Source organism: Shewanella sp. UCD-KL21 (genome assembly GCF_001957135.1).
Classification (GTDB): Bacteria; Pseudomonadota; Gammaproteobacteria; order Enterobacterales; family Shewanellaceae; genus Shewanella.
Window position 1 is genome coordinate 1 of the sequence record NZ_MPHK01000027.1, and the last position, 49,101, is coordinate 49,101.

The 49,101-nt window shown below is 42.3% G+C and carries 36 protein-coding genes and 2 pseudogenes; 20 read left to right on the top strand and 18 right to left on the bottom strand.

Features of this window, described 5'->3' with window-relative positions:
- The 10 genes and pseudogenes from BM739_RS17940 to glyA form a co-directional block, all read right to left on the bottom strand.
- Positions 1–230: pseudogene (locus BM739_RS17940) on the bottom strand (IS110 family transposase); the annotation flags it as partial.
- Positions 231–346: 116 nt separating this feature from the next.
- A complete protein-coding gene (locus BM739_RS17945; RefSeq protein WP_076543018.1) occupies positions 347–838 on the bottom strand; it encodes a phosphatidylglycerophosphatase A in 492 nt (163 codons plus the stop codon).
- Positions 838–1,794: a thiamine-phosphate kinase gene (gene thiL / locus BM739_RS17950; protein ID WP_076543019.1), complete on the bottom strand. Its 957-nt coding sequence runs from the start codon at positions 1,792–1,794 to the stop codon at positions 838–840. Before thiL ends, BM739_RS17945 begins: the two co-directional genes overlap by 1 nt.
- 93 nt (positions 1,795–1,887) lie before the next feature.
- The gene (gene nusB, locus BM739_RS17955; protein ID WP_076543020.1) at positions 1,888–2,292 is read right to left on the bottom strand and encodes a transcription antitermination factor NusB; all 405 of its coding nucleotides are present in this window, start codon (positions 2,290–2,292) and stop codon (positions 1,888–1,890) included.
- Between the two features lie 14 nt (positions 2,293–2,306).
- Positions 2,307–2,786: a 6,7-dimethyl-8-ribityllumazine synthase gene (gene ribE / locus BM739_RS17960; RefSeq protein ID WP_076543051.1), complete on the bottom strand. Its 480-nt coding sequence runs from the start codon at positions 2,784–2,786 to the stop codon at positions 2,307–2,309.
- Positions 2,787–2,907: 121 nt separating this feature from the next.
- Positions 2,908–4,011: a bifunctional 3,4-dihydroxy-2-butanone-4-phosphate synthase/GTP cyclohydrolase II gene (gene ribBA / locus BM739_RS17965; protein ID WP_076543021.1), complete on the bottom strand. Its 1,104-nt coding sequence runs from the start codon at positions 4,009–4,011 to the stop codon at positions 2,908–2,910.
- Between the two features lie 84 nt (positions 4,012–4,095).
- Positions 4,096–4,752, bottom strand: a complete 657-nt coding sequence (locus BM739_RS17970; protein ID WP_076543022.1) for a riboflavin synthase — start codon at positions 4,750–4,752, stop codon at positions 4,096–4,098.
- A 62-nt stretch (positions 4,753–4,814) separates the two neighbouring features.
- The gene (ribD, locus tag BM739_RS17975; protein WP_076543023.1) at positions 4,815–5,969 is read right to left on the bottom strand and encodes a bifunctional diaminohydroxyphosphoribosylaminopyrimidine deaminase/5-amino-6-(5-phosphoribosylamino)uracil reductase RibD; all 1,155 of its coding nucleotides are present in this window, start codon (positions 5,967–5,969) and stop codon (positions 4,815–4,817) included.
- Positions 5,970–6,121: 152 nt separating this feature from the next.
- The gene (gene nrdR, locus BM739_RS17980; RefSeq protein ID WP_076543024.1) at positions 6,122–6,571 is read right to left on the bottom strand and encodes a transcriptional regulator NrdR; all 450 of its coding nucleotides are present in this window, start codon (positions 6,569–6,571) and stop codon (positions 6,122–6,124) included.
- A 156-nt stretch (positions 6,572–6,727) separates the two neighbouring features.
- Positions 6,728–7,984 carry a serine hydroxymethyltransferase gene (gene glyA, locus BM739_RS17985; protein ID WP_076543025.1) on the bottom strand — a complete coding sequence of 419 codons (1,257 nt, stop codon included), beginning with the start codon at positions 7,982–7,984 and terminating at the stop codon, positions 6,728–6,730.
- 584 nt (positions 7,985–8,568) lie between these two features.
- Here glyA and ettA point away from each other — a divergent pair.
- The 7 genes from ettA to BM739_RS18020 all read left to right on the top strand — a co-directional run bounded on the left by ettA (position 8,569) and on the right by BM739_RS18020 (position 21,682).
- A complete protein-coding gene (gene ettA / locus BM739_RS17990) occupies positions 8,569–10,236 on the top strand; it encodes an energy-dependent translational throttle protein EttA (RefSeq protein ID WP_076543026.1) in 1,668 nt (555 codons plus the stop codon).
- Positions 10,237–10,842: 606 nt separating this feature from the next.
- A complete protein-coding gene (locus tag BM739_RS17995; RefSeq protein WP_076543027.1) occupies positions 10,843–11,997 on the top strand; it encodes a hypothetical protein in 1,155 nt (384 codons plus the stop codon).
- Between the two features lie 382 nt (positions 11,998–12,379).
- On the top strand, positions 12,380–13,504 hold the full coding sequence (locus tag BM739_RS18000) for an efflux RND transporter periplasmic adaptor subunit (RefSeq protein WP_076543028.1): 1,125 nt from the start codon (positions 12,380–12,382) through the stop codon (positions 13,502–13,504).
- Positions 13,504–16,605: a multidrug efflux RND transporter permease subunit gene (locus BM739_RS18005; RefSeq protein WP_076543029.1), complete on the top strand. Its 3,102-nt coding sequence runs from the start codon at positions 13,504–13,506 to the stop codon at positions 16,603–16,605. The genes BM739_RS18000 and BM739_RS18005 overlap by 1 nt, the downstream gene beginning before the upstream one ends.
- A 26-nt stretch (positions 16,606–16,631) precedes the next feature.
- Positions 16,632–17,105 (top strand): NYN domain-containing protein, encoded by a 474-nt coding sequence (locus tag BM739_RS18010; protein WP_076543030.1) that lies wholly within the window; start codon positions 16,632–16,634, stop codon positions 17,103–17,105.
- 180 nt (positions 17,106–17,285) lie between these two features.
- Positions 17,286–21,068 (top strand): EAL domain-containing protein, encoded by a 3,783-nt coding sequence (locus BM739_RS18015; protein ID WP_076543031.1) that lies wholly within the window; start codon positions 17,286–17,288, stop codon positions 21,066–21,068.
- A gap of 179 nt (positions 21,069–21,247) precedes the next feature.
- Entirely contained in the window at positions 21,248–21,682 is a 435-nt protein-coding gene (locus BM739_RS18020; protein ID WP_076543032.1) for a thioesterase family protein, read from the top strand.
- A gap of 15 nt (positions 21,683–21,697) precedes the next feature.
- Here BM739_RS18020 and BM739_RS18025 read toward each other — a convergent pair whose 3' ends face one another.
- Both BM739_RS18025 and BM739_RS18030 read right to left on the bottom strand, forming a co-directional pair.
- Positions 21,698–23,191 (bottom strand): bifunctional diguanylate cyclase/phosphodiesterase, encoded by a 1,494-nt coding sequence (locus tag BM739_RS18025; RefSeq protein WP_139326910.1) that lies wholly within the window; start codon positions 23,189–23,191, stop codon positions 21,698–21,700.
- Between the two features lie 82 nt (positions 23,192–23,273).
- Positions 23,274–24,116, bottom strand: coding sequence for an HDOD domain-containing protein (locus BM739_RS18030; protein WP_076543033.1), 843 nt, complete (start codon positions 24,114–24,116; stop codon positions 23,274–23,276).
- Positions 24,117–24,342: 226 nt separating this feature from the next.
- On the opposite strand from BM739_RS18030, the gene yegQ reads away from it, so the two are divergent.
- From yegQ to BM739_RS18050, 4 genes are all read left to right on the top strand, one after another.
- Positions 24,343–25,731, top strand: coding sequence for a tRNA 5-hydroxyuridine modification protein YegQ (yegQ, locus tag BM739_RS18035; RefSeq protein WP_076543034.1), 1,389 nt, complete (start codon positions 24,343–24,345; stop codon positions 25,729–25,731).
- 687 nt (positions 25,732–26,418) lie between these two features.
- Complete coding sequence (locus tag BM739_RS18040; protein ID WP_076543035.1) at positions 26,419–28,092, top strand: amidohydrolase family protein; 1,674 nt, start codon at positions 26,419–26,421, stop codon at positions 28,090–28,092.
- Positions 28,093–28,190: 98 nt separating this feature from the next.
- Positions 28,191–29,174 (top strand): GTP-binding protein, encoded by a 984-nt coding sequence (locus BM739_RS18045; RefSeq protein WP_076543036.1) that lies wholly within the window; start codon positions 28,191–28,193, stop codon positions 29,172–29,174.
- Positions 29,175–29,276: 102 nt separating this feature from the next.
- Positions 29,277–30,935, top strand: a complete 1,659-nt coding sequence (locus BM739_RS18050; protein ID WP_076543037.1) for an amidohydrolase family protein — start codon at positions 29,277–29,279, stop codon at positions 30,933–30,935.
- Between the two features lie 92 nt (positions 30,936–31,027).
- Here BM739_RS18050 and BM739_RS18055 read toward each other — a convergent pair whose 3' ends face one another.
- A complete protein-coding gene (locus BM739_RS18055; RefSeq protein WP_076543038.1) occupies positions 31,028–32,206 on the bottom strand; it encodes a threonine/serine exporter family protein in 1,179 nt (392 codons plus the stop codon).
- Positions 32,207–32,674: 468 nt separating this feature from the next.
- Between BM739_RS18055 and BM739_RS18060 the strand changes: the two genes are divergently transcribed.
- The gene (locus BM739_RS18060; protein ID WP_055023738.1) at positions 32,675–32,926 is read left to right on the top strand and encodes a YfhL family 4Fe-4S dicluster ferredoxin; all 252 of its coding nucleotides are present in this window, start codon (positions 32,675–32,677) and stop codon (positions 32,924–32,926) included.
- A 102-nt stretch (positions 32,927–33,028) separates the two neighbouring features.
- Here BM739_RS18060 and BM739_RS18065 read toward each other — a convergent pair whose 3' ends face one another.
- Positions 33,029–33,550 carry an SCP2 domain-containing protein gene (locus BM739_RS18065; protein ID WP_076543039.1) on the bottom strand — a complete coding sequence of 174 codons (522 nt, stop codon included), beginning with the start codon at positions 33,548–33,550 and terminating at the stop codon, positions 33,029–33,031.
- 136 nt (positions 33,551–33,686) lie between these two features.
- On the opposite strand from BM739_RS18065, the gene BM739_RS18070 reads away from it, so the two are divergent.
- Together BM739_RS18070 and BM739_RS18075 are read left to right on the top strand one after the other, a co-directional pair.
- Positions 33,687–34,688 (top strand): peptidase U32 family protein, encoded by a 1,002-nt coding sequence (locus tag BM739_RS18070; RefSeq protein WP_076543040.1) that lies wholly within the window; start codon positions 33,687–33,689, stop codon positions 34,686–34,688.
- Positions 34,689–34,696: 8 nt separating this feature from the next.
- A complete protein-coding gene (locus BM739_RS18075) occupies positions 34,697–35,593 on the top strand; it encodes a U32 family peptidase (RefSeq protein WP_076543053.1) in 897 nt (298 codons plus the stop codon).
- Between the two features lie 148 nt (positions 35,594–35,741).
- Here BM739_RS18075 and BM739_RS18080 read toward each other — a convergent pair whose 3' ends face one another.
- The gene (locus tag BM739_RS18080; RefSeq protein ID WP_076543041.1) at positions 35,742–36,461 is read right to left on the bottom strand and encodes a DUF998 domain-containing protein; all 720 of its coding nucleotides are present in this window, start codon (positions 36,459–36,461) and stop codon (positions 35,742–35,744) included.
- A gap of 502 nt (positions 36,462–36,963) precedes the next feature.
- Between BM739_RS18080 and BM739_RS18085 the strand changes: the two genes are divergently transcribed.
- Positions 36,964–38,241 carry a YjiH family protein gene (locus tag BM739_RS18085; RefSeq protein ID WP_083698215.1) on the top strand — a complete coding sequence of 426 codons (1,278 nt, stop codon included), beginning with the start codon at positions 36,964–36,966 and terminating at the stop codon, positions 38,239–38,241.
- 81 nt (positions 38,242–38,322) lie between these two features.
- On the opposite strand, the gene radA is transcribed toward BM739_RS18085, so the two are convergent.
- The gene (gene radA / locus BM739_RS18090; RefSeq protein ID WP_076543043.1) at positions 38,323–39,696 is read right to left on the bottom strand and encodes a DNA repair protein RadA; all 1,374 of its coding nucleotides are present in this window, start codon (positions 39,694–39,696) and stop codon (positions 38,323–38,325) included.
- A gap of 226 nt (positions 39,697–39,922) precedes the next feature.
- Here radA and BM739_RS18095 point away from each other — a divergent pair, with 226 nt between their 5' ends.
- The gene (locus BM739_RS18095; RefSeq protein ID WP_076543044.1) at positions 39,923–42,304 is read left to right on the top strand and encodes a PilZ domain-containing protein; all 2,382 of its coding nucleotides are present in this window, start codon (positions 39,923–39,925) and stop codon (positions 42,302–42,304) included.
- 167 nt (positions 42,305–42,471) lie between these two features.
- On the opposite strand, the gene BM739_RS18100 is transcribed toward BM739_RS18095, so the two are convergent.
- A complete protein-coding gene (locus tag BM739_RS18100; RefSeq protein ID WP_076543045.1) occupies positions 42,472–43,368 on the bottom strand; it encodes an alpha/beta fold hydrolase in 897 nt (298 codons plus the stop codon).
- Positions 43,369–43,746: 378 nt separating this feature from the next.
- Positions 43,747–44,733 (bottom strand): phosphoserine phosphatase SerB, encoded by a 987-nt coding sequence (serB, locus tag BM739_RS18105; protein WP_076543046.1) that lies wholly within the window; start codon positions 44,731–44,733, stop codon positions 43,747–43,749.
- Between the two features lie 87 nt (positions 44,734–44,820).
- Between serB and BM739_RS18110 the strand changes: the two genes are divergently transcribed.
- From BM739_RS18110 to BM739_RS18125, 4 genes and pseudogenes are all read left to right on the top strand, one after another.
- Complete coding sequence (locus tag BM739_RS18110) at positions 44,821–45,639, top strand: AhpA/YtjB family protein (RefSeq protein ID WP_076543047.1); 819 nt, start codon at positions 44,821–44,823, stop codon at positions 45,637–45,639.
- Positions 45,640–45,744: 105 nt separating this feature from the next.
- Positions 45,745–46,508, top strand: a pseudogene (locus BM739_RS20570) (IS3 family transposase); the annotation flags it as partial.
- Positions 46,509–47,172: 664 nt separating this feature from the next.
- Positions 47,173–48,696, top strand: a complete 1,524-nt coding sequence (ltrA, locus tag BM739_RS18120; RefSeq protein WP_076543049.1) for a group II intron reverse transcriptase/maturase — start codon at positions 47,173–47,175, stop codon at positions 48,694–48,696.
- 192 nt (positions 48,697–48,888) lie between these two features.
- On the top strand, positions 48,889–49,101 hold a 213-nt coding region (locus BM739_RS18125; protein ID WP_076543050.1), incomplete at its 3' end, for a peptidase.

A 49,101-nucleotide genomic window follows, 5' to 3' on the forward strand; every position in this document is an offset into this window, starting at 1 on the left:
GGGGGAATAAGTTTAACCTCATGACCGAGGGCTTGGCATTTTCTTGCCAACCAGTGGGAACCACCACATGATTCCATTGCTATCATCGTTTGAGGTGTTTGCGCTAAAAATTGAATAAGTTTTAAACGGCTTAAGTGTTGACGAAATTGTTCACGACCAGTGTGATCATGCCCAACAAGGTGAAAAGAAGATTTGCCTAAATCGATTCCAATGACTTTAATAGTAGACATGATGGTTCGCCTCTTTGATTGCCAAACTCTAAGTTTAGCTTAGGGGTGAGGCGGACCATCTAATTAAGCCCACTATGAAGTGGGCTTAACGTTTAAAGGGATTAAAGTATCATTGGTTAAATATAATAAGCCAACAACTGTAAACAAATTAACGAGAAAATCCCCGCTAATACATCATCAATCATAATCCCAAAACCGCCATGCACTTTAGCGTCGAGCCAACGAATTGGCCATGGTTTTAAAATATCGAAAAAACGAAATAATCCAAAACCAACCACTAACCAAATTACCCCAGCTGGGGCGGCAATCATGGTGATCATTAAGCCTGCGACTTCATCCCACACAATAGCGCCATGATCATGTACGCCCATATCTTTAGCCGCTTTATCACAAATATAAATACCGACAAGGCAGCTAATTAGCGTGATAAAAATAAAAGCCGGTAGGCTTAAAAAGCTCATCAAGTACACAATCGGCACTGCGGCAAGGGTACCAAAGGTGCCCGGGGCTTTGGCGGCTAAGCCACTCCCAAACCCTAATGCTAAAAAGTGTACAGGGTTTGTTAAGGTTAATTTCTTAACGGCTGGATCGGTTGAAATAAACTTCATTAGAAATGCTCAAAACTGTTTTTTTGTAGCTCAAAAGGTTTGCCATTAGACACTAAGCGTAACTTATCGCCGGCACAAATTTGACCTACTTTGACAAATTTAACCCCTGCGTGGATCAGTGCAATATCCAAAGCGCCACGTTGAGATTCGGGTACAGTAAACATTAACTCATAATCTTCGCCACCAGTTAACGCATAACTAATTGCTTCATCAGGGCTCAATGATGCTTGTAATGATCCCGATAGCGGTAATTCATTCACATCAATAATCGCACCAACATTGGATCCCTTTAGAACGTGCTGAATATCAGAAAATAAACCGTCAGATAAATCAATGGCACTGGTTGCTAAGGAGCGCAGCGCTTGACCCGCTAGTATTCTAGGCGTTGGATGATAGTGACGGTTAATTAAAAATTCTTTATCTTGCTGGCCGACTTCTTTTTTGCCCAACAGGATATCAAGCCCAAGGGCTGAGTCACCCAAAGTGCCGGTAACATACACCCAGTCACCAATATTCGCGCCACTACGGGTTAATGCTTTACCCGTTGGCACTTGACCATGAATAGTAATATTGATGCAGCGAGGCCCACGGGTGGTATCACCACCGATCAGGCTAACACTGTAATATTCAGCCGCTTCAAAAAGCCCCTGGCTAAATTGCGCTAACCAGTCATTATCAACATCTGGCAAAGTCAGTGCTAACGTCATCCACGCTGGATCTGCGCCCATGGCTGCAAGATCTGATAAATTAACCGCTACAGATTTATAGCCAAGCTCATAAGCTGGCATTGTCGGTAAAAAATGGACATTTTCGACTAAGGTGTCGCAAGATATGGCAATAGATGTGTTTTCCGCCGGTTGGACTAACGCACAGTCATCGCCAATGCCTAAATGCACATCTCGACGTTGCTGGCCTTTATCACGGAAAAATTGTTCAATAAGTTGGAATTCTTTCACGATATAATCTGGTGCGGATAACCGCCCACCTATTATGTTGTAGAAAAAAGCGTTACATACAAAAACGGTATCCGAAGATACCGTTTTCATTCATTACTTACGAGTAACAAGCTTATCTAGCATACCATTGACAAACTTATGACTATCGTCAGCACCAAACGCTTTCGCTAATTCGATACCTTCATTGATGGCCACTTTATATGGCACATCTTTACGATAAGTTAATTCATAAGCTGCTAAACGCACAATGGCTTTCTCAACGGGTGATACATCTTCAATATCACGATCTAAATGAGGCTTTAGCAGATCATCAAGTTGAGTTGCTTTCGTGGCTACACCTGATAGCAATTCACGAAAATAAGCTACATCAACACCGTTAATGTTTTGCTCAGTTAAAAATTCATGTTCAACATCAGCAACATTGTTCTTGCTTAACTGCCATGAATAAATAGCTTGAACAGCTAAACGGCGTGCCTTACGGCGCTCTGAAGGCTTCATTACTTTTCCTACTACTATACCAACTGTTGTTCTAATTCTTGCAGAACGTTAACCATTTCAAGCAAGCCAAGTGCAGCTTCAGTGCCCTTGTTACCTGCTTTAGTACCAGAGCGTTCAATTGCTTGCTCAATGGTATCTGTGGTTAACACGCCAAATGAAACAGGAATATCATACTCTAAAGCGACTTGAGCAAGACCCTTGTTACATTCACCTGCAACTAAATCAAAATGCGGAGTACCACCACGAATTACTGCACCTAGTGCAACAATACCGTCAAACTTTCCACTTGCAGCAATTCGACGTGCAGCCAGCGGTAATTCAACAGCGCCAGGAACACGAACAACAGTAATGTTGTCATCATTAACCTGACCTAAACGTTTTAGTGTGTCTATTGCGCCATCAAGCAGACTCTCAACAAGAAAACTGTTGAAACGCGATACTACGATCGCCACTTTGGCATTTTTTGCTTCGATATTACCTTCAACTACGATCATTATCTTACCTAAATTAGCTAAAGCACCCGGCTCTGGGCAAAAGTGGCGGTATAATACCACAGCCAAATGCCCTGAGTCCTGTGCAATTAATGATAAATGTTAACTTCACTAAATTAGTGAATTATTCTGCTATATAATCAGTTACTTCTAAACCGAATCCCGATAAAGAATGATAACGCTTGGGTGAACTTAATAAACGCATTTTGCTCACACCTAAATTTGAAAGAATTTGCGAGCCAACACCCACTTGGCGCGAGGTCCCTTGCCATTTGGCTGCTGTAGGTGCTTGACCGTTATCTTCCGCTTCAAAGGCTTTAACCTTGGCGAGCATGTCACTTGAATGCTCGTGATTCGCCAACAGTACTAATACACCACCATCTGATGCAATACGCTCCATGGCTTTTTCAAGTGGCCAGCTACGTTTTTGATCGCGCTCAGAATGAAATAAGTCATTAAAGGTGTTTTGTAAATGTACCCGCACTAGGCAGTTTTCTTCAACGTCACCTTTCAATAAAGCATAGTGTAGCTGATTATCAATGGTGTCTCTGAAAGTCACCATATTGAACTCACCAAAACGCGTTGGCAGTTTACATTCAGCTTCACGTACAACAGTGGTTTCTTTGGTGTTACGGTATTCAATTAAATCGGCAATTGTGCCCATTTTAATGCCGTGTTTTTCACTGAAGATTTCAAGATCTGGACAACGGGCCATGGTGCCGTCATCATTTAGAATTTCAACGATCACGCCAGATGGCTCACAGCCAGCAAGACGGGCTAAATCACAACCCGCTTCTGTGTGACCTGCGCGAATTAGCACCCCGCCGTCTTGTGCCATCAGTGGAAAAATATGGCCAGGCTGAACTAAATCTGATGCTTTAGCATCTTTAGCTACAGCCGCTTGAACGGTTACAGCGCGATCATGGGCTGAAATGCCGGTTGTGACACCCGTTGCCGCTTCAATGGAAACGGTAAAATTAGTTGAGAACTGAGCATTGTTGTTGGTAACCATTAATGGCAAGTTCAGTTGCTGACAACGCTCTTTAGTCATGGTTTGGCAAATCAGTCCACGGCCGAAGGTCGCCATAAAGTTAATGGCCTCTGGCGTCACCTTATCGGCCGCCATAATAAGATCACCTTCGTTCTCTCTATCTTCATCGTCCATCAAGATAACCATCTTACCTTGACGAATGTCTTCTATGATCTCTTCTATACTATGTAATGCCATTGCTAAGACCTTTATATTGTTATGTCTATATCAGCGATATAGAGTAAATATGCTCGGGTAATAATATTTACCAGTAATAATCAGTTATCGCATAAATCCAGCACTTGCCAACAATTCCATTGTCACACCACCTTCAGTGGCTGGCTTTTGTTCTACTTTCATTAAGCGTTCAAGATAACGTGCAATAAGGTCAACTTCGATGTTGACGCTATGACCCGCTTGTAAATCTAATAAGGTGGTTTCAGCTGCGGTGTGGGGCACTATGGTTAATCTGAATCTGTGCTGATCAACTTCGTTTACCGTTAAGCTAACGCCATCAATGGTTATCGAGCCTTTATGGGCAATATAACGAGCTAGCTCAGCGGGAGCTGCCAGCCAAAACTCAATGGCTTGGCCACGTACAAGGCGCTGCTCCACAGTGGCAATACCATCCACATGGCCGCTGACCATATGGCCGCCTAATCGGGTCGTTGGGGTCACCGCTTTTTCAAGGTTTACTTTTTGACCGACGTTATATTTAGCAAAACCAGTTAAAGCAACGGTTTCAGCAGAAATATCTGCAACATAACCATCTGCTAAACATTGCACTACGGTTAAACACACCCCATTAGTGGCAATACTGTCACCCAGTTTTACATCGCTTAAGTCGAGCTTGCCACTGGCTACTGTCAAACGAATGTCATCGCCCTTACGCTCAACTTTTCTTAATGTACCTAGTGCTTCAATAATCCCAGTAAACATATTTACTCACTTGTTATCTTTTGGGCCATGCTTAGCATCGACCGATAGCAGAATTGCGTTAGTTAATTCGCTGACGAATTAAGCTTTAAAATCAGTCGTTGGTCTGCACCAATTCTGCGACAATCCGTTAATTGTACATCAGGAATCTGATCCATAGTTTGATAGTCGTCTAATTGCATCAAATTGCGTCCATGACTACCTAATATTTTCATTGCTTGATACAAATAAAGTGTATCAGCTAATTTAGTTTGAATAACACTGCCAGCAACGCTCGCACCAGCCTCGACTAACACAGAGTTACAATGCTGGCCTAAGTGTGTAAATAAAGCATGTAAATCAACTCGTCCATCGCTATTAGCCGCTATTGTGATAAAGCTAACATGGGACTTAAAATCTTGTTTTACTTCTGCTGGATAGTCGACACAAGACACCAGCAAAATCGGCGTTTCAATAGTAAACATTTTATAGTCGGCAGTCAGCCTTGCTTTACTATCAAGCACCACCCTTAAAGGTTGTTGCAGCTCACCCTCTGTCAGGCTGTTTTGTACACTAGCCAGTTGCTCATAGCGCACATTCAAAGAGGGGTCGTCAGCTAACACAGTTTCAACCCCAGTCACGAGCGCGCAATGACGGGCGCGTAGCTTTTGTACGTCCGCTCTCGCTTCGGGGCCGGTTATCCACTTTGAGACCCCATTCGATAGCGCGGTTTTACCATCCAAACTGGCTGCCAGCTTAATGGTGATTTCAGGTAAACCCGTGGTCATGCGTTTCATAAAACCGATATTAAGCTGGCTTGCCGCAGCTGTTAGCAAGCCCACATCAACTTGAATACCGGCCTTTTCAAGCATACGCACGCCATTACCCGCCACTTGTGGATTCGCATCCATTTGCGCAATCACTACTCGCTTCACTTTGGCTGCAATTAATGCCTTAGCACATGGCGGGGTTCGGCCATAATGGCTGCAGGGTTCAAGGGTGACATAGGCTGTAGCTTGGGGGAGTTGCTGTTGTAATTGGCGGGCTTCGACATCTTTTAAGGCGTGAATTTCGGCGTGGGGGCCACCTGCTTTAATATGATAGCCTTGACCAATGATCTCACCATTGGCGACAATCACACAACCCACATTAGGATTTGGGCGCGTGGTATAACGGCCTTTTTCAGCTAATGAAATTGCAAGGCTCATCATTTCTATATCACATTTTGACCACTGAGACATATAGACCTTCTAGAAACTAAAAAGCAGTCATGAAGATTCAGAACTGCTAAATAAGGTACATCATTGGCAAGAATGCAAAGTGCCAATAAATGTAAGACAGCAATTAATTAAAGACAGTAATTAATTTAGCTCAGCAATAAAAGTAAGCTAGATTATTTTTGCAGCTTGGCGATCGCTTCACCGAATTGGGAAACATCTTCAAAGGCGCGATAAACTGAAGCAAAACGGATATAGGCAACTTTATCTAGGATCATCAATTGATCCATCATCAAATTACCAATCATCGCCGAATCAATTTCACGCTCACCTGTTGCTCTAAGCGTTGACTTAATCTTACTTAATGCTTGCTCAATTTGATCAATTGATACTGGGCGTTTTTCAACAGCCCGAAGCATGCCGCCACGCAGCTTATCTTCATCAAATGGTTGACGAGTGCCATCTTGCTTGATCACCCTTGGCATGACTAATTCAGCGCCTTCAAAAGTGGTGAAGCGTTCGTGACACTCAGTACATTCCCGGCGACGGCGCACTTGATGGCCTTCAGCCACGAGTCTTGAATCAATAACTTTCGTATCTGTCGCGCTACAAAATGGGCAATGCATATCCGCTCCTGAAATAAAAAACAAAATGGCCGTAAGCACTCAGTACTTACGACCATTGAAGTTTATCCTATTTACTTTACAAGGTTAACCTTATCGAAAAGATTATCCGCGTAAGTTAAATAGATAATTGTCTATGTTAATCAATCTCGGTTTACATTAACCGTAAACTGGGAACTTAGCGCACAATTCAAGCACTTGGTTTTTAACGCGCTCAATTGTCGCTTCGTTTGTGATGTCATCTAACACATCACACATCCAGTTAGTTAACTCTACCGACTCTGTTTCAGTGAAACCGCGGCGAGTAATCGCAGGAGAGCCAATACGTAAACCTGACGTCACAAATGGTGAACGTGGGTCATTTGGTACTGAGTTTTTGTTAACTGTGATATTTGCATGACCTAGCGCCGCATCAGCGTCTTTACCAGTAATATCCTTGTTGATTAAATCAAGTAAGAATAAGTGGTTATCAGTACCACCAGAAACAACATTGTAGCCACGCTCAATGAATGTTTTCGCCATCACTTTCGCATTAGCAACAACTTGCTCTTGATAAGTGGTAAATTCTGGGTCCAATGCTTCTTTAAATGCTACCGCTTTAGCAGCAATAACGTGCATTAATGGGCCACCTTGGCCACCTGGGAATACTGCTGAGTTTAGCTTTTTATAGATAGCTTCATCGTTAATGGCAGATAAAATCAAACCACCACGAGGGCCAGCTAGGGTTTTATGGGTCGTGGTTGTCACAACGTGTGCGTGTGGTAGCGGATTTGGATAGATACCCGCAGCCACAAGACCGGCAACGTGCGCCATATCGACAAATAAGTATGCACCCACTTTATCAGCGATTTCGCGGAATTTGCCCCAATCGATAATGCCAGAGTAAGCACTGAAACCGGCGATAATCATTTTTGGTTTATGCTCAACCGCTAAACGCTCAACTTCTGCATAGTCGATTTTTCCTGTTACTTCATCAATGCCGTACTGAACCGCATTGTATAACTTGCCAGAAAAGCTCACATGTGAACCATGGGTTAAATGGCCGCCATGAGCAAGGCTCATACCTAAAACAGTATCGCCGCCTTCTAAAAGTGCCATGAATACAGCTGAGTTTGCTTGAGAACCAGAGTGAGGCTGAACGTTAGCGTATGTCGCGCCAAATAGTTCTTTTGCACGAGAGATAGCTAATTCTTCAGCAATATCCACATGCTCACAACCACCGTAGTAACGCTTACCAGGGTAACCTTCAGCATACTTATTTGTTAGCTGTGAACCTTGCGCTTCAAGTACACGAGGGCTGGTATAGTTTTCAGAAGCGATGAGCTCGATGTGCTCTTCTTGACGACGGGTTTCATCTTCAATTGCTGCAAATAGTTGTGGATCATAATCCGCGATATTCATATCTTTTTTCAGCATTACTCACTCCAGCTGTTAATTCTTATAGTAGGGTTGCGCGGTATGATACAGCGCAATTGATCACAATCCCAGCATTTGAAACATGAAATTAGTTGCAATTCGCCATGAACTGCACTTGTGCTAGTGGTATTTTCTTGTGTGGAGCTGTTCGGCAATTGTATTTCATAGAAAAAACCAATTTAACGCTTAGTTTCATACCCTTGTGACGATTTTTAAGAAAACTCTTTTCTAAAAATGAATCAACAAAAATGCCAACGCGAACAGTGAAAACGGTCACCAGTATCAGTTTTTGAGCCGCGAAATGAAGATTTAATGAAATAAGGTTGAGTTAGCAACAGATTAATTACCCTATCACGGCTCAATAAGTACAGCGCTTTATATTGCAACAAGGCTCACTAAGCTCTCAAAAAATTCATCTTTATTAACTGACAAAACCCCAGCTTAGTGACCACTAAAGCTGCATAAGTTTCCTTCAACAAAACTGTAAACAGCTTACAGCAAAAAGATCGGTTTTAAGTTATTGCTCGATTCGAGTAGAATTAGTGCCATTCCTAGTTCGGTCCCCCAGTCAAAGAGATATAAAAATGGCTCAGTTTGTATACAGCATGCTTAGAGTGGGCAAAATTGTTCCACCTAAAAAACAAATTCTTAAAGATATTTCATTGAGTTTTTTCCCTGGCGCCAAAATTGGTGTACTTGGTTTAAACGGCTCAGGTAAATCAACGCTGCTGCGTATCATGGCCGGTTTAGATACCGAAATTGAAGGTGAAGCGCGTCCGATGCAAGATCTTAAAATCGGCTACCTTCCGCAAGAACCTAAACTTGATGAATCACAAACCGTACGTGAAGCAATCGAAGAAGCCGTCAGTGAAGCTAAAAATGCCTTAACTCGTCTTGACGAGGTGTATGCCCTTTATGCTGAACCTGATGCTGACTTTGATGAACTGGCAAAAGAGCAAGGTCAACTTGAAGCCATCATTCAATCTCAAGATGCCCATAACCTTGATATGGTATTAGAGCGCGCCGCCAATGCACTGCGCCTGCCGGATTGGGATGAAAAGATTGCAGTCCTTTCAGGTGGTGAGCGCCGCCGTGTGGCAATTTGTCGCCTTCTTTTAGAAAAGCCAGACATGTTGCTACTTGATGAACCTACCAACCACTTGGATGCAGAATCAGTAGCTTGGCTTGAACGCTTCTTACAAGATTATACTGGTACTGTTGTGGCGATTACCCATGATAGATATTTCTTGGATAATGCCGCAGGTTGGATTTTAGAGCTGGATCGCGGCGAAGGTATTCCATGGGAAGGTAACTACTCTTCATGGCTTGAGCAAAAAGATGCCCGTCTGCAACAAGAGTCTGCCACTGAAAGCGCTCGTCAAAAAACCATTCAAAAAGAATTAGAATGGGTACGTCAAGGCTCAAAAGGTCGTCAATCCAAAGGTAAAGCCCGTATGGCTCGCTTTGAAGAATTAAACACCAATGATTACCAAAAGCGTAATGAGACCAATGAGCTATTCATTCCACCAGGACCTCGTTTGGGTGACAAGGTAATCGAAGTCAACAACCTGACTAAATCCTATGGCGACCGCGTATTAATTGATGACCTCAGCTTTGCGGTCCCAAAAGGCGCGATTGTCGGTATTATTGGTGCTAACGGTGCGGGTAAATCGACCCTATTTAAGATGATATCTGGTGCAGAGCAGCCTGATAGCGGTAGCATTGAAGTGGGTGAGTCTGTTCAAATTGCTTCGGTTGAGCAGTTCCGCGACTCAATGAATGATAAGAACACTGTCTGGCAAGAAATTTCAGATGGTCAAGACATCATGCGAATTAACAACACTGAAATCCCAAGTCGCGCTTATGTTGGCCGCTTTAATTTCCGTGGTGGCGATCAGCAAAAAATCATTGGCACCCTTTCAGGTGGTGAGCGTAACCGGGTTCATTTAGCCAAACTGTTACAAGCTGGCGGCAACGTGTTATTACTCGATGAGCCAACCAATGACTTGGATGTTGAAACGCTGCGAGCACTAGAGGAAGCTTTATTAGAGTTCCCAGGTTGTGCCATGGTTATTTCCCATGACCGTTGGTTCCTAGACAGAATCGCTACCCATATTCTTGATTACCGTGATGAAGGCCAAGTGAACTTCTATGAAGGTAACTACAGTGAATATACCACTTGGCTAAAAGAAAACTTAGGTGCAGAAGCCATTGAGCCGCACCGTTTGAAATACAAACGTATTGCAAAATAAGCCTCGTTTCAGTTTAGGTTAGCTCTCTATGAGCTAACTTTCTGTGATTAAGTATTTCACTGACGATTGATTTATTGTCAGTGTCAAAGTCAGTGCCAATACAAACTCATAATGCTCCTGTTATGACGATTTACCCATTGTTAAGTAAATCGTCTAAAGGAGCATTTTTATATCCCATGACTTTAAAATTAACTAAACAGCTTAAAGCTGCAGTTTTGGTGATTAATGTCATAAAAATGACACCATTAATTCATTCCCAAAAACAATTCAAACATTAACAACTCGCCGAAGCATATTGCGCCAAAGCCGTTATTTCCATATTTATCCCCCCTTGTCAAACTCATCACCCATATGGGTTATTTGCACTAATTAACAATAGCTTAATAATTATTTGCAACTTGTCCCTTAGTGAATAAACATAACCTAGATACATTAATTTTCGTGAGCTGTGGCGATATTGTAAAAAATAGTCAAAAACAACAATCTATTTGTAAAGACATACCAACTTCAGTAATATAAAATTATTGATGGATTGTTTTACTGTTGACCATTTGTTATGGCGCAATTGCTATACACCAAAAAAATTAAGAAAAAACGGAGAAATCAGTGAGATATAGTCGAATAACATTTATGTTTTTATGCTTTTATGCAAGTAGCTCATTTGGTTTAGAAATTATTACCAGTAGTGAAACTAAAGCACTTGAAGAAATTGAGCAAAAATACAACATTGACAACTTACTTATTTCTGCCAATGACAAGTTATCGACTCATAAGAAAAAAGAATCTGACTATCATGCCCTCAGCGTTGAGATAAAAAGTAAGAAGACTGAGTATGATCACGTTATCTCAAAGCTACCGGCTAAAATCTTATCGCGCTCAAACATCAATGCTTATTATCAAGATATCGAAAAACTGGTACTTAAAATTGACCAGTTAGAAACCAAGTATGATATTGACGGCAAATCACTTCGTAGAGAATACAAGACCATCATGGCCGAGTACGATGCGATTAATACTAAACGTACCGATAAAGATGAGCAGTTAGCCGCCTTAAAAAGTGATATTACCAAACGTGTGATTGCTGACGTATCAAAACCGGATACGGTTCAATCCGTTGATTTAGATGGTTCAACTTTATGCTCTAAATTCCAGTCAATTAATGATTGTTTGAAAGACTCTGAAAATTACATTGTGACCAATACCATTAAAACTGACCCATTCTTAAATGATCGCAGCGTATTACTTTCATACGATGTTATTGATGCCAGTATGAACATGAGTGGTAATTTAAACTACAGAATTAAAATGGCCTTTAAGCCCTCTTATAACAGTAAAATTGATTCACTTATTAATGAAAAGCTCGGCTTAAAGTCCGCCATGATCACCTTAGTAAGTAATGTCGCTGCTGATTGGTTTATTGATGGGGTAAAAATTGGTACCGGCAAAGAGTTATTCCATGAAGTGCCATTAGGGCAACATGGCATTTTGGCATCTTACCAATCTCAAGATAAATCGAGTGTTGAGTTCATTCAAGGAAACGGGGTTTTTAACTATAACTTCAATAATGTGTCTCGACAAAATGACCTAGTCAGCTTGCCAAGCAAAGACAATAAAAAACAAGTTATCAAAATGAAGCCTAAGCAGGCTGATGCAACTAATCAGGTCAATAACACTCCCAAAAAACACTTAGCCGATAAAGGTTATGAATACTTTATGGGGATTGAGCCTGCTAATAGTGAACAAGAAAAAAACTTCGACTAAATAGCAGCGCTATAAGTCGAGATTAAAAAGCCATTTAGGTCGTACCTAAGTGGCTTTTTTATTTAAGTGCATTTAGCTTAATGAGCAACTTTAATGAAGACGAATAACTAAACCGCAGCTTGTTAATATCATTAGCTAGCAAATTGTCACAGTAACAATGTCGAACACCAAAAGTCACCAACAACATAAGCCAAGCTAATGCTATCTATTCGTTACGAAATGATCAGCTGACTGCCTATAGTTGCAACAAACTATTGACGAGCTTGTTATCGGAATGTTCAGTTACACTCTTATCTTCTTTGCTTTACATTCATTTACGCTTATATGGCTAATTATTTATTAATATAGACCGCAATTCAGCAACGAGTCGTCGAGTTCTATTATGAAAAAATTACTTCCCCTTATTGTCATTTGCAGCTTAGTCGCTGCCGCAGTCATCTATAGTGATTTTTCACAAGCCAATAAAGCTACGCCGTCTCAAAAAGGCCCTGCCAAAAAATCTATTCCGGTTGTGACAGGGCTTGTAGAGCAACATGAATTATCTCAATCACTGTCTTTGATTGGTAAGCTCGACGCCGAACAATCAGTGTATATCTCTTCTCAAGTGGCTGGGCAAATCAGTCAAATTAATATTCAGCCCAATCAAGATATTCAAGCTGGGCAAATCATTGTTCAATTAGACGATGCTAAAGCCAAAGCGGCAACAGCAGAAGCTGCAGCTTACCTTGCAGATGAAAAAAGAAAGCTCAAAGAATTCCAAAAATTAGTTAAAAGTAATGCCATTACGCAAACTGAAATCGATGCCCAGCAAGCCAGTGTTGATATGGCTCAAGCGCGTTTAGCCGCTGCCCAAGCAGAACTTGATTACCATTCATTAAATGCGCCTTTTTCTGGTACCGCTGGCTTAGTTGATTTCAGTGTCGGTAAAATGATTGCTGTCGGCACCGAGTTACTGGCATTTGACGACCTTTCTAGTATGAGACTCGACCTGCAAGTGCCTGAGCATTATTTGTCTATGTTATCCATTGGTATGCCTGTGGCGGCACAAAGTAAAGCCTGGCCCGAACAAGTATTTAGCGGCGAGATTACCGCCATTGATTCACGCATTAATCAAGACACCTTAAATTTACGAGTAAGAGTGCAGTTTGATAACCCCAATAGTCAACTCAAGCCGGGAATGATGATGGCGGCGACACTTAACTTTCCAGCGATTGCTGAGCCAGTCATTCCTGTACAGGCTATTGAATACTCAGGTACTAAACGTTTTGTCTATTTGATTGGAAAGGACAACATTGCTAAGCGCACTGAAGTCATTCTTGGTGCCCGTATTGATAATGAAGTGTTGATCTCAAATGGCCTTAACATTGGCGACAATGTGGTGGTTCAGGGACTTGTCAATATGCGTGATGGTGTCAGTGTTAATATTTTAGAAACTAACGCTACCACTGGGCAAATCGCTAAAGAAGATGACAGCGCAATGCTAACCACTGAATTGGAGCAAAGTTAATGTGGCTTTCTGACGTTTCGGTAAAACGCCCTGTTGTCGCCATCGTACTGAGTCTGCTTTTAGGAGTATTTGGACTGATATCACTGTCCAAGCTTTCAATCAGAGAAATGCCTGATGTAGAAAGCCCTGTGGTTACCGTAATGACCACCTATGATGGCGCCTCGGCAACCATTATGGAAAGCCAGATCACCACCACCATTGAAGATGAATTAACTGGGATCAGTGGTGTTGATGAAATTACCTCAGTAACCCGCAATGGCATGTCGCGCATTACTGTGACCTTTTTATTAGGCTGGAATTTAACCGAAGGCGTAAGTGATGTTCGTGATGCTGTCGCGCGCGCCCAAAGACGCTTACCTGATGAAGCTAACGATCCCGTGGTTTCTAAAGACAATGGCTCTGGCGAGCCGGCAGTCTATGTCAACTTAAGTTCATCGACGATGGACAGGACTCAGTTAACTGATTACTCCCAACGGGTGCTAGAGGACAGATTCAACTTAATTTCCGGTGTGAGTTCTATTTCAATCACCGGCGGATTATATAAAGTCATGTACGTTCAGTTAAAGCCTGAGCTTATGGCCGGGCGTAACGTGTCGGCCAATGATATCGTCTCTGCTTTAAATACTGAAAATGTTGAAACCCCAGGTGGTGAAGTCCGTAATGACACCACAGTGATGACAGTGCGAACGGCCAGACTTTACAATAATCCAGACGATTTTGATTATTTGGTGGTACGTACTGCAGAAGATGGCAGTCCAATTTATCTAAAAGACGTCGCTGATGTGTTTATTGGTGCAGAGAATGAAAACTCAACCTTTAAAAGTAATGGTGTTCCTAACCTTAGTTTAGGCATTATTGCCCAATCGGATGCTAACCCTTTAGATGTTGCTAAATTGGTTCATCAAGAGGTTGATAACATTCAGCAGTTTCTTCCTGATGGCACTGCCCTCGCGGTAGATTATGACTCTACCGTGTTTATATCTCGCTCTATTGATGAGGTGTATAACACCATTATTATCACTGCCATTTTAGTGATACTGGTGCTATACATTTTTATTGGTCAAGTGAGAGCCACATTAATCCCTGCGGTGACGGTTCCGGTATCATTAATTTCGGCTTTTATTGCGGCCAATAGCTTTGGCTTTTCAATCAACTTGTTAACCTTAATGGCACTGATCCTCGCCATTGGTTTAGTGGTCGATGATGCCATTGTCGTGGTAGAAAATATTTTCCATCACCTCGAAAAAGGTGAGCCACCGATCCTTGCTGCCTACAAAGGTGCTCGTGAGGTTGGCTTTGCTGTAATGGCCACCACAGCGGTACTGGTCATGGTCTTTTTACCTATCTCCTTTATGGAGGGTATGGTAGGACTACTGTTTACCGAATTCTCAGTCATGTTAGCTGTATCGGTACTGTTTTCATCACTCATAGCCTTAACCTTAACCCCAGTACTTGGCAGTAAATTGCTCAAAGCCAACGTCAAACCTAATCGATTTAATCTATGGGTTGATGGCCTTTTTGAGCGCCTAGAGCAGCTATACCGTAAGCTGGTTTCAAAAGCGGTGAAATATCGCTATATCGCGCCTATTGTCATTATTGTTTGTGTGTTCGGCAGTGGCTGGTTACTAAACCAAGTACCAGCACAGCTAGCACCACAAGAAGATCGCGGTGTCGTGTTTGCTTTTGTTAAAGGCGCAGAAGGCACCAGCTATAACCGCATGGCAGCCAACATGGATATTGTCGAGCAGCGACTACTGCCCATGTTAGGCGATGGCGTTATTAAGTCATTTAGTATTCAAGCGCCTGCTTTTGGTGGCCGCGCAGGCGACCAGACCGGCTTTGTGATTATCCAATTAGAAGAGTGGCAAGACCGTGATATTAATGCCCAGCAATCTTTAGGCATTATCGCTAAAGCACTTGATGGTATTGCTGACGTTATGGTTAGGCCAATGTTGCCTGGCTTTAGAGGCCAATCCAGTGAGCCGGTACAATTTGTGTTAGGTGGTTCTAATTATCAGGAGCTATTTAAGTGGGCACAGGCACTGCAACTTGAAGCGGATCATAGCCCGCTTCTAGAAGGCGCTGATCTTGATTATGCTGAAACCACCCCCGAGTTACTGGTAAGTGTTGATAGACAACGCGCTGCAGAGCTGGGCGTCAGTGTCTCAGAAGTTGCCGACACCTTAGAAATAATGCTCGGCGGCAAAAGTGAAACCACCTTCATCGAGCGCGGTGAAGAATACGATGTTTACTTACGCGGTGATGAAAATAGTTTTAATAGCGTGGCAGATTTAAGTCAGATATATATGCGAACCAAAACCGGTGAGCTCATCACTCTCGATACCATTACCAAGATTGAAGAAGTGGCTTCAGCGCAAAAACTAAGCCATTTAAATAAGCAAAAATCGATAACCTTAAAGGCGAATTTAGGCGCGGGTTATACACTCGGTGAAGCATTAGATTTTCTGGACCAAAAAGCCATTGAAATGTTACCAAGTGATATAAACGTTTCATATACCGGCGAGTCAAAAGATTTCAAAGAAAACCAGAGCAGCGTATTTATCGTATTTGGTTTAGCGCTATTGGTTGCCTATTTAGTTCTGGCGGCGCAGTTCGAGAGTTTCATTAACCCATTAGTGGTGATGTTTACCGTACCAATGGGGATTTTTGGTGGCTTCTTAGGGCTTTATTTAACCGGTCAGGGGTTAAATATTTATAGCCAGATAGGCATGATAATGCTCATTGGTATGGTGACTAAGAATGGTATTTTGATTGTTGAGTTTGCCAACCAGCTGCGAGATAAAGGCCTTGAAATAGAGCAAGCCATTATCGACGCCTCAGCTCGTCGATTAAGACCGATTTTAATGACTGCTTTTACCACTCTAATCGGCGCAATTCCACTCATTATGTCAACAGGTGCAGGCTCAGAAAGTCGAATAGCTGTGGGGACAGTAGTGTTCTTTGGGATGGCATTTGCTACTCTAGTGACCTTATTGGTTATTCCTGCCATGTATCGACTCATATCAGGGGCAACACACTCACCAGGATATGTTGAACAGCAACTCAATCAAGCGATTGAGGCGCAGAAAAAACAATCTTAAATTAATGATTTGGATGCAGGTGTAACATGGAAAAAGTCGCTATTTTTGTTGATGTACAAAACATTTATTACACCTGTAAACAAGCCTTTGGGCGCTCATTTAATTACCGCGCTTTATATAAATTACTGAGTCAGCAATATCACCTTGAACATGCTATTGCCTACGCTATTGCCCCTGCTGACGACGGTCAGAGAAAGTTTCAAGATGCATTGAAACACATAGGTTTTGAAGTCAAACTCAAACCTTATATTCAGCGCAGTGATGGCAGCGCCAAAGGCGACTGGGATGTAGGAATTACCATAGATATTCTTGATATTGCCGAGCAAGTCGATAAGGTAATTTTATTGTCTGGCGATGGTGACTTTGATTTATTGCTTGCCAAAGTGGCACAAAAATATGGCTGTAATACCCAAGTGATCAGCGTTGCGCCGTTAACAGCAAAGTCTCTGCTTGATGTCACTGGCAGTCACATTGCCATTAACCAAGATTTACTGCTTTAACCCAAGTAAATGCCAGTAAAAACCAATATAAGCGCAACATTCAAAGGGCACTAAGATAAATATTTGCCACCACAAATAAAACATCTTATCTTGTGTGACTTAACGGCATTACAAGCCTGATAAATTTATGTAAAATTACTATCGTGCTTTACTAATAAAAATAATAACAAAGGTTAGTCGATGTTTGGAGTGTTAAAGCAGCTTGTATTGTTAATCACTTGCGCCTGTGTCACTGTTTTTTTTACGCCTCAAAGCTATGGCGAACAATTTCAATTAGAAACCCTGACCATCAGTGACGGCTTGCCCTCGTCGAGTGTTACGACCCTTTATCAGCAACAAAATGGCTTTATCTGGTTTGGTACTGATGCTGGTGCCAGTCGCTATGATGGAGTTAACTTCACCAATTTCCAATTCTCTTTAAATGATAAGCACCATATATCAAACAATTTCATCACTCGCATCCATGAGGACAAAAATGGTGATATATGGATAGGAACCGAAGATGGTTTAAATCAGTTAACCACAGATAATCAAATTATTATTCATGATATGAAATCATCAAATAATGGCTTAGGTTCCAGTTGGATAATAGATATATTTGAAGATGATAATAACGACCTATGGTTTGGCACCGGCTCTGGTGTCAGTCACTATAATATAGACACTCAAACCTTTACCCCCTACTTCCTCTATGAAGTTGAAACGGATAAAGCATATGAGACTTCTATCGCAGGCTTTTTTTACGATAGTAACCATAACATTTGGGTGGCTTCAGACTTTGGCTTGGCCAAGGTAAATCAGCTTAAGCAGAAACTGGAATTAGTCAATTTTAACGCTAAGCGCACCCAAGAGATCTTTGATGGAAGCTTATCGACCGTGTTTCAGGCTGAAGATGGCCTTGTTTGGATTGGCACTTATCAAACAGGCTTAATCAAGTTTAATCCTGAAACCATGGAGACAGAGGTATTTCTGCATCAAGAGGATAATCCCTCCTCCCAGCAGCTCGCTTCAAATGAAATTTTTAATATTACCGCAGAAGATAACAATACCCTGTGGATTGCCCACGATCATGGTGCCAGCAGACTACAGCTCGACACCATGACATTTCGTCACCTTAAACATCAAGATTATAATGAGCATTCACTTGCTGATGATTACGTACAAGAAATTTTAATCGATACCTCCGGCGGTATTTGGTTCGGCACTGACAATGGTGCATCGCGCTACTCAAGCTTTAAACAAGGCATTCGATTATATCGCCCTCACCCTTTTAAACCCGAGTTATCAGGTAATTTGGTTTATTGGTTTGATACTGATAAGCAAAAAAATGTATGGATAGCCACTGATAAAGGTGTCGATAAGGTTAACACTGGCACAGAAGCAATGACCTTAGCACCAATAAAAAATGCGCTTATCAAAGAACCCTATAGCGCTATGATGGATGACCAAAACAAGTTATGGATTGCAGGCCCCAATGGCTTATCACTGTATGATAGTAATAATGACACCTTAAGGCATTTTAGTAATAGCCCGAATAACCCTTATGACTTCCCCTCTAGTGAGTTTTATCTCGCGGTACCTGACAATAAAGGCAATGTATGGATAAGCGGCTATTTAGACGTAGGTTTGATCTTATTCAACCCCGACAAAGGCATTTTAAAACGCTATTTCGAGCACTACGATAATGCATATCGCTCTGGAGGTAACTTTGCCTTCGACAAAAAAATCATTCATAACGGCGAATTATGGATGGCATCAACTAATGCGATTTATCGGATCAACCCTGAAACTGATGAAGTGAAACATTTGCCTTTAGGCAATGAGGTTGAAAATATTCGCACGGTCAAAATTTACCAAGACGAAGATAATATTATTTGGGTTGCCACTCAAGGTTTAGGCTTAGCAAGAATTGAGATTGGCGAGAAGTGGAGTGATGAACTAAACATCCAGTACTTCACCAAAGAGCATGGATTTACCAGCAATACCCTCAAGGGCGTGGTGGGTGATGGTAAAGGAAATTTATGGATCACCTCGCAAGCTAAATTTGCGCACATGGACACAAAAACCAATAAAATAACCCAATACCCCAGTGCCATCACCCAAAAAGACAGTTCATTTTCAGATGGTGCAATAGCAATTAGAAACAATGAGTTATTTCTTGGTACAAATCATGGAGCCTTTAAAATTGACACTGACAAGCTAACAAGAAATCAGTTTCAGCCTCAAGTGCATATTACTTCGGCACTTGTTGCCAACCAAGAATATATTGGCCCTAATAGTAATAATCAGCTCGCTAAGTTAAACCTAGATTATCAACGAAATATGGTCCAGTTTACCTTTGCCTCATTAGACTTCAGCGCTCCCACTAAAAACCAGTATCGCTATATGCTGCAAGGTTTTGATAAAGAGTGGACCTATGTCGGCAACACCAACACTGCCACATATACTAACCTCAATGCCGGTGAATATGACTTCATCGTACAAGGGAGTAATAGTGACGGCCTATGGAGCCCTCACCAAGCCACATTTACTTTTAAAATTAATCAAGCTTGGTGGCATTACGCCATTATTAGCCTGCTAATAATATGTGCCTTATTACTGTTTTTATACCTATTAACTCGCCATCAAAAAATTACTGAACTTAGAAAAAGAGCGAACTATGATGCGTTAACGGGGTTATCGAATCGCTTCCAATTTAATAGCAAACTTGAGGCGTCAATTAGCATCAAAAATACTCACGCTGCCATAGTATTTATCGATCTTGATTACTTTAAAGAAGTGAATGACACCATGGGCCATGACATTGGTGATGAGCTTATTATTCAGGTCAGTCAGCGTTTAAAAGCCAATATAAAAAGCGATGACTTATTAGCTCGCTTAGGTGGCGATGAATTTGCCATTATCATTCGAAATCCAGGTGAGTTGGCTCAGTTAGTGACTATTGTTGAACGGATAAGAGCAACCATTAATTGCGGTTACCAGGTACAACAGCATTGGATCAGTACTTCAGCGAGTATTGGGGTCGCCTGTTACCCTGAAGATGGCCAAGATGCTAAGACCTTGCTAAAGCACGCCGACACGGCAATGTATGCAGCCAAGCATGCAGGCCGTAATAGTGCATACTTTTTTAATGAGGCGCTCTCCACCGCCCTGCAAGAAAAAATCACTATCAAGCAGCAACTGCAACTGGCATTAGAGAATGATGAATTTGAGTTATTCTATCAACCTAAAGTGTCTCTAGTCAGTGGTGAGATCAGTTCCTTTGAAGCATTACTGCGTTGGTTTCACCCTAAAGAAGGCATGATCCCGCCTAATCGCTTTATTCCAGAAGCTGAAAGTAACGGTCAAATTATTGAGATCGGCTACTGGGTATTAAGACAGGCCTGCATAACCGGCAATCAATGGCATCAGCAAGGGCTATTAAGTGGCAATATTTCAGTCAATATTTCGCCGATACAACTGTCACAACCGGATATTTGCCAGCAAATTGAAGCGATTTTAGTTGAAACAGGCTTTCCTGCCGAGAAGTTAGAGCTGGAGATTACCGAATCATTATTAATTGAAAACGTGGAAGTCGCTGAAAAAGTACTAAATCAGCTGCATCAACTGCATATCAGGATCAGTTTAGATGACTTTGGCAAAGGCTATTCTTCATTGAATTACCTGACCCATTTCCCGCTAGATACCTTAAAAATTGATAAAGGTTTCATCGACAATTTCTTAGATAATAAAGCGGCTAGCAGTGTGCTTAAAAACATTATCAACCTAGGTAATGACCTAAATATGCAAATTGTTGCCGAAGGGATTGAAACCGAGCTGCAATTATTAAAGTTAATTCAGTATCAATGTCATGTCGGTCAAGGTTATATCTTCAGCCCTGCGGTCAACGCCGATAGCGCTTACCAAATGCTAACTGGTGAAACACAATTACTGCCACTGTCTATGCAGCAAAAGGTGAGCTAAAAATTAAGCATCGGTTCGGCTATGGTGCTTAAAACCATTCACAATGTAATATCATTGCAGGTCTGAGCAGTATGTAACTGAGGTATATCAACTGAAATAGTCTGTTTAAAATGGTTTAAATAGGTGACAATAACCATAGGTTTTACCTTAATACCCAAATTAGCCTAACTGAGTAGCGAATGAGCACAAAAACAATAGCATATAGCCCAAGGTTTCACTTTCCGGTGCAAATCTATTATGAAGACACCGACTTTTCAGGGGTTGTGTATCATCCTAACTTTTTAAAGTATTTCGAAAGAGCCAGAGAGCATGTGATTGGCGCCGATGTGCTAAATAGCTTATGGCAGCAACAACAATTGGGGTTTGCAGTGTATCGCACCGATATGCTCTGTCATGATGGGGTTGAATTTGCAGATATTATTGACGTTCGCACTCGATATTATTTTGAAAGTAAATATCGCACTGTGTGGCAACAGGAAATTTGGCGACCTAATGCTAACAAGCCAGCTGTGACAGCGACCATAGAAATGGTTTGCATGAATCAACAACGACAAATGGCGCCGATGCCAGTTGAGCTGATCGCACAGCTACAATCACAATTTGCTCAAGATTAGCTATTGAGCAAGAAGTTAACTCGCGCTAACCGGATAAGTTAACTGAGTTAAACATTGTTCTAACTCACTAGGCCGAAGGGGTTTACTAAAATAATCCCCTTGGATGGTGTTGGCGCCAAATCCAATCAAGGTATCAAATACCGCCTTGGTTTCTACGCCTTCAACCGTGACATTAAACCCTAAGCTACTGGCTAAATCGATGCTGGTTTTGACAATTTTGTTAGCCTGTAAATCACAATTAAAATCTTCCAAAAACGCTTTATCAATCTTTACCTCATCCACGGGAAGATGGCGCAAGTAAGCAAGAGAAGAGTGGCCAGTGCCAAAATCATCAATGGCGATGGAGACCCCGATGTCCCTAAGGGCATTTAGCGTTTCAATGGTGCTGTTCAAGTCAATCATCAAGGCGCTTTCAGTAATTTCTATAGTCAAGTTTTGCGCTGGCACTTTATATTGCAGCAACTTACTGCTTATGATGAGCGGAAGCTGTTTATTCTCTAAATCTTTGGTGGACAAATTCACTGCCACGTTGATATTTAAGCCTTTGTTAATCCATTTAACCTGTTGCTTTAACACTTCATCCAGCGCCCAATTGCTAACTAAATCGATAATGCCAGTATGCTCAGCTAATGGAATAAACTCCGAAGGAGAAATGTCACCTAGACCAGCATGTTTCCAACGAATAAGCGCTTCAACTTGATGACAAGCACCTGAGTTCATGTCCAATTTTGGTTGGTATACCATGTACAATTGATGCTGCTTTAAACCTTTAGGTAAGCTATTGATAATTAATAGCTCACGATACTGGGCTTTATCATCATCTTGATTATAAAAAGCAACAGAGCCACTGCTGCGCTTAGCTTTTTTAAGGGCTAAATCCAACCTTCTTAGCATTAAACTGACATCAGCATGGTGCTTATTTAACTCCAATACCCCCAGTTGAACTTTAATACTGATTGGCGTTTGTTCAATTTCAAATGAGCCTTGTAAGTGCTGCTTCATATCCTGTAAATCTTGGCTCAATAATGAATGAGGATAAAAAAGCAAAAACTCATTACCATTCATTCTCGATACAAAAGCAGGAGGCTTAGTTAAGCCTTTAATCCGCACCGTAAATGCTTGTAATAATTGATCGCCAAAGACAAAGCCAAATAAATCATTCACAAACCTAAACTGCTGAATATCAACCAAAATCAACATACCTTCGGTCGCTGGCATTTTGGCAAACATCTTGCGTTTAAAACCCACTCGATTGGACAGTCCTGTCAGTTTGTCACGATCAAGATTAATAGGATTATTTTTGTGTAGTTGATTTAGATTGCGAATAAGAGGTTTAAAAGCCCGAGGAGTATGTTTGAAACTTAACGGTAGCTTATTGGTACTATTGACATCAAGGGTTTGAGTTAACTCACTAATAAAGCGCCCTTGCTGAAAAAAGCCGCCCAGTAAAATACCGAGCAGCAAAATTAAGCCAATAAACACAATAATCATAATTTCAACAGTTAACACAACCGAGTGCCTCTATTTTCTTGCTTTATTAGCGTTAGCCTTATTAACGTTAACTCAATAGCCATCAGGCTTGAATTAATGCTTATTGATAGCTCTGTTTTATCGAGTGATAAACATCTAAAAACTCATCACTCTCTAAATCTTCAGGAGTAACCGGTAAGCCTCTTGTGGCAAATAATGCCAACCGCAGCTCAAGCTCGGGACCTGCTCTTAACTCACCTGAGTAATAGGCCGCTGAGCGAATAAAGTCCAAATACGTGACCTGCTCAGAGAGGTAATGCAGATCAGCCCAGCGCTCAACCACTTCCATCAGTTCTGGGGCAAAATCCCAAGTCTTTAAAATCGCCCGCCCTATAGGCCCTTGCATTTTACGCACAAGACCGCGTAATTGCTCAATACTGGTAAAGGTATCCGGCCTTGTTTCAGCTTCTGATAACACCGGCAGCGCGCCAATGTTATGTACTAAACCCGCTAAGGTTAATGTTTCAGCGTCTAGTTTTTTATTCGGATTACGCTTGTTATAAATGGCAAGTAATGCCCCTGCTGCTGCAGTCACTTCAATGGAGGTTTGCCACACTTCGTCCATCACCTCCCACACCATCTCATTGGTAGAGATAAACAATTGCTCTAAGGCAACGGAGGTAACAATGGTTTTAATCTGCACTAAGCCAATACGATTGACCGCGGCACTGATGTTTTCAGCCTTGTTACCACGGCTATATAATGCACTATTTGCCACCTTAATGATGCGCGCCGAAATCGCCGCATCTTGGCCAATAATATCACCCACCTGCTTTAAGCTGCTATTAGGGTTCGATACCACCTCTTGCACTCTCATGGCCACTTCTGGGAGCGTTGGCAGTACCAATGCATCATCTTTAAGCTTTTTCAGTAAACCCACTAGGAGTTGGTGTTCAGTCGTCATCAATTCAGCCCGTTGTATTATTATTATCGCCTTGTGAACAATTGTATCAGTTATGTGGCTTATTTGAATAAAGAAAAAGAACGACTATGGGGATTTTATTCCATTAAAGATGAGCAAATTTGACTGTAACCACAATCACAGAGGAAATATTTGCATTCAACAGCCATACTTCAGTAAAATGCCGCCCCCGCGCTGTGTGCGAGTTTTCATCAAATTGAGAGTTATTATGTTTAAACCAGAGCTATTGTCTCCAGCTGGAACCCTTAAAAATATGCGCTACGCATTTGCCTACGGTGCAGATGCTGTATATGCCGGTCAGCCTCGTTATAGCCTTCGAGTTCGTAATAATGACTTCAAAATGGAAAACCTCGCCATGGGGATCCAAGAAGCCCATTCGCTCAATAAAAAATTATATGTGGTCAGCAACATTGCCCCCCACAATGCCAAGCTAAAAACTTACATCCGTGATATGGAACCTGTTGTGGCGATGAAACCTGACGCCATTATCATGTCAGATCCTGGCCTTATCATGATGGTACGTGAAGCCTTTCCAGATCAAGTGGTGCATTTGTCTGTACAAGCCAACGCCATTAACTGGGCTTCGGTAAAGTTTTGGCAGCAACAAGGCATTAAACGAGTTATTTTATCTCGTGAATTATCGTTAGATGAAATTGAAGAAATTCGTCAGCAATGCCCTGATATTGAATTAGAAGTGTTTGTCCATGGCGCATTATGTATGGCTTACTCAGGCCGTTGCTTACTCTCTGGTTACATCAATAAGCGCGACCCTAACCAAGGCACTTGCACCAATGCTTGTCGTTGGAAGTACGATGTTCATGAAGCCAAGCAAACTGAAACCGGTGACATTATTGCAGTAAACCCACAAGGGCTTGTTGACCAGCATGGTGTGCAGTTAGAAACCCCGCCAACATTGGGCGCCGGTCAGCCATCAAGTGAAGTCGTGTTATTACAAGAACCCGGCCGCCCGGGTGAATATATGCCAGCTTATGAAGATGAGCATGGCACTTATATTATGAATTCAAAAGATTTACGTGCCATTCAACACGTTGAGCGTTTAACTAAAATGGGTGTCGACTCATTAAAAATTGAAGGCCGTACAAAATCTTTTTATTACGTAGCGAGAACCGCGCAGTTGTATCGTCAAGCCATTGAAGATGCCGTAGCAGGTAAAGATTTTGACCGCACCCTAATGCACAACCTTGAAGGTTTGGCGCATCGTGGTTATACCGAAGGCTTTTTACGTCGCCACGTTCATGACGAATATCAGAACTATGATTACGGCTACTCAATCAGTGATACCCAGCAATTTGTTGGTGAATTTACCGGTAAACGCAATGATGCCGGCGCGGCTGAAATCGACGTTAAGAACAAATTCTCTGTCGGTGACAGTGTTGAGTTAATGACCCCACAAGGCAATATCACCTTAACGATCTCAGAATTAGTTAATCGCAAAGGTGAGTCAGTAGAAGCCGGGCTAGGTTCAGGACACTTTGTGTTTTTAGCAGTGCCTGCAGAAGTCGAGCTGGATAAAGCGATTTTAATGCGCAATCTGCCTCAAGGGCAAGATAGCCGTAATCCACATCAAGCAATTTAAGCCCGTTAGCTAGACCTGCTGCATAAGTCTGTGTAACTGGGGTTATCCATTTTCAGCTGTTGCAGTTATTGCCTTTTAGGCCATAACTGTGACTGTTGTGAAAATGTTTACCCACCAATGCAATACAAGCCAGCTCTTTCGCTCAAACTTTATATTTCACTCAACTTCTACTTTTCAATCAACTTCTACCTTATCAATCAACTTCACTCAGCTTCAATCAACTTCAATCACCCACTCAACTCTGTCGCCTACTCAAGATCCAGCCTACTGCATATAAAAACTCATGAGCTATCATTTAGTCAGATATCACCTATCATTTATTATCGGCGAAGCTTGATCACAGTTTGAAGGGTTAGATCCTTCAAATATGAGTTCCTCTAATCTATGCTATTAATTAATATCAGTAATAAGTATTACAGCGGCAAACGTTTATCAATAACACAATATTAGTAACAAACTCAGAGCGATACGACTAACCACCGCAAGCAAAGCCGTTAACCTAAGCCCAGAGATATTTATAATTTACCCCCCCAAAAAAAAGCACACTTACACAACAAAAGTATCAAAGTGTGCTTTACATTAAACAAATTTAGAGCAAAGCTGTTTAAAGTTGCTTTTACGGTGCTTGCCGTTTCACCTGTTGCCAGTTTTTACTATTTTTATTGCATGAATAAATGAGGATAAAAAATGAAAGACGATACCAACCTAAATGATTTAACCGCTAACAATGTCGACCAGTCAAAACGTTCTACGCTAACTAAGCTTGCAGCGGGTGCTGTTGGTACTGCAGCGCTTCCATTTGCCTCAGTTTTGCAAGCCGCATCAGACAAACTCACTGAGCAGCAAATTAAGCTCATGGCCAATGAAAAGGGCCCATTTGATATTGTTATTGAAAATGGCCGGGTCATTGACCCTGAAACCAAATTAGATGCCATTCGTAACGTCGGCCTTAAAGGCAATCGTATTGCCGCTATTTCAACGGATAAATTACAAGGCAAAAAAGTCATTGATGCCACAGGCTTAGTGGTTGCGCCGGGCTTTATTGATCTCCACGCCCATGGCCAGCAATTGCCAGCCGCCCGTGCTCAAGCATTCGATGGTGTGACGACCGCACTTGAAATGGAGTCAGGCCTGTTACCTATTGCCAAGTTTTATGATGACTGCGCTCAAGAAGGTCGCCCGATTAACTATGGCGCCTCAGTTGCATGGACATACGCCCGCGTTATGGCAAAAGAGCCAGATGTTGCCCCTGCCGATGGCACCATTATTTGGTTCCAAAAAGCGTTTTCTTTAACTAACTGGCAAAATACCTTAGCCACAGATGACGAATTAAAGCAGATTTTGTCTTCAGTTGAACAAGGCCTTAAAGAAGGCGGGTTAGGGATTGGTATTAACGCCGGTTACGCCCCAGGTTATGGCCACAAAGAAAATTTCCAACTGGCAAAATTAGCCAAACGTTATGAAGTGCCGACTTATACTCACGTGCGCTATCTAAATAGCGCCGAACCTCAATCAAGTTTTGAAGCTTATCAAGAATTGCTTAGTCTAGCTGCCACCACTGGTGCGCACATGCATATCTGTCACCTTAACAGCACCTCAGTACAAGACATTGAAGACTGCGCTGATTTAATTCAATCAGCAATTGATCGCGGCCTACCGGTTACCACTGAGGCTTACCCCTATGGCGCAGGATCTTCAGCAGTTGGAGCGGAAGTTTTCCGAGGTGATGATTGGCTGCAACGCTGGGGTGTACCAAGTGCCAGCTATATGGAAGCCAACGGTAAAGCCCTTACCCAAGAAAAAATCACCGAATTACAAGCCACAGCGCCCGGCACTGTAGTGGTAATGCACTTCTTAAAACCTGACGAAAGTAAAGATGATCGCCATAAAATGGATCGCTCAGTACTATTCCCAGGTGCAGCTATCGCTTCGGATGCTATGCCTTGGCTCAACAGCAAAGGCGAGTTAATTCAAGGTGACGTATGGCCACTGCCAGCTGATGCATTTGCCCATCCGCGCTCACTTTGCTGCTTTTCAAGGTTCGTCAATAAATACGTTAATGAGTATAAAGCCATTTCTTTGCTTGAAGCGATGGAGCGTACCAGCTTAAATGCTTGTCGCATTATTGAAGATGCTGTGCCTATGATGAAAAACAAAGGCCGAGTTCAAGTGGGCAAAGACGCTGATTTGGCTATTTTCAAGCTTGATGAAGTAAAAGATACCGCGACCTTTACCCAACCAAACCAGCTTGCGGCAGGAATGAAGTATCTGTTGGTAAATGGCTCACCTCTGATTGAAAACGGCGAGTTACACCTTGATGCAATGCCGGGACAACCGGTTCGCCGTCAAGTTACTGCATAAAAGCACTCCTTAAAAAGGCTAGCCAGTCTATATTCTCATAGCGCTAGCCTTTTTCTTTGCTTCGATTGATTTAATTTTCCAATAATAAGAGAGCAGTTATGAGTAAAAAACCTATTCCAGTCACCATCTTAGCGGGTTTTTTAGGCGCAGGAAAAACCACCCTGTTAAACCATATCTTAACCAATGCTAATGGCATGCGTATGGCCGTGATCGTGAATGATTTTGGCTCCATTAATGTCGACGCAGAGCTAGTTAAATCCCAAAGCGAAAACATGATTAGCCTCGAAAATGGCTGTGTGTGTTGTAACCTTGCTGAAGGTTTAGTGGTATCAGTGATGCGCCTACTGGCACTTGAAGAGCGCCCAGATCATATTATTGTGGAAACCTCAGGTATTGCCGAACCTAAAGAAGTGGCGCTGCAATTTGAAGATCCTGAGCTACAAGCCCACGCACCATTGAACGCAATTATCACCACTATCGATGCTGAAAATATTTTAAGTTTAGAAGGTTCAATGGCCAACTTGTCTGAACAACAAATACAAGTCGCCGATATCGTATTAGTCAATAAAGTTGATTTAGTTGACACTGATAAGCTAGAACAAGTCAAAGCATGGTGCCAAACCCAAGCCCCTTTTGCCAAACTGGTTGAAATGGAGTTTGGAAAAGTTGCATTACCGATTTTATTTGATGTACCTGAGCGGTTAGTAAAACTTAGCCATGAGCATGCTTGTCAGCACCAAGGTACCGACCATGACCACAGCCAATGCAGCCACCATGACCATGTAAACCACAGCTTTGATACTTTTAGCTTCGAAACCGACAAGCCGCTGTCTTTGCAAAGTCTTTATCCGCTATTACAGCAGTTTTCCGTCGATGCCTACCGCATGAAAGGTATTTTGAATTTATCCGATCGACCTGATCATCGCTGCATATTTCAATGTACCGGCCAACGCGCCAATGTCACTGTTGGCGAGCCGTGGGAACACGATGAAGCAAGAGCAACCCGTTTAGTCTTTATTGCCCCCAAAGGCGGTATGGACGAAAGTATAATGCGTGAAAAGTTAGCCAGCTTAGTGGTTTAAATATAAATCGACTATGCTGTAAACAGACCCTAAAAGCAGTGAATAACAAGCCGTTTATTCATTGTGTTATAGCCAAGGATACTGGCGCGTAAGGAGTAAATGATGTCCGAGTTAAATCAAGATGACAAATTAACCGCTGAAGTTGATCAAACCAAACGCGATACCATGAAAAAGCTAGCCATTGGTGCAGCAGCGATGACACTTTCATCGACTGCCGTAGCTGAAGCTAACAAGGCCGCCAAAAAGCCACAGTTAATGCCAAATCAAACCGGCCCGTTTGATGTGGTGATTAGCAATGGTCGTGTAATTGATGCCGAAACCGGTTTAGATGCGGTGCGTAATGTCGGCATTAAAGACGACAAAATTGCCGCAATTTCCACAGAAAAGCTCACAGGTAAAAAAGTCATTGATGCCAGCGGACTTGTAGTTGCCCCAGGCTTTATCGATCTTCACGCCCATGGACAACAATTACCCGCAGCCAGAGCTCAAGCCTTTGATGGCGTCACTACCGCCCTTGAATTGGAATCAGGTCTATTACCCATTGGTAAGTATTATGATGACACCGCTAAAGAAGGTCGCCCAATAAACTACGGCGCCTCAGTGGCTTGGACCTATGCACGCATTATGGCAATTGAAAGTGAAATGCCCCCTGCTGATGGCACCATTACTTGGTTCCAAAAAGCCTTTAGTTTAAAAAATTGGCAAAATGATATCGCCACTGATGTAGAGCTCAACACCATTTTGTCTGGTGTTGAACAAGGCTTGAAAGAAGGCGGTTTAGGGATTGGTATTAATGGTGGCTATGCGCCAGGTTATGGCCATAAAGAGTATTACGGCTTAGCTAAACTGGCAAAAAGTTTTGATGTGCCCACCTACACCCATGTGCGTTATGCCAACGGCATGGAGCCCAAATCAAGCTTTGAAGCCTATCAAGAGTTAATCAGTTTAGCCGCCACCACTGGTGCGCATATGCATATTTGTCACCTTAATAGTACTTCAGTGCGAGATATTGATGATTGCGCCGACCTAGTACAAGAAGCTGTTGATTCTGGTTTGCCGATTACCACTGAAGCTTATCCCTATGGCGCAGGCTCAACCCCAGTAGGCGCCGCTCTATTTGCTGGCCCAGAATGGATTGACCGCTTTGGTGTTCCCGATGCAAGTTACATGGAAGCCAATGGCGTGCCCATGACCCAAACCAAAATCGATGAACTACGAAAAACCAATCCGGGTGAAGTGATCGTTATTCACTTCTTAAAACCTGACGACAGTAAAGAAGACTTACGCATGATGAAGCGTTCGGTGTTGTTTCCTGATGCCGCTATTGCCTCTGATGCCATGCCGTGGATGGACAGCAAAGGTAAATTGATTGAAGGTGATGTATGGCCATTACCTAGCGATGCTTTTGCTCACCCCCGCTCAGTAGGGTGTTTTGCCCGCTTTGTAAATAAATACGTCGTTGAGTATAAAGAAGTCAATTTAGTCGAGGCAATGAAGCGTACCAGCTTAAATGCTTGTCATATCATCGAAGATGCTGTGCCGCAAATGCGTAACAAAGGCCGTATGCAAGTGGGTAAAGATGCCGACATAGTGGTATTTAATCTCAATAGCTTTAAAGATATGGCCTCATTTACTGAGCCCAATAAGCTATCAGTGGGTATGCAGCATGTGTTAGTCAATGGCCAATCGATTATTGAGCAAGGGCAACTGCTTATGGATGCTAAGCCTGGCAGAGCAATTCGCCGCGACGTCACAGCCTAATCGATAATCAAAAAATGTCGATAAAACATGACAACTAAAAAGCGCCGTTAGGCGCTTTTTTCATGTGTTTAGTTTTTCTTAATTGATATCGATTACTTGCGTTTATGGTTAAACAAAAAGCGGTCATTGAAAATGGAATAAACCATGATCTGCCCTGCCATAATCGAACAAAACATCAATAATGCTGACATGCCAATACTGGGAATAGGCAATATTGCAGTGGCAAAGAATGATTCACTGGCGCCAACGATGATCCGGCTTCCTGGCACTAAAATGATCACCCCTTGGATGATATACACTAACGCAGGCACTTTACGTGCTTTACCGGCTAACAGCCCATAAAGAGTGATAATCATGGTGCTAATCCAAGTGCCGATAACCCAATCAGAGGTAAACCAATGTGGCCCCCACATGCCAACTGCAGCAGCGGGCAGGCCAATAATAATATCTTGCCAACTGGCATTGAAAATCAGTCCAATCGCAACCGATATGCCAATTAACGCCAGAATATGCAAACCTAAAGGGATTTCATTAATAAATGGCGCAGCGGCTACATGACCCACAAGCAAGCTTGATAAGCCTAAGCCCATCACCACGCCAATGAATATTTTTATCACCACCAAACTACTTTGGGCCAATAACTCTATGCCTGAGCGAAAGTCATTTAAGGCAAGACTGGCTAAACCATTGGTGACAGTGAGACCTGGGATAAACAGTACAATGGATGAGATACATAAAGCTAACACCGGTAACTCAGGAAATTGAGCGGCCAATATCCCCACCACAAAACTGGCAATAAACGCCACAATGAACTCAACCAGTATTGCTCGCTGCCCGGTGCACATTAGTTGGGCTAACCAGGCGATTAACCCTAAAAAAACCGAAATCATTGCCGCAAGATACGTGCTCCCCACCAGCATCAAATAGCAAGGCGGCAGTAATAGGTTGGCAATCCCTAAGGTCAAATTCGAGTAACTCGGCACCCCTTGATACTTTTCTTTTGAGTGTATTGCCTTTAGGGTTGCCACTAAATTGCGTAAATTGACTGACGGTGGATTTTTAGTTTGCATCACCATTTTCTGAGTGGGTTGCTCGAAAATGGTCACAATTTTAGTTGGGGTAACATCAATGGCGATATCTATCTGCTGATGAGCCACATAAGACTGGGTATATTTCGCCACTGAGTATGGCGCGCACCCTGATTGATGTAATCGATCTGAAAATGATAAAACATCATCATACTGTTGCTGGGTTGGGCTTTTATCTTCCATTTTTTATTCTCGATAAGTCAGCAAAAAGTGGTTCTGAGGGCTTAGTTAAATCATAGTAGCTAAATTATAATTTCTACATATTAGTCGCGAACTCATTCACTTCATAATCTGAAATAGAGGGTCAACCCCTTCAAAAATGAATCCTTTCATTGAATTAATCGTGGTCGCGATAATCTCCACTGCAAAACTTGAGCTAGACGGTGAATTTCTCGCTTAACCCTAGGCGGGCTATCTCTGTGTGATATAATCAACGATTGAAAGATTTATAGCGTGTTAAAAATGCAATAGATCAGCGCAGTCATTCAACGCTTATTAAGTCTTTGCGTTCATTTAGGTCATTCTTCATGGTTAAGTACATGAAAATCTATTTGATGAATCATTGAAAGTCGGGACCGGGTAATTTTTACCATTATATGGAATATACATAAGCAATTGTTACAAATGAATTTTATAAGGTATATCAACTAAATGGCATTACTAATCGACGATAGCTGCATTAACTGCGACATGTGTGAGCCTGAGTGCCCTAATGAGGCTATCACCATGGGTGAAGAGATCTATGAAATTGATCCTGCGCTATGTACCGAGTGTGTTGGTCATTATGCAAAGCCGACCTGTGTGTCAGTTTGCCCAATTGATTGCATTGATCCTGATCCCAGCCACGCAGAAACCCCAGCTGAGCTGCAGTATAAATATGAAGTCATTACAGGTAAGGTTTAACCCTTAAACTAAATGACAAAAAAGGCGCTAATGAGCGCCTTTTTTGATGTTGATATTCATGCCATGTCTAACGCTCATCATCTGAGCCAATATGACTGAATATTACGCCGTGGCCGCGGCCTGCTCATTAGCATAGCCTTGTAACGTTTGTAGGGTAATGGCTAACTTTTCAATGCTAAGTTTTACCGCTGTTGGTAACGTATCAAGCTCAATACCGAGCAATAAGTTTTTCACTTCAAGCCCTAACTCGGTATCACCTTCAATACGCAGCTTACGTTGAAAAAATAACGTGTCAGGATCTTCTTTGGCCGCAGCAACCAGTAATAACTCAGGCACATTGGCAGTAAAAGTCACATCCGCTTGCGTCAAAGGACGTAATAGTAACTTCTGATCATAACTAATTTCAAAATGCAGCGCGATGTCTTGCACACAAATCGCTACCCACTTACCTTGCAGAAAATCTAACTCACCAAATTTAATTTGCTCACTTAACGACAGTGACAACATTTTTGCCAGAAGATCCAACTTCACCTTTTCAGGGACAACAGCAAGAGACTGAGTGGCGACTTTAGGGGCGATATTAAGCAAGTTTTTAGCAACCTTTCCAGAAAAACCGAAAGACATTCATACTCCTACACTGACAAGATTCCAATTTAAGCTAGTTTACTCACATTTTATCAATTGAAACCTGTTTCAAATCAAATCATGTGATGTCATTCAACTTTACACTCACTTTCAATCGAAATTTGAGAGAGAGAATATGGAACTCTTGTGCCCTGCAGGAAATTTAGCCTCATTAAAAGCCGCTTTTAGAGCGGGCGCTGACGCCGTTTATCTAGGTTTAAAAGATGATACTAATGCCCGTTCATTTGCAGGTTTAAACTTCACCCCAGAACAACTAAAACAAGCCACCAAGCTTGCCCATGCCCAAGGCAGAAAAGTATTTTTAACCTTAAATACTTATCCAAAACCTGGGGAAGAAACCCGCTGGTACCAGGCGATTGATTTAGCCGCCCAGCTGCAAATGGATGCACTTATTACCGCAGATATATCCCTGCTTCATTATGCCAGCAGCCGTTATCCGCATTTGCCATTGCACCTTTCAGTGCAAGCGTCGGCGACTAATCAAGCCGCACTCGATTTTTATCAGCAAAACTTTAATATTGAACGCGCGGTATTACCGAGAGTGTTATCAATGAAGCAAGTGCGTGACCTAGCCAAATGCAGCTCGGTAGAGTTAGAAGTGTTTGCCTTTGGTAGCTTGTGCATTATGGCTGAAGGACGCTGTCATTTATCGTCTTATGTCACTGGCCAATCACCCAATACAGGCGGCTCTTGTTCGCCAGCGAAAGATGTGAGATGGCAAGAGCAAGGCAACCAATGCCTTACAAGGCTAAATGACGTGCTGATTGATACTACAGGTATTGACCAACAACTTGGCTACCCCGTGGTTTGTAAAGGCCGCTATATTGCTGAAGCGGATAGCAAAGCCGATTACCTGTTAGAGTCCCCCACCAGCTTAAATACCTTAAGCCTATTACCTCAACTTGCCCAAGCTGGGATTAAATCGCTAAAGATAGAAGGTCGTCAACGCAGCCCTGCATATGTAGAGCAAGTCACCCGGGTTTGGCGAGAAGCGATTGATAGCTATCACAACAATCCTAGCGCCTTTAAAGAGCAAGCCAGATGGAATCATACCTTAGCTAAGGTATCTGAAGGACAAGTCACCACATTAGGAGCGTACGAGCGGCAATGGCAGTAAATAACAATATGAAAATCTCACTGGGCGCCATTAGCTATTGCTGGGACAAAGACACCACGGAACAATTTTATGACAAGGCAGCGCAAAGCCAAGTTGATACTATTTATTTAGGTGAAACCGTTTGCAGCAGACGCCGGTTAATGAAATTTAAAGATTACTTCGCCATCGCCACTATGCTCAAGCAATCGGGTAAAAATGTGGTGCTTTCAACCATGGCATTAATCGAGGCACAATCTGAGCTCGGCGAACTTAAAAAGTATATCGATAATGGCGAATTAATCATTGAAGCCAATGATATGGCTGGCGTGCAATTAGCCTCTGAGGCCAAACTGCCGTTCATTTGTGGCCCAACCATTAATAACTACAATCGAGCCAGCTTAGATATTTTGCATAAAATGGGCATGCAACGCTTTGTCATGCCATTTGAGTTATCAAAGTCATGGCTTGAAACCGTGATTGGTGAGGGCGAAAACACGCCGCAATTTGAAGTGGAAGTCATGGGCCATGGTTATATGCCACTGGCACATTCAGCGCGCTGCTTTACTGCCAAGCACTTTAATTTGAGTAAAGACAATTGTGAGACCATTTGTCAGCAACACCCCAAGGGAATTTTGGTGCAAACCCAAGAGCATCAGGATTTACTGAGACTCAACGGCATCCAAACTCAATCGGCTTCATTTGTTGATTTAACCGCTGAAATGATGCAAATGCAGCAAATGGGAGTGAACTACTTTAGAGTATCACCGAGCCAATTAGCCTGTATTGAGCTTGCAGATGAACTCACAAAGCGCTTAGCAAGCAGTGCTGAGACTCAAGATGATATTGCGATGAAAACTCGCGAGTTTGATCATAGCCAATCCTGTAACGGCTACTGGTTCGGTAGCGCCGGGTTACAACATATCTAGTCAGTTGCTGAGTTTTGAGGCTAATGCAAGGCAGTGAATAAATAACGCTGTAAGCTTTAGCCTCTTTTCTTACAAGGCTCTTATAACAAGTCTCCTACTTACAGGGCGCTTACTGATAAGTATCCTACTGACCAGTATTGCCCAAGAGTCACACCTTTGGCTTATCAGCTTTACTTTGCCCCTGAGGCAGAAAATAGCAGCGACAAATGCTCAAAACCCACAACCATGTAGTTATAATGCTTAGCCAAAATAAGATGGATAACCACCAAGTTTGCGGTTTAGGAGACTGCGACACAATGGCTTGAAATAGTAGCCCTTCAGAGAATGGGTTCTCACCTAAACTCCCGCCCCAATATGGCCAAGTTAAAATAGCGCCGTGGATCACCGCCATTAAACCAGCAAACACCAATGGCAGCATATATTGGGCTTGACGCATAATGACACCGTTTACCAAACCCAGTAATGCACTGATTAAGCCAAAATAAATAAAAATAGACACGGCTCGAATATGTAAGTGATAAACATTGAGGGGAAACAGCCCTGTGGCAGCAAGGGCAAGAAAAGTCACGATAAGAGCCAGCCAAAATAACCGACCAGTAATGGTACGGTTTATTTGTAGGCCAAATAAAGCACTCATCGTCAGACTTAAGCTACCAAAAAATAGCCCGCCGTTAATCAATAAGGCAGAAGATGAGCGGTTATAAGTCCCCAGCTCACTGATTGAAAATTGCAGTAAACTATACTTATCGCCATGCTGCATATGCTCAATAATCACAGATGAGCCAATCCCCATAAAAAGCCCCAACAGGCCTAATAAACCAAACAGGTAAGCTAATCGAGCAATTTTTTCGTTTTTACTTATTATCACTGCGTATCTTGTTCCTTGTAAATTCGGCTCTATCATACTTAATCGACATTGATAAAAACGCTATCGACATCTAATGTTTACAATTCAGTCAATTACCTCACCATTGAAAAACACAGCACCACAACAATCCAACAACTAGCCACCCATACATTGTAATAACAATAAACCGCACTAACAACAACAATATAACATATTGATTACAAAGAAAATAATACGTGCAATCCGGTTCAGAATCGATACAATATAGATAAGCATAAAAAGCCCATAATTATTCGTTTTGGTGAATAGTTTTACTTAGAATAAATAAGCAGGTAACCTTGCCTCGCTTAGTTATCCTACGATTGGGCAATTAAAATTTCCCATAAGACGGTTTGATTAAATCAACCATGATTATTTCGTTAATTGGTAAGGCATATAGAAAGTGACTCAAGAAAAACCAAAATATAATCTCAAAACAATACTTACCTTTATCATTCCGTCACTTATCGGATTGCTATTGTTTATGACACCCATTAGTTACGATGGCGCTATCACCATTCCGATTGCTGTGGTATCTAAATTTGTGCAAAACCAATTCGCTGATATATTACCTTTGGTTGTAACCTGTATCGTGGTCTTTATGGCTATCGTGTCGGTGCTCACTAAACTGATAAACCCCAAATTAGTTCGTAAGAACCCGTTTTTGCATTCACTGCTGAATGTCTCACCATTTTGGTTGTTAGTACGTGTCTTAGGGGCAGTATTCATTGTCTTAACCTACTTAGAGATTGGTTCAGAAGTGATTTACTCAGCTGATACCGGTGCCTTGGTACTCAATGACCTACTACCAGTACTACTGTCAGTGTTCATTTTTGCAGGCATGCTATTGCCGCTATTACTTAACTTCGGTCTCTTAGAGTTTTTCGGCACCATGCTAACCAAGTTAATGCGCCCTATCTTCAACCTTCCAGGAAGAAGCGCCATTGACTGTATGGCATCATGGTTAGGCGATGGCAGTGTTGGTATTTTAATGACCAACAAGCAGTATGAAACCCGTCTTTATACCGAACGTGAAGCGGCCGTAATTGGTACTACCTTCTCAGCAGTATCTATTACTTTTAGTTTAGTGGTTATCTCTCAAGTTAAACTTGAGCACTTATTTGTGCCTTTTTACTTAACCGTATGTTTAGCCGGTTTCGCCGCTGCGATTATCGTACCTAAATTACCACCGCTATCATGGAAAAAAGATTTATATATCGATAATACTCCACGTCACCCAGATGATGAAATGATCCCACAAGGTCATGGCGTAATGTCTTGGGGCTTTGAGCAGGCAATCAATAAAGCCTCTCGTGCTGGTGGCGTTAAACAGGTATTAACCGAAGGCGTTAAGAACGTGGTTGATATGGTATTTGGTATTATTCCTGTGGTTATGGCCATTGGTACCATCGCATTAGTATTAGCTGAAAATACGCCAATTTTTAACTATTTAGGCATGCCGTTTATTCCACTGCTCGAATTACTGCAAATACCTGAGGCCGATGTTGCTTCCACAACAATTGTGGTGGGCTTTGCCGACATGTTCTTGCCTTCAATTTTAGCCAGCTCAATTGAGTCAGACTTAACCCGCTTTGTGATTGCGGCCTTGTCTGTCACCCAATTAATTTATATGAGTGAAGTCGGCGCATTACTGATTGGTAGTAAAATCCCAGTAAACTTCTTCGAGTTATTTGTGATTTTCATTTTACGTACCTTAGTGACATTACCGGTTATTGCCCTTTGCGGACACTTACTGATTTAGTCGCTTGATTCGAGCTATAAAATGAATACAAAAAAGGAGCCCGCGGCTCCTTTTTTAATACTAAACAACCAGTTAATCACGTTAGTTAATCAATTCCAGTAACTCATGAATGGTTTTAATCGGATGAATTTTAGCGCCTAGCCCTTCCATTGATTTATGGTAATTACGATGGGGAATATACACCTCGGTAAAACCATGTTGCACCGCTTCTTTTACCCGCGGCACACCACTATCAATCGGTCTAACATCACCATTCAAACTCAGTTCACCCATAATGCAGGTGGTTCTGGGCACCACAAAGTCGTTCAAGCTACTGAGTAATGCCGTCACTAAGGCTAAATCAATACAGGTTTCTGATTCATCAATCTTCAAGCCACCCACCAAATTAAAATAAGTATCATGATAAATCTTGGTGCGAGTATGTTTGCGTAACACCCCTGTGAGCATTTTAATCCGGTTCATGTTCAACCCCACACAAACCCGCTGCGGAAACTCGCCTTCGGTTTCAGTGGTTAGGCATTGAATTTCGAGTAATAAGTTACGATTGCCTTTACGGATACAGGTAATGGCCGCACCGGGGGATTCAGTGGTTGAGCCAGAAAGGAAAATCTCACTGGGGTTATCAACACTTATCATACCGCGCTCGGTCATCTTAAAAATGCCCACGGTATCCACATCACCAAAACGGTTTTTATTGGCCCTTAATGTTCTAATCTGGCCATCATTGCATTCAATATGGGTCAGACAATCGACAATGTGAATAAGCGTTTGCGGGCCAGCGGTTTCATTGTTTTTATTAACGTGCGCCACTAAAAACATGGTGACATTATTTTGCTTACAATATTGAGTTAATGCCTGCGCGCAGCTTTTAACTTGTGATGGCGAGCCCGGGCTTCCATTGGCGCTTTCAGACACCACCGCTTGGATTGAGTCGATAACAGCAAACTTAACCTGTTTAGCATCCAGCTCAGCAATAATCGCCTCAACGCTGGTTTCAGCCATTAAATATAAGTTCTCTTCGTTATAACTGAGCTTTAAGCGGTTAACACGGTTTTTGAACTGGGACAGTGACTCTTCAGCGGTACAATATAATGACGGCATAACTTGCGACATGCGAGCAATTAAATCGGACAGTAAAGTGGTTTTACCCGCACCAGGATCGCCTGAAATAATATTCACTGAGCCCGTGGTTAAGCCACCGCATAAGACCCTATCTAGCTCACCAATGCCGGTGAGCATTTTTTGGGCTTCAAACTCTTCCACTTCATGGAGTTTTTTTGAGCCGCCGCCGACAGAGCCTGCATAACCCGCAACCGAATTGGCCGAGGATTTAACCGCCGAAATGCGCACTTCTGAAATGGTATTCCACTCTTGGCAGGCATTGCACTGTCCTTGCCAGCGAGGAAAATCTTGTCCGCACTCATTACACACATACGCTGTTTTATTTTTTGCCATAGATCACTTTTGTCAGATTGCTGCTTATGGGATTTAAGCACTTATTAATTTATTAAATTTACACAGCTCAATTGTTAAGCTAATGGTGCAAAAATCGCATTATTACCTTAGCTTTAACAGACACCTAGGCTAATTTTGTATAAAGTAAGCCTGATGCTAGCCGATAAGATTACCAGTCACGCATGCAATTATCACCTTTATCTGAGCCCTCAATAGAAAAGAAGCCATGAGTTTAGAAGATCATAGTCAGCTTATAGAGCAATTAAAGCCACTTTTAATGGAACCTGATTTTAAGGATGCCTTTGAAATGTTTACGGCTGACGAATCAAACTCGACTCGATTTTTATTGAAAATGGAATTAAATCGCATTGCGGTGATTTGCACTCGGATCATTGATTTACGTGATAAAAGCGATCTCGAATGTGAAGAAGTTCAGGTTGGAAAACTACGTCATTTTCTCGATAATCCAGCAAAGCTTTCCTTGCTAGAAGCGCTGCAGCTGTATCGCAATAAGTATACCGTTGGCGTTTATGAGCATGTACTCAACCAGCACAAATTACGCAAAGAAAAGTCTCGCCAAAACAATCAGCAACCTGCAGCACAAACCTCCGAGTTAACTGTGCCTGGGGTGGTTTTAGGCAGCTATTTTAACCGTAGCGAAGAGCGAATGAATTACAGTATTCGTATTTCAGCCTCGCAAACAGGCGGCGCCGAAGTTAATGGCGCCAGCTTAGATTTATCTGTCGGTGGCGCCAGAGTTCGCTTACCTGCTGACATTCGCTTTGATCAAGATAAACCGCTGCGCATTAAATTACTTGAATTAAACGAAGAGTATTTTTTTGACGATCTCCAAAAAGGTATCGACTATAAAATCGTCGATATACAACACAAAGATGATAGTGCCATATTGCGCCTATGCCGTATTGGAGAAAGTAACGAGCTCGATAACTTATTAACCCAGCTGATCCGCAGTTACCGCTTTCGCTATAAAGTGGATGTCAACGATGTCATTGTCAATGCAACCGGGCTTGGGTTTGAACGCCATTATTTGCCGCTACTAGCTCACCTTCCCATTTATATCAGTTTAAATGACGGTAAACCGACCATTAGCCATTTGCTATTAAGTCAAGGCAACCAAGCTTCATTACAATATTTTCAAGATGAGCAAGAGGTTAATCAACTACCCGGCTTACTGACCAATAATCGCTTAGTCAATCTCATTAAGCACCCACAAGACAGTGACCATAGTTTATTTTTTTGCTTCACCTACCAAGCAAACGACACAACCCAATACTTTTCAACCTCGCTTTATGAGTTAAAGCAACATGATACCTTAGGGTTATTCCTTGGCTTTGGCGCAAGCAAAACGAGTTGGCGGGTGTTCAAAGTAAGCCAACAAAGCATTGACCATAAACTGAATTATAAAACGTCGACGCTACCTGGGGATGAAACCCACTACTCAGCGCTAGTTGAACAACAACTGGCAGGCTTTAGCTACGTGCTGCAGTTAATCGATTTAACTAATGAGCAGGCTCAAGCTGATTATCAAACTTGGTTTCCTGCAAATGATAACGTCAATAAGCTGAAAAAGTTTAACCAAACTAAGCTCAAACAAAACAGCATAAAACGTCTATCAATGCCCTTTAGCGAGCGACGACGAGAAGCGCGTTACGCCTTTAAAACCTTGGTAGATATTGAGCACAACAAGCTTACAGCGCGTGGGATAAGCCATGACATATCCAGCCGTGGACTGCAGTTTTCTTTAGATGATGCTCTTAACCTCAAAACCCCAGCAGATGTGTTACTTAGTTTTCCTAAACTGCAGCAAATTGCAGGCAAGACATCACTGTCTAACTTGCCATATCGATTGATCCGCAGCCGTAATAATGATCAAACCCTGCATTTGTCGGCCAACATAGGTCACGAGCCCCATGCTGGAGTTGAGTTTATCAACAAACTCATTAACCATAATCGCGATAAACTTGAGCAATTATCAGATAGCGAAGGCGAGTTAAAAGAGCTAGCCGATGGCATGAAAAACTTACTCCTAAGACAGTTGGTTAATGTGCCCTTTTTTGTAGAAAAAACGCAAAAATCGGCGCAACTGTCATGCTTAGGGGTTGGCGTAAAAACTGATGCTATTAGCCATTTATTTGCCGCAGGCTCCACTAAACCATTAAGTTATAATCTGACACCATTATTTAATGAAACCCAGTTTAAGCAGCTCATTATTGATCCGGTGCGGACAATGAAACCCATTGATGGTTTGAAATATATAGAGATATTCCTGCAGGTGTCTCGTCAAGGTAGAGGAGCGATTAACATTCAATCTCAGTTAGTCAACGACTTCACTAGCCGAGATGCTCAAATTGCCTTTGTGCGCCACGCTAAAGCTGTTGGCCGCTTTATGGCATTACGGGTTTATTATGGCGCAACTGAAAAACCAGATATGAGCTATATTCGCAGCGAAATGGAATATATTGCCACCCATGCTCCCCACAGAGCAAAACAGCTAGAAGCCCAGTTATGGCGGGTTTTAGGGGCTGGAGAACTGATAGACATTAGTGCTGAAGTTGAAATGAGATATCCAGAGTTACACCAAGCCTGAGTTGCTTCAAACCTGAATTATTCAAACCTGAGCTACCCAAACCTGAGTTACTTCAAACCTGAGTTACCCAAACCTGAGTTACTTCAAAACCTGAGTGACCAAAACCTGAGTGACCCAAACCTAAATTATTTAAGCTAGCGCTTATCGCTGCAGTTTATGTTTAGTTTCTACTTAGCCAAACTGTCATACCAGTTTTTTACTAACGGGAAATGATCATCTACTGCGCTTTTGTCGGTTAACATGCCTGCATGGGTGTAGTCCCGCTTAAAGCCGCGATGTTTAGCCAGTAACGTATACTCAGCGGCCACCATCTGACACTCACCCATCATATCTTGCACATCTGAAGGGTTACCTAACACACGGTCCTTTTTGGCGGCTAAAAACCAACAAGGCGGCCAAGTCACCTGCTTAGCTGCAGCGGCATAATCAAAGTTGTCATGGCAATCGACCCAATCACCTTTTACCCAATCTATGGTTTGTCTTAATGATTGCCGGCTTTCATTGTCCATACCCACACGATATTTATCTGCCGCTAAATAGCCATCCGCTTTTGACAATAATGGCGCTAATCGATTCCAAAATAAATCCACCATCATGGTTTTACGCAGAGACTTAATTTTGATGGTTCTTTTACTGCCAAAGGTCACAAATGAAGCCACTTGATTACGCACCTTAGCTAAGCGAACATAACAGCTCGCCATTAACACCCCGCCCCATGAGTGCGCGCACCAATGCACTTTACTTGCTGATGAATGGGATAAAATAAACTCATTGGCAAGGGGCAGCTGCTCTAAAATCACTTCGGTTTGACCTAAGGAATAGGCAGCACTGATTTTGGGCTCACTTAATCCTCTGCCTGCCGTATCGAGTATATACACATCAAAACCTTGCCTCGCTAAATAACAACCTAAGCCTTTGCCCGAGGCGCTGTAAAACACCCGCCCATTGGACATTGCGCCATGTAGCATCAAAATGGGCATGCCTTTCGCCAAGCTAGGGTTTGCTTTGATATGCCGAATATGAAGACGACCATTGCGATAGGGAATAAAATGTGACTGCTGCATGGGAATGAATACGACTATTTTGAGTGTATGAACTTAATACGGTAATCAGTGTAAATGTTAATTACAAGTTAATTAGAGTAATAAACCTAATCAAGATAAAAAAATGGCTCACTTAAAACTTAAAGTGAACCATTTAAAACTGCTCTCAGCCAATATCTAAATGGCTAAGAGTCGATGAAATTGATGCTCGCTGCATCTTTAGGCTTGCAAGTAATACACTAAAGTAATAAACAAGGCAGCGTAAATCCAAGTTATTGATGCTTGAAGCTCTTTACCCTTGCAGCGTATTTAGGCTTGCAAGTAATACACTAAAGTAATAAACAAAGCTGCGTAAATCCAAGTTATTGATACTTACAGCTCTTTACGCTCGCTGCATCTTTAGGCTTGCAAGTAATACACTAAGCAGCGTAAATCCAAGTTATTGATACTGGCATCCGCTGCTGCAAGCAGTTTCGGCTTAGCATGGAAGGCAATACCAAAATCAGCGGCATTAACCATAGGAATATCGTTGGCGCCATCGCCAATGGCCAGCCGTTGCCCCGCAGCAATTTGCCAAGTGGCACTGCACTTATCAATCACATTGGCTTTATACTGGGCATCAACCACATCACCTGTCACTTCACCGGTTAACTTACCCGCTTCAATAACCAGCTCATTGGCGTAAGCGGCATCTAAATCCAGTAAATCTTTTAAATAACCCACAAATGGGGTGAATCCGCCCGAGGCTAACACTAACTTCCATTCGTTAGACTTTAGCTCTGCCACTAGGCTTTTAAGTCCTGGCATCAAAGGGAGCTGTTCACATAAAGTGCTGATAATACTTTCATTGGCGCCTGCAAGTTTACTAACCCGTAAGCGTAAACTCTCTTCAAAGTCTAGCTCCCCTTGCATGGCTCTTTCGGTGACTTCTGATACCGCCTCACCCACGCCAGCCATGACTGCTAGTTCATCAATGCATTCTATTTGAATCGCGGTGGAGTCCATATCCATCACTAATAGACCCGGTTTAAATAAGCTCGCTAGCGGCGCGGTAATATTAAGAATCTCTGCTTTTACCTGCTGCGGGAATTGACTCATCAGTGTCCCTAAATCAGAGGTTGACGCAAGTTCAAAACCCTGCAAATCGTTATGTCTCACCAAAGGCGCAATCGCGCAGTCTTGAGTTAGGCTTGCCAGCCAGTCATTAATAGCGCCAAAAGATGGCGCTTCAAATACCACTCTTAAACGATAAGGGTAGTTAACCTGAATATTGTTGAGATACTCGTCTTCAAAATAACGAGTTAACGTGACATGGTTATGGCTGTACGTCGCATCAAATGTTGAGAATAACCACGTTAATGGCTGAGTATTTACCTGAGTTTCCATGGACTGCATTTCCCCAATGATTGCGACTATCTACAATGAATTATTTCGATTAGTATTAATTAAATAGAAAAATGACCAAGGATTAAAGTGATTTTTGTTAAAGGTCTTAAAAAAAGCCAAAAAATCAGCAGATTAATTCAAATCAGCATTGCTGTAATTTTATTATTTGCTTTAGTGCATTTATGGAAGTCGAGCCTTAATAACGGTCAGCAGCTATTGAGCTCGCAAACCCAAATCATGGCGCGCTTATTAGCTCAACAAGTGGCCAATGGCGCAGCCCCAGCAATGCATCTACAAAATGATGAGCAACTGCAATGGCTTGCCAATGCGCTCGTGATCGACCCTAAAGTGATGTCAGTGAACATGTACAGCACTCAAGGGGTAAGACTGGCATTTGCCCAAAGCGTATCAGACATCGAATTTGACGCCGATGATAAAGTACTCACTGAGATGTTATCACCCTACCCACCTTTAATTGAAAACGTGCTTCAAGGTGACAATAACTTAGGCTATATCGAGGTGAGGTTAAACTTACATATTTTCTTTGATGAATTAAAAAGTCACTATCAAGAAAATATGAAGCAACAACAAATTATGCTGATTATTGCAGGTATTATTGGTTTGCTGCTGTCGCGGGTCTTTTCTTTTAAGCGTGCTGATTTTGACCGACGTAAAACTCGCGCCAAAGAAGGACGTAAAAATAGCCAATTAGTGCAAAAAAGCTTGTCTGAAGAAATGCATCAACTTGAAGATAGCCGAACGGAACCGGCAGATGTGGATGAGCAAAGTGCTAAAGCCAAAAAAGCACTGACAACAGAGTCTGATAGCGATGACAATATGACTTATAAACAAGAGATACTAGAAGCCGAAAACCTCAGGCTTGATGATAAAAGCAAAGACAATTAGCCACTTAAAAAAAAGCGTAACTGACAACTCAGTTACGCTTTTTAACCAAATGATGACCCATCCTAAATAACGTTGACACTTTTCAAACCTTTTTTGGAGAGTGTGATGAAATCAATAAGTAAGCGAACTCAGAAAGATTACTCCCTTGCTTTTAAACTGGCTGTAGTGGACCAGGTAGAAAAGGGGGAAATGACCTATGCGCAAGCTCAAAACCATTATGGCATTCAAGGATGTTCTACCGTTTTAGTTTGGTTGCGTAAGCATGGTCGGTTAGATTGGTCTAATGGCACACCGCAGTTTCTTTCAAAAGGTCGAACTATGACTAAAATGACAACAGAATTGACTCCTGAGCAGCGAATTAAGGCCTTAGAAAAAGAATTAGAAGATACCAAAATCAAAGCTGAGTTCTTTGAGGCCGTCGTTAACGTTCTAGAAAAAGACTATGGAGTTCGTATGGTAAAAAAGCCCAAAGGGAAATCATTCAAGAAAAAGCCATCCTAAAGTTATCAATTGCTCGGGCATGTCGATACTTAGGGATTTCACGTCAGGCGTATTATCAGCAATGTCAGCGCCATAGGCATCAGATACTGTTTGAGGAAAGCGTGATTGAGTTCGTTCAGTTTGAGAGAATGGTTCAGCCACGTATTGGGGCGAGAAAGCTCAAATACTTGATGCAAAGCTGCGAGCTAAATATTGGCCGAGACAGGCTATTTAACTTGCTTAGAGCGCATCGACTATTGGTGCCAACAAGGCGGGCTTATCATAAAACAACGAATAGCCATCACCGTTTTCACTGTCACCCTAACTTAGTTAAATCTGGGCTGAATGTGACAAAGACTGAGCAGTTGTGGGTGGCAGATATTACCTATTGTGTGCCCGGAGTTCAGCACTAGCATGGAATGCTTTAATGAACCACGAGTCTATCTGAAATACATAAACAAAACGGCAGGAGCTACATTGTTTATGGCACTATCTGGTTGTGCAGATAGTTGAGTCTGAGCGGCAGTGACTTATCGTATGCTGATAAGGTGATGTAACTCGCTGACAACGGGGAGTGAGGCGAATTCGTTACGCCAAGATGCTCCTCTAGACTAAGTATTGGGCGGATGAAGAACATGAACCGATTAACCCGCATCTATGGGCTGAAACGTCGCCATTGCCTACACGAATTAACAGGTAATATGGTGCTGCAATAGTGCTAAATGTATGGGCACTATTACCGAATTAATGAGTAATAAATATGTACTGATTAATGGATAAACGTTAAATCACAATTCTGCGTTTAAGTACCATCACCTTACAGAATGATAAGGTCAAAGACTGCGATCGGCATCCCCCCCAATATGTTCGAGTTCAGGTAGGTAAACCGGGGAAGGTTTGTTTTGAATGCTAAGGGAGCATGACCCTGATGACAAACAAGCTGGCGGAGCGTTCGTAGTAGTCTGAGATGGGGAAAGCCCATTACATGGCGAAGGGACGCAGTTTAATTGATTTGCGTAAGCAAATTACCTGACCTTAATGAGGTGAATACCTTTGATAATCAGCGAACAGCAACGTAAATTAGCAACATGGACAGCAGTCGATAAAACGTGTCGCGTTAATCGACTGTTGCGCCTTATCAGTCATCCACATTGGCTTCGCCAAGCGGCTGAAGTAACGCTTTCTTCAAAAGGCGCTAAAACGCCTGGTGTTGATGGACTAACAAAGATTCATATACAGGTTAATCTGGCTGGTTATCTTGATGAGATCAGAAATGATCTGCTGTCAGGTAACTATCAACCGATGCCTGCTAGACGGATCTATATCCCCAAGGCCAATGGAAAGCTACGTCCTTTAGGCATACCAACGCTTAGGGACAGAATAGTTCAACGTGCCATGCTCATGGCAATGGAGCCGATATGGGAAAATGATTTTCATTCGTTGTCCTATGGCTTTAGACCAGAGCGCAGTGTCCATCACGCCATTCGGACGGTTAAACTACAAATGACCGAATCCAATGAGCCTAGAGGTCGCTGGGTAATTGAAGGAGACTTATCAAGCTATTTTGATACAGTTCACCATCGATTATTGATGAAATGTGTTCGTAAACGGATCAACTGCCGTCGATTTAATGATTTGCTTTGGCGCTTCATTAAAGCTGGACACATTGAACGCAATCTATTCTGTGCAACAAGTGAGGGGGTTCCACAAGGTGGCGTTATTTCTCCTTTATTGTCTAACATTATGCTGAATGAGTTCGATAAATATCTGGATAAATGTTATTTGAGCAGGAAAGTACGTAAAGACCGTTGGTATTGGAATCGAACCATTCAAGATATGCGCAAAATTGCGCTAGAGGAAAAGAGACAATGGAAACCTGCCGTTGCTTATTGTCGTTATGCAGATGACTTTCTAGTTATAGTCAAAGGCACAAAACAGCAAGCAGAGGCTATTCGGGATCAGTGTCGAGACTTTCTCGAGGGTAAGCTCCAACTCACGTTAAATATGGATAAAACTCATATTACGCATGTGAATGACGGTTTTATATTTCTCGGACATAGGATCATTCGAAAGTGTGGACCGAAGGGAAATATGCGAGTGGTGTCTGGTATTCCAAACGGTAAAGCCAAAGCATTTTCTCATTCATTGAGTCAGGCTTTATCAGGGGATCATAGCTGTAGCAAGATAGACAAAGTGGAACAACTCAATCGCAAACTTAAGGGTTGGGCACAATTTTATCGACATACTGATTACACTGCGAAAGTTTACAGCAAAATTGATCGTATTATTTTCTGGAAACTCGCTAAGTGGTTGGCTAGGAAATATCGTTGTTCGATTAAATCGTTAATGATGAAATGGATCAAACGTCCGACACCAAGTCAGGCAACGACATGGGTGTTATTTGGTAAAAGCAATCGTGGAAATTTATGTGGCGCGTCACTATTTAGATTAGTGAGCAGCCCCAAATTACCCTTTAGATGGCGATCACCAGAATCAAACCCCTACCTCAGAGATGAAATTAGAAATACTGTCACGTCTCGCTATAGCGATGTTGCCATGGCTGTTAGCCACAATTAAGCGGAGAGCCGTATGCGCTGAAAGGTGCACGTACGGTTCGGAGAGGAGAAGCAGAGAAATAGTTCGACTACGCTCTGCCTCTTACTCTACTACCGACACACTCAGGAGAAACGTAAACGTCCGGACAAGTACATCTTCAACTGCTTTCATTGATCCCTTATTTTAACTCCTGACTATACATCAGGAGTTAATATGGCTAAACGTTCTCATGAAGATTGGACTGCTTTGATAAAACAGCAGCCCGCTAGCGGCTTAACGATCACGGCTTTCTGTCGTCAGCATAAATTAAGTACCAGTACTTTTTATGCCCGTAAAGCCAACAAGGCTAAAATTAAAACGGTCATGCCTTTTGCTAAAGTAACAGTGGCAACGCCAACAGATGTGACGAGCCAAACCCAAGTTAGC

Bases quoted from the DNA above. Each gene is read 5' to 3' on its own strand.
- BM739_RS17945 (WP_076543018.1), bottom strand. From the start codon at position 838: ATGAAGTTTATTTCAACCGATCCAGCCGTTAAGAAATTAACCTTAACA.
- nusB (WP_076543020.1), bottom strand. From the start codon at position 2,292: ATGAAGCCTTCAGAGCGCCGTAAGGCACGCCGTTTAGCTGTTCAAGCT.
- ribE (WP_076543051.1), bottom strand. From the start codon at position 2,786: ATGATCGTAGTTGAAGGTAATATCGAAGCAAAAAATGCCAAAGTGGCG.
- ribBA (WP_076543021.1), bottom strand. From the start codon at position 4,011: ATGGCATTACATAGTATAGAAGAGATCATAGAAGACATTCGTCAAGGT.
- BM739_RS17970 (WP_076543022.1), bottom strand. From the start codon at position 4,752: ATGTTTACTGGGATTATTGAAGCACTAGGTACATTAAGAAAAGTTGAG.
- ribD (WP_076543023.1), bottom strand. From the start codon at position 5,969: ATGTCTCAGTGGTCAAAATGTGATATAGAAATGATGAGCCTTGCAATT.
- nrdR (WP_076543024.1), bottom strand. From the start codon at position 6,571: ATGCATTGCCCATTTTGTAGCGCGACAGATACGAAAGTTATTGATTCA.
- glyA (WP_076543025.1), bottom strand. From the start codon at position 7,984: ATGCTGAAAAAAGATATGAATATCGCGGATTATGATCCACAACTATTT.
- ettA (WP_076543026.1), top strand. From the start codon at position 8,569: ATGGCTCAGTTTGTATACAGCATGCTTAGAGTGGGCAAAATTGTTCCA.
- BM739_RS18000 (WP_076543028.1), top strand. From the start codon at position 12,380: ATGAAAAAATTACTTCCCCTTATTGTCATTTGCAGCTTAGTCGCTGCC.
- BM739_RS18005 (WP_076543029.1), top strand. From the start codon at position 13,504: ATGTGGCTTTCTGACGTTTCGGTAAAACGCCCTGTTGTCGCCATCGTA.
- BM739_RS18010 (WP_076543030.1), top strand. From the start codon at position 16,632: ATGGAAAAAGTCGCTATTTTTGTTGATGTACAAAACATTTATTACACC.
- BM739_RS18015 (WP_076543031.1), top strand. From the start codon at position 17,286: ATGTTTGGAGTGTTAAAGCAGCTTGTATTGTTAATCACTTGCGCCTGT.
- BM739_RS18020 (WP_076543032.1), top strand. From the start codon at position 21,248: ATGAGCACAAAAACAATAGCATATAGCCCAAGGTTTCACTTTCCGGTG.
- BM739_RS18030 (WP_076543033.1), bottom strand. From the start codon at position 24,116: ATGACGACTGAACACCAACTCCTAGTGGGTTTACTGAAAAAGCTTAAA.
- yegQ (WP_076543034.1), top strand. From the start codon at position 24,343: ATGTTTAAACCAGAGCTATTGTCTCCAGCTGGAACCCTTAAAAATATG.
- BM739_RS18040 (WP_076543035.1), top strand. From the start codon at position 26,419: ATGAAAGACGATACCAACCTAAATGATTTAACCGCTAACAATGTCGAC.
- BM739_RS18045 (WP_076543036.1), top strand. From the start codon at position 28,191: ATGAGTAAAAAACCTATTCCAGTCACCATCTTAGCGGGTTTTTTAGGC.
- BM739_RS18050 (WP_076543037.1), top strand. From the start codon at position 29,277: ATGTCCGAGTTAAATCAAGATGACAAATTAACCGCTGAAGTTGATCAA.
- BM739_RS18055 (WP_076543038.1), bottom strand. From the start codon at position 32,206: ATGGAAGATAAAAGCCCAACCCAGCAACAGTATGATGATGTTTTATCA.
- BM739_RS18060 (WP_055023738.1), top strand. From the start codon at position 32,675: ATGGCATTACTAATCGACGATAGCTGCATTAACTGCGACATGTGTGAG.
- BM739_RS18065 (WP_076543039.1), bottom strand. From the start codon at position 33,550: ATGTCTTTCGGTTTTTCTGGAAAGGTTGCTAAAAACTTGCTTAATATC.
- BM739_RS18070 (WP_076543040.1), top strand. From the start codon at position 33,687: ATGGAACTCTTGTGCCCTGCAGGAAATTTAGCCTCATTAAAAGCCGCT.
- BM739_RS18075 (WP_076543053.1), top strand. From the start codon at position 34,697: ATGAAAATCTCACTGGGCGCCATTAGCTATTGCTGGGACAAAGACACC.
- BM739_RS18085 (WP_083698215.1), top strand. From the start codon at position 36,964: ATGACACCCATTAGTTACGATGGCGCTATCACCATTCCGATTGCTGTG.
- radA (WP_076543043.1), bottom strand. From the start codon at position 39,696: ATGGCAAAAAATAAAACAGCGTATGTGTGTAATGAGTGCGGACAAGAT.
- BM739_RS18095 (WP_076543044.1), top strand. From the start codon at position 39,923: ATGAGTTTAGAAGATCATAGTCAGCTTATAGAGCAATTAAAGCCACTT.
- BM739_RS18100 (WP_076543045.1), bottom strand. From the start codon at position 43,368: ATGCAGCAGTCACATTTTATTCCCTATCGCAATGGTCGTCTTCATATT.
- serB (WP_076543046.1), bottom strand. From the start codon at position 44,733: ATGGAAACTCAGGTAAATACTCAGCCATTAACGTGGTTATTCTCAACA.